This is a genomic window from Synergistes jonesii (genome assembly GCF_000712295.1).
Lineage (GTDB): Bacteria > Synergistota > Synergistia > Synergistales > Synergistaceae > Synergistes > Synergistes jonesii.
The window spans coordinates 57,672-112,667 of record NZ_JMKI01000054.1; the positions used below are offsets into that span (position 1 = coordinate 57,672).

Genomic DNA, 54,996 nt, shown 5'->3' on the forward strand with positions numbered 1-54,996 from the left:
CGCGACGAACTCCAGCGCCTCGGGGATGGGCATAGCCGTGACGTCGGCGATGTTCCTGCCGTTGATCAGGCAGCTGCGCACCTTCTCGTTGACGCGCGAGCCGCGGCACTCCGGGCACTCGTAGCTCGTCACCATCTTGTCCAAGATACGGGCGAAGCGCTCCCCCTCCTTCGTTGCGATGACGCTCCTGTACATGCGCGGGTAGAGCCCCTCGAACTTAGCGGACTTCGGCCAGTTCGGCGGCGGGTTTTTCAGCCTTATCTGCGGCGAGTAGAGGAAGAGCTGCAGCTCCTCCGGCGAATAATCCTTTATCTTTTTGTCGAGGTCGAAGAGCCCGCTGTAGGCGTAGCGCTTCCAGCGCCAGAGCCCGCGCCCGAACGCGGGGAAGTGGATCGCGTCTTCGTCGTTGAGGCTCTTGTCGAAGTCGACGAGCTTGTGGATGTCTAAGTCGTTCACTATGCCTACCCCGCCGCAGCGCGGGCACTTCCCCGATGGGTGGTTGAACGAAAAAATGTCGGAGTAGCCTATGAACGGCCTGCCTACGCGCGAGAAGAGCAGGCGCAGGATGGAATAAATGTCCGTGTAGGTGCCGACGGTCGAGCGGGTGTTCGGCGCCGGCTTCTTCTGATCTATGATGATCGTCACGGGGAGATTTTCTATGAGCTCGACCTCCGGCCTGCCGTACTTCGGCAGGAACTGCTGTACGAAGCTCGGAAAGGTCTCGTTCAGCTCGCGCCGCGATTCCGCCGCTATCGTGTCGAGGCAGAGCGACGATTTTCCCGAGCCGGATACTCCTGTGAAAACGGTTATGACTTTTTTTGGTATTTTGAGAGAGACGTTCTTTAAATTATTTTCGTATGCGTTCGTTATTTCGATAAATCCGCGTTCCATTTCTCATTCACTCCGACCTGCACCGCACGATTTTTTTCGTTCGGCTATTGACATTGACCGCGTAAAATGTTCAAATATTCACAAAGGCTCGCATGCCTTCATTACAACAACATAACATAACTCCTGAGGGGGAAATTGACAATATGAAAATATTAGCGTTAATGGGCAGTCCTCGTCTGCGCGGCAACACCGCGATACTGCTGTCGCAATTTATCAACGGCGCCCGCGCCGCCGGCGGAGAAGCGGAAGTCGTAAACCTACAGGAGGAAAACATCCATCCCTGCGACGCGTGCGACATTTGCGAGTGCGGCGACAAAGATTTCTGCGTCCACAACGACTCCATGCGCGAGCTGATGAAAAAAGTCGGCGAAGCCGACGCCTTCGTGCTCGCGACGCCGGTATGGTGGACCGGCGCGTCGTCGCTGACGAAAATTTTTCTTGACCGGCTCTACGGCTACAACACGCGCAAATTCTTCGGCGGCAAGGGCATATATCTGATCACGACCTTCGTCGACAATCGCAGATTCGAGCACCCGCTCCCCGGCGCCGACATCGTAGGCTACGCCATCCAGAGCGTTTCGGACTTCACCGGCATGGAATTCCTCGGGCATCTGCGCTCCGCCATCTCCGGCTGCGTGCTCGACGATACGAAGATACTGGACAAAGCGTTCCTCGAAGGAAAGAATTTCGTTAAAGTCCTAAGTCACGCAAAGTAAAAAAGAAACGAACGCAAAACGGCGAAGCCGCGCGCTAAATCTGAGTGCGCGGCTTCGTGCGTCTTACGAATCCGACAGTCCGGCTTTTCTCTTTTTCGCCGCTGAATGCGGGCGTTAAAGCTGTGGTGACGAAAAGCGGCAAAATCGTGTCCTTTCATGAAATTCGCCTGCTTTGTTTCTCTGCTCGCATCGGCATAGCATAAGTTCACGTCCTTCCCGTATTGCCGTTTAAAAATGCACTTTCTTCAATACGGAAATTTGCCTTTACGCGCCCGCCAAAATGCCGCAGACAACTGCAAAAGCGCCGTACCGCGCCGCATTTACCCGTCCATTTTGTGATTTTAGCCGTGATGTTAAAATATTAAGTGAAAATGTTCCTATTTTTTAATCTCTCGGATAAAAACGGATACAGTACTTTATGATATAATGCCTAATATATAACAGTTCCATTTTACCGGCCTCGGCCGGAAACCAGAAAAAGGTGTGATGCTCAGATGAAAAAACTCGCAACGCTGATACTCCTTATCACAATAGCCGCCGTCGCGGCGGCCCCGGCCGCAGCGGCCCCGGCTCCGCAAAAAGACTGGCCGGCCCAGCTCAAGTTCATGGCAGGCCCTCCCGGCGGCAACTGGTTCGCGCTCGGCAGCGCGATGGCGGACATGTGGTCTAAGAACACGATCTCGGTTACGAGCAGCACCGGCGGCGGCGTTTCCAACATAATCAACGCCAACGGCCATAAGGGCGACTTCGGTTTCTCGGTCACCTCGCTCCTGGGAGCGGCCATCAAGGGCGAACAGGACTTTATGGGGCGCCCGGCGAAGAACGCCGCGATACTCGCCAACCTTTATACCCAGTACACCTACTTCATTATGCGCAAAGACTTCGCCGAGAAGAACAAGATAACCAAACTCGGCGACATCTTCGAGAAGAAGATCCCCGTCAAGATGGCTACGCTGAAGCCCGGCACCTCTTCGGAGTTCGTCGTCAAGTCGCTCTTTGTTAAGGGTTACGGCGTTACCTATAACGACATCAAGAAGATGGGCGGCTCGATGGAATTCGCCTCCTATGAGGGCGGCGCGGACCTCATCGCCGACGGACACATCGACCTCTTCATCTTCTCGGTCGGCAGGGTCGCCTCGATCGTCATGAACATCGAGAGCAAGGCCGACATCGTCTGCCTCCCGGTAGACGACGGCGCGCTTAAGGCGCTCTCCGACGCCTACGGCACGGTCGCCTTCACGATCGAGCCCGGTATCTACAAGAGCGTGAAGAAGCCCGTCAAGACCGTAGGCGACTACACCTGCATCGTAGTGCGCGACGACATCCCCGATTCGCTCGCCTACGACCTCTGCAAGGCCCTCTGGGAAAACAAGGCCAGTCTTGCGAAAGCCGTCAAGGACATCGACGAGCTGACGCCGCAGATCGCTGTGCCGGACGGAGTGCCGACGCAGGCCGGCGCGTTGAAGTATTGGAAAGAGCTGCAGGCCAAGACGAAGAAGTAACGCCGCTGCGCGAGATTTTTTAGAAGCAGAGGAGAACCTTCCTCTGCTTCTCTCACTTATCGACTGTCAAGCGGCGGCTCTACGGCGTCATTTGATTCTGACGCCGGAGCGTCCGTCCCGTTTTATGCCAGGAGTGTGTGTAAATGCGAAAATTAAGCGGATCAAGTCATAAATTTATGTACGTATATTTTGTGGTGATCGGCCTCTTTCACCTCTATACCTCCGTATTCGGAGCCTATGAATCATACTTGCAGAAAAATATCCATCTCGGGCTGGTGCTCCCGACGGCCTTCTTTTTATTCCCGATGTTCAAAAAAGCGCCCATGGACCGCGTGCCCCTCTATGACTGGGCGCTCGGGGCCTTATCCGCGATCCCCTCGCTCTACGCGATCGTCAACTATGACAGCATCGTGATGCGCATCCAGCAGGTCGATCCTCTGACCGCCGCCCAGTTCTGGTGCGGCATACTGCTATTCGTGCTGCTGCTCGAAGGTACGCGCCGCGTCGTCGGGCTGCCGCTGACGCTGATCGCCTTCCTTTTCGCCGCTTATATGTACTTCGGTCAGTCGCTGCCCGGCATAATGAAGGGGCTGTCGTTCTCTATGTCCGAAGTCGTTGAGCAGATATACCTGACCGACGAAGGAGTCTTCTCGATGCCGCTGGGCGTCTCCGCGACGCTCGTCGCCGCCTTCCTCATCTTCGGCGGCTTCCTTGAAAAATGCGGCACGGGCCCGTACTTCATGGAAGTCGCTCAGGCCTTCACCGGCACAGCGCCGGGCGGCCCCGCCAACATCGCGGTCATGAGCTCCTGCCTCTTCGGCTCGATATCGGGCTCCGCGGTCGCCAACGTCTACGGCACCGGCACATTCACGATACCTCTTATGAAAAAGATCGGCTATCCGCCGCACTTCGCCGGCGCGGTCGAAGCGGTGGCCAGCTCCGGCGGGCAGATAATGCCGCCCGTCATGGGTGCCGGCGCCTTCCTCATGGCTTCCTTCCTCGGCGTGCCCTTCACTAAAATAATCGTCGCCGCCATCACGCCGGCGATGATCTACTACGCGGCCGTCTTCCTCATGATTCGCCTCGAAGCTATGAAGCGCGGACTTAAGGGGCTTGCGCCCGAGGATCTTCCCGACAAAAAGCAGGTGCTGAAAAAAGCGTATCTCTTCCTGCCGATCATCGCGCTCGTCTACTTCCTATTCGTCGGGATGACGCCGATGCGCGCCGCCGCGATAGGCGTCCTCGTCTCGTGGCTCGTTTCGCTTCCGCAGCCCGACAAGCGTATGGGGCCGCGTGCGGTCGTCGACGCTATCTACAACGGCGTTAAAAACGTCACGCTCGTCTGCGTGGCCTGCGCTACGGCCGGCATAGTGCTCGCCTCCGTCTCGCTGACGGGAGTCGGAGTCAAGCTCGTCGGTCTCGTGCTCGCCTTTACGAGCGGGCTGCCGTTGCTCGCGCTCTTCCTCGTCATGATCGTTTCGCTCATCCTCGGCATGGGGCTGCCGACGACGGGCGCGTACATCCTCGCCTCCGCGCTCGGCGTCCCTATCCTCACGAAGCTCGGATTCCCGGCAATATCAGCGCATATGTTCGTCTTCTACTACGCGATAATATCTAACATCACGCCGCCCGTCGCGCTCGCCGCGTACGCCGCGGCGTCCATAGCTGGCTCCGACCCGAACAGGACTGGCTTCGAAGCCTGCCGTCTCGGCTTCCTCGCGTTCGTCACGCCCTTCGCCTTCTGCTACGATCCGGGCATACTGCTGCAGGGCACGCTGCCGGAGAACCTCTTCGGCATACTCGCCTGCTGCGTCGCCTGCTTAGGCTTCGGCTTCGCGATGATGGGCTACCTGAACCGCGCGCTGAAGCCTTGGGAGAGGCTGCTCTTCGTCCTCTTCGCGGTCATGGGTCTCTGCCCCGACCGCCTGATAACGTCGATAGGTGCGGCCGGGGTCGTAGCGGCGTGGGTATTCTTCGCAAAGACGGGAAAGAAAAACGTACAGCCCCCTGCGGCGGCTTAGCCGGAAGCGCCGTAAGCGTTATAAAGAAAGAGGGTCTTCGGGCCCTCTTTTTAGTATGTTTTTATTTCAACAGGTCCGCGTCGTCTCGTGTTCCGCCTCGTGGTATGGCTTTCCCCTCCCATACATTTGCTTTAAGAAACGCTTCGGCGCATCCATTTAATTGCGCGCTCTGCGCCCCAATAAACAGCTTTGAAGGGGTTCGTCATCATTCAACATCAGGGAGCGTCCGCGTTAAGAAAGATATGTCTCCTTCAGGAAGTTACAGGAGCCGCGCGCCGGGACCATCGCCGCTCAATCGTTGACACGATGTAACGATGTGCTCGGATACCCTGTCAACGACGGACGCGCCGCCTTATTAACGATATTGAACAGCTGCGGGTGGCAAGTGTGTGCATTTTATAACGATATGGTGCATATGCCGCTGCGCTTCGCCGTCCGCGGCTCTATTTCTGTGAGATCCCATCCAGCTAAGCCGGCGTTTTGTCAGTAGGGTGCGCTGATATTTTTGAGGGTCTAAAAGATATATATTTCCCGGTTATACTTTCAGGATTCAAAGCAATTTCCTCCGGCGTCCCGCAAGCGACTATCCTGCCTCCATCTTCGCCCCCACCAGGTCCAATATCGATGATATAGTCCGCATTCCTGATTACGTCAAGGTCGTGTTCAATAACGACTACCGTTGCGCCATTGTCTATCAGGGTTTGGAATACACCCAGCAGAGATTTTACGTCTAAGGGATGAAGCCCGATGGTAGGCTCGTCGAAAACAAACATGGAGTCCGCCTGCGCCCTTCCCATTTCACTGGCAAGCTTTAGGCGCTGAGCTTCCCCTCCGGAAAGGCTCGGCGTTTCTTCGCCTACGGTAAGGTAACCAAGTCCCAGACTTTGCAGGACCGACAGACGCCCATACACATTCTTCATATCCTTACAGAAAGAGAGTGCGGTATTCACATCCATATCCATGATCTCAGGAAGAGAACGGGATTCACCAACTTTGTTCGTGTACTTTACTCTATATGCGTCCCGTCCGTACCTTGAGCCCCTGCACTCCGGGCATGGGACATCTACGTCCGGCAAAAATTGCACATCCAAACTGATAGAACCAGTCCCGTCACAGGTCGGGCATCGCAGATTTCCCGTGTTATATGAAAAGTCGCCGGCCTTAAAGCCATGTTCTTTCGCGCTCTTTGTGCGGGCAAATATCTTTCTCAGCTCGTCATGGACATTTGCATATGTGGCTATCGTGGAACGGACATTGATTCCGATAGGCGCTGCGTCGATCAGCTTGATGTGTCTGATTCCTCCTGCGTCCAGCGAACGGACGTGTTCAGGAAGCGCTTTTTCAGAGATCATCGCCTCCAATCCGGGCACAAGGCTTTCTAAAATCATCGTGGTTTTTCCCGAACCGGATACGCCCGTGACGACGGTCAACCTCCCCTTTGGAATATCCACTTCAAGAGGTTTTACAGTATGGATATCAGATGTGGACATATGGATCCTTCCATATGAGAAAAGCCCGCATCGCCCTGCTCTTTTTCGCATATCGGATTCTGCATTCCCAGAAAGAAACGGGCCGATCTGTGAAACTTTATTGTCAATGATATCCTTGATCGTACCTTCTGCGATGACATTTCCACCTCCCGCGCCTGCCTCGGGGCCCATCTCAATGATCCAGTCGGCTTCCTTCAAGATCTGTGTATCATGGTCCACTAAAAGCACGGAATTACCATCCGCGATCAGGTCATGCATAACTCCGTTCAGCCCCACGATATTGGATGGGTGCAGACCGATGGATGGTTCATCCAACACGTACAATACACCGGTTGTTCTGTTCCGCACAGCACGGGCAAGCTGCATCCTCTGACGCTCCCCCGTCGACAGAGTGGACGCCGCACGGTCAAGCGTCAGATAGGAAAGCCCAAGGTCCATGAGACGTTCCGCGACCGTCTGAAAAGCTTCACAAATGCTCTCTGCCATAGGCCGCATTTCGGAAGGTACAGAATCCGGCACACCGGGCACCCATTCCACCAGCTCCTTCAATGTCATTGTGCAGGCTTCATCCAAAGATATTCCGCGGAGTTTCGGCGCTCTGGCCTTTTCTGAAAGTCTCGTCCCTCCGCAGTCCGGGCAGACTCCGGTTCTGAGGAATTTCTCGACGCGCTTCATTCCCTTTTCGTCTTTTACCTTTGAAAGCGCGTTTTCCACAGTGTAGATGGCGTTGAAATATGTAAAGTCCATTTCTCCCGACGCGCCGCTTGTCTGATTCTGGTAGATCATATGTTTCTTGATTGCCGGGCCGTGGAAAACGATATCCCGCTCTTTTCCAGTCAGCTCCCGGAAAGGCACGTCAGTCCTTACGCCAAGATCCCTGGCAATATCCTTCATCAGACTCCACATCAGAGTCTGCCACGGAAGGACCGCGCCTTCATCTATGGAAAGAGATTCGTCCGGCACCAGCGTGGACTCATCCACCACATTTACAAAACCGGTGCCTTCACAGGTCGGACATGCTCCTGAACTGTTGAACGCCAATTCTTCCGCACCGGGGCCGAAAAATCTCACGCCGCATTCAGGGCAGATGATTTCTCTCTCTGCCGCTACATCCATCGACGGCGGACAATAGTGTCCGTTGGGGCATCGGTGGCTGCCAAGCCTTGAATACATGAGGCGCAGGCTGTTTAGCAGCTCTGTTCCCGTGCCGAAGGTGGAACGGATGCCGGGCACGCCCGGCCTCTGGTGCAATGCAAGTGACGCCGGGACATAAAGCAGCTCTTCCACATCTGCTTTCGCCGCCTGCGTCATGCGCCTTCTCGTGTATGTCGATAAAGCGTCCAGATAGCGTCTCGACCCTTCGGCATACAAAACGCCCAGAGCGAGCGAAGACTTACCGGAGCCGGACACTCCGGCAATTCCTACGATCTTGTTCAGCGGTATATCCACATCGATATTTTTCAGATTGTGTACCCGCGCTCCGCGAACCTGAATCTTTTTCGGCGCCCCCGTCTCATCGTTCATAATGCGCATCTTCTTCCGTGTATTCCTCGTATGTCATATCTTTATTCATGAGAAGCTGTAGCCCTTTCAAAAAATTTTTTTGCTTGAGAGCTTGAGAGGCCGCATAAACAGCCATTACTGCGGATTATCTTACTATTTAAGATAATCCTGCAATTTTATTTTCAGCGCAAATATAATAACCTTACAATCAGCTGTCAAGTGTGGCGTATCGGCGCGCGGCGAAAGCCAAACGCAAGCAGCGGCGAGAACATCCGCAGAGAAAAGAAGGCTGTTCCGGCGGGCGGGCGTAAGCATCGCGGAGGTGGTCGCGGCGTACGGCTCAGCAAGCGGCGGCAGTAAGGATAAGCTGGCCGAAACGCCGACCGCCCTCCAAAGCGTCGGCGGTCTCTTTTTTATCGCGGCCGTACCGTCATTCGGTTTGTCGAGAGAAGGCCTCGCCGCAGCCCAGCCGCATATCCCGCGGTTATGGCCTTCGCTTATATGGCGTTCCCCTACAGTTTCAGCGTCTGCCGCGGAAGAGGTGATTTGGCCGTTCTTTCATATTTTTTAGATATTCGTACTGCGCGGCGCCGGCGCCGCGTGCCGTTATCTTTCTATCTTCCGTTTACCATCCTCGCGCCGGCTGCCCTTGCCTGTTCCAGCTTCTCAGGGAATACTGAATTGTGTCGTTCGGCCTTTGCTTCCGGGTCAAACATCGTCCAATCATATTTAGAGTAATCGCTGACTTGTTTGGTATCTCCGGCGAACAGGGATTCCGTAGGGCCGATGAAGCGGCTGAGCGTTCCCTGGTATTGCTCTGCAAGATGGCGGTAATATCCGCCCGGCTCGTAGGCCTCGTCCGGCGCATTACTGGCCATAATGAAGAGGACGGGGATCCGGCGGTCGTTGTAGCTGAAGAATTCAGTTTTATAGGTGATGTACTGAAAAATCAGCCGCTCGTAAAGCGCGCGGAACGCCGCCGTCGTTTCGCCCAGATAGTTTGGTGCGCCCAGAATCAATCCATCCGCCGCACGAATTTTTTCGAGCACCGCTGTGAGATCGTCCCGGCAGACGCAATGTCCGTAATGTTTTTCAGTCTTGCATCCGAAGCAGGAAATACAGCCGGAATACTTCCCGAGGCTATACAGGTCGAAAACTTCGACTTCCGCACCCGCTTCCCGCGCTCCTTTCGCCGCAGAATTTACCAATGAGGCCGTATTCCATGTTTTTCTTGGGCTTGCGTTGATCGCTAAGATATGCTTCATTTCTGTCGCCTCATGCGGGATTAAATTTATCTTTTCCTCTGGCACATCTCGGGCAATGCCAGTCCTCCGGCAAATTTTCAAAGGCTGTTCCTGCCGGGACGCCGTGATCTGGGTCGCCTATGTCAGGATCGTATACATAGCCGCAGACGGAGCATACATATTTTCCGCTCTTTGTTTTGTAAGTGATTTCACCGACTGGAATGCTTTCAGGCGGATTATTGAGGTCGACAACCCTCTTAGCCTCCAGATTTTCATAGCCGAGCGGGGTATGCGTCGACAGATATACCGTAGGATGGTTGCCGATAAATTCGCGCACTCGATCAAGAGTTTCTCTGGCGGCTCCAAGGTCGTCAAATACGACGGACAGTTTGTTCTCATACAACGCTTCGTCCGTGTAAGTAATGTCTCCGTGAATCATATAGAATAAGCCGTCGTTTTCCACGATGACGATGCTGTTCCCGCCGGTATGGCCCTTTGCCTTGATGAAATAGATGCCATCTTTGATCTTCTGGCTCTCGGGAAAATTGTAGTATGGGCCGTCCTCGAACTTTACAGCAACGATATTGTTAAGTCCCTTTAACTCATCCGCGCCGACTTCCTCTTCGTTTACATAAATCTTTGCATTCGGGAAACGCCCCAGTTCACCGGAGTGATCTCTGTGCCTATGCGTCAAAAGAATCTTTGTGACCTGCTCCGGGCGATATCCCAATTCGGCGAAGGCGTCCGCGTAATCCATGATGATCCTGCCCGTATAGATCGCCGTATTGTCATCCACGGCCCCTTCCGGAAAACCGGCTGGAAGACCGGTGTCGACCAGAATCACTTCGTCGCCGGCGTCGATCAGATAATTCTGAAGCCCGGACCTGTAACGAATGGCGCGGTCAAATTTTTCTGCACCTTCTTCGCCGCCGAAGACGAAGGGCTGTGTGGCAAATCCATCGGTTCTGAATTTGATTGCTTTGATTTCCATCTTTCTAATCTCCTTTACTCTCCGTTGTCACGTTGTTACGGGTGCTTTTTTCAGCAGCAAGCGAAGGCTTATCATTTCCCGATCGGATAATCCTATGCGATCCTGCATGCTGAGCGCATCATATTTCAGTGCCTCCCCCTTATATGTCAGAGCTATTAAGAACGCCCTTTCATTATATTCTGCCCGCTCTTTTTTGAACAGGCCCGCTTTTCCATCGGTATGGTAAAAATCTCTTTTAATGTGCGTTTTTTCATTCTGATCCTTAAAAATTTGCTTTATTATTCAACGACTACTTTGATCGCAGCGCATTCGCCGCCGGCGACTCCGGCAGAGTTTCCCTGCCTCGCCCGCTGCCGCCTTTGCCGCGTATCTCGCCCATATGACATTCCTTACAGCGCCACAGTCTGTCCGCAGGAGAGATAGCGGAGCTGCTCTTTCATGATTTTCTTGAGATATTCATATTGCGCGGCGCCCGTACAGTGGCAGGTGTAATACAGCGTTTTGCGCCGCGTCAAATATTGGGCCGCTTCGTCGAGCAGACGCTTTCCCGCGCCCTTCGGATCTGCCTTCATGAAGTGGAAGCCGCCGATCAGAACGTCCGGCTCGAACCATTCCAAGAGATTCAGCACGCCCTTGTGGGAGCAGCCGCTGATCAGGATGCGTCTGCCGTTTTCTCTGATTTGCAGATATTGCTCATGCCGAAAATCCTCCGGCAGCGTCCTTCCCTCTACGCTCATTGTGAGGCCGGCCGAATCGACGGGGAAGCGGCGTTCCCGCTCGTTGCAGGAGGAGAGCTCCAGCCCGTCGTCGATCTGATAGTAGGCATCCGTGTAAACAAGCCGGGGATCGGAGGCAAGCTCCGGAGCGAGGCCGATCTCTTTTCCCGCCGCATTCCCGTGCTTTTCAAAGGCGTGACGGCTCACGTAAACGGGGGCGTGGTCGTTTTCGGTTAGAAAAGCGCTCAGCCCGCCGCCGTGGTCGTAGTGGCCGTGGGACAAAACTGCAAAGTCGACGGCGTCAAGGCTGACGCCCATTTTTTGGGCGTTTTCCGCAAAGGCGCGGCTTTGCCCCATATCGAACAAAATTTTGCGGCCGCACGCCTCGATATACAGGCTGAGCCCGTGTTCCGTGCGAAAATCCCTGCTGCACGCCGTATTCTCCATCAGCGCTTTTACAATCATTATGGATGCTCCTTTTTCGCGTTTTCCGCTCGCGTTTCTGTCTGCGGATATTATATTCCTTTTAGAGCCGGCGCGGGCTTCCGCGGACGATGCAAGAGCTGCAGACGAGGAAGGCGGCGCAGCCGCCGACGGCTGGACTGCGCGGACAAAGCGAAATATGGTTTTTCTCTGAACTGAAAGCGGAAAAGGCGAAAGACGCGGCGGATGTTTTCCCGCCGCGTCGAAGTTGCCGGAATTTATTTTCCCGCGCAGGCCGTGCCGCCGCAGGGGCCGGCTCTCAGCATCGCGCTGTCCGTGTCGTGCCCGACCCACTGCTGGAGCCGCCGCGCGAGCGCGATCATCTTATCGAGGTCTATCCCGCTTTCTATCCCCATTTCGCGCAGCATGTGAAGCACATCCTCCGACGCGACGTTCCCCGACGCGCCCGGCGCGAAGGGGCAGCCGCCGAGCCCGGCAAGCGACGCGTCGTAGCGTATCACCCCGGCGTTCATCCCGGCGACGATGTTCGCGAGCGCCATGCCGCGCGTGTTGTGCAGATGCAGGAACCACTTCACTTGCGGAAATTTTTCTATCATATGGGAAGCCCTGTCGTACACCTGTCGCGGATTCGCCATGCCAGTCGTGTCGGAGAGGGAAAGCTCCGTGACGCCTAGGTCTTCGACGAAACGCCCGGCGATGGAGGCGACCCTTTCTACGGGTATCTTTCCTTCGAAGGGGCAGCCGAAAGCGGTGGAAATAGCGCCGGAGACCTCCGCGCCGTTCTCTCTCGCGAATGCCGCGCACTCTTCGAAGCCCTTCAAAAGCTCCCCGACGCTCTTGTTCAGGTTCGCCTTCGCGTGCGATTCGCTCGCCGAAAGCGTCAGCTTGACCTTCGTTATTCCAGCGGCTAGCGCGCGCTCCACTCCCTTTATGTTTGCGACGAGGGCCCTGTACTCGACGCCAGGCAGTCTGCGCAGCCTCTTCGCGACCTCGTCGCTGTCGGCCATCTGCGGCACCGCCTTCGGATTCACGAAGGAACCTATCTCTATGATCGGCACGCCGGCCTCCGCCGCGCCTTCGATCAGCGAAATTTTCTGCTCGACGGAGAGCGTCGTCTTTTCATTCTGCAGCCCGTCGCGGGGGCCGACCTCGCAGAAAATGATTTTTTCAGGCCAATTCATCGGCATTTTGCATCACTCCCGAATGACGAAATAAAGAACATCGTCAGTGTATTATAGGTTTTGTTTTCTGTCAAACGATAAATAATTTCGTATAACGAAAATAACTGAAAAAAACAATTGTAGTATTTTTACCCCTTGACATTGTGTGCAAAGAACTGTAACATGTATTTACAATAAAAAATGGATATTAATTCCGTATAACGGAAAAAAGATCAACAGGACGGAGTGGTTTCATGTCGCACAAATTTTCGTTAGCGCATCTTACAGTCCTCGGATGGTCGCCCGCGGAGATGGCTTATAACGCTAGCCTCCTGGGCTATGATTATATCGGCATACGCAATATCAATATGGGGGTGAAGGGGGAAAGGGATTTCAGTATCCCCCTCGGAAGCGGGCGCTACAAATCGCTGAAAGAGGCGCTCGAAGAAACTGGCATGAAGATTCACGACATAGAGCTGGCGCGCGTCCTCGACGGCGGCGACGTAAGTTCCTACGAGCCCGCTTTCGAGGCCGGAGCGTCGCTTGGAGCGCGCGCCGTCCTGTCAAGCATATGGACGGACAAAAAGGATTATTACATCGAGCAGTTCGCTAAGCTCTGTGACCTGGCCGCGCAGTACGGGATGACGGTCAACCTTGAATACGTGACCTGGGCCGGCGTCTGGAATCTCAAAGGCGTTATGGAGGTTTTGAACGCGGTGAAGCGCACGAACGCGCGCGTCATGGCGGATACGCTGCACACATGGCGCTCGCGCGTTTCGCTCGGCGAGCTCAGAAGCGTGCCGAAGAAGCTCTTCGATATGGCGCACATCTGCGACGCTCCCGCCGAGATTCCCGACCGCGGCGACAAAGATGCGCTTATCTATACGGGGCGCGACGCGAGATACTACGTCGGGGAGGGCGGCATCGACGTAGCTGGAATGGTGAAGTGCATGAGGGAAGACACCGTGCTGTCGATAGAGCTGCCGCACCTCGCGAGGGCCGCCGAGTACGGCTATACGGAGCACGCACGCCGCTGCCTCGCGACGGCGAAGGAATATCTGAGAAAAAACGGCGCTGATTGATCTGCGCGGAAGCTTTGAAAAATAAGAGGTGCTGCATATGAGACTTGAAGCTGGAAAACCTATAAAGGCGTCGAAACAGATACTCGGCGGAGAAAAGCCTCTCGTGTGCATCCCGCTGGTGGGAAAAACGCGCGAAGCGATAATTTCCGAGGCAAATAACGTGCCGGTTATTGCGCCGGATATCATTGAACTCAGAATAGACGCGTGGAATTTTATCGAAGATGTACCGCGTTCGATTGATATGATCGGCGAGGTGCATAAAATCGTCGGCGATACTCCGATCATACTCACATGCCGCGGCGACTGGGAAGGCGGATTCAAAAAGGTCGACGACGGTGCGAAGTTCGCGGTCTACGCCGGCGCGGTCGAACTCGCGTACGTGGATTTTATCGACGCAGAGCTTAAATACGGCGGGGAAAAGCTTGGCGAGCTTCTCGAAACGCTTAGAGGGACAAAGACTTCTCTCATAGTTTCTTTCCATGATTTCAAAGCAACGCCGCCAAAAGAGGAGCTTTTCTCAATAATGGAAAAGGAGATTCAAGTGGGGGCTCATGTCGCGAAGCTGGCCGCAATGCCGCAGCGAGAGGAAGACGTTCTCGGCGTGCTCGAAGCGACGCTTGCTATTAGGAGAAAATATCCCGATGTCCCGATCATTTCTATGTCTATGGGACCGCTCGGCGCGGTAACTAGGCTTGTCGGAGGGGTTTTCGGCTCCGACCTTACCTTCGCCGTAGGCTCGAAAGCCTCCGCGCCGGGACAGATTCCTGTCGCCGAGTTGCGCAAGTGCTTTGGAGTAGTTTACCCGTGACAGCCGGAATAACGCGGAAAGCAGGTGTATAACTTGACTGAAAATAATAATGCACATAAAGATATTGACGGTGCCGCCGCAAAGGCAGACCTGCAGCCAGGAGAAAAGGTTTTTACCGTCATCCTTTTCGCTGTGACTGTCTTTCTGTTTTACCGTTCGATCCTTCTGTGGCAGATGGCTCCGGGAATCAGCGGCCCGGCGATGCTCCCTCTGCTCTCAAGCGGCCTCGCGGCTTTGCTGTTGGCGGCCTCCATCGCCGTAAATATATGGAAAACGACCCCTGCCAGCGGGAGAAATCTGACTTTCTCGCAAAAGACATATATAGTTTTAGAATATCTTTTTTCGAAGAATGTAATAGTTACGATTATTTTTATATTTGCATACTGTGTTCTGCTGAATTTTAGCGTACCCTTCTATCTCTCCTCAGCGCTCTTCCTGTGGGGGCTTATGTCATTCCTTGCAAAGGGAGGGCTCGTGAAAAATATTATATGGACGGCCATGGTGCTGGCGTTCATAGCCGTGGTTTTCGGGATGCTTTTCAGCGTCGTTATGCCGTGAGAGGAGAAAGATAAAATGGATTTAAGTTATCTGATGATTCCATTCACGAGCCCGATAATAATAGCTCTTGTAGCGGCGGGAACTTTTGTTGGGATATATATAGGCGCGATTCCCGGGCTTTCCGCAACGATGGCGGTCTCACTTCTCGTTTCGCTGACGTTCGGTTGGGAGACTAATAAAGCCGTTGCAATGATGATCGGTGTGTTTATCGGCGGCGTTTATGGCGGCTCACGTTCTGCGATACTGCTGAATATTCCCGGAGCGCCTGCGGCGGTGGCGACCGCGCTGGACGGCTATCCGCTTGCGAAAAAGGGCCTAGCCGGCAAAGCTATGGGCGTTGCAACGACTCAGAGCTTCATTGGAACGGTATTCGGAATAATAGTGCTGATGTTCGGCGCGCCTTTTGTTGCGGCGTTTGCAATGAAATTCTCTTCAGTCGACTATATGCTGCTTGCGTTTATGGGTATGATGATGGTTGGTAGCCTAGGTTGCAAATCTATGACGCGCGGCATTGTCGCGGCAAGTCTCGGCATCTTCCTCGGGACAGTTGGGATGGATCCGCTTACTGCCGTCACACGCTTTACGTTCGGTAACACCTATCTTAATTCTGGGGTCAATTTCATCGTTGCGCTCATTGGGCTCTTCGGAGCGGCGGAGGCAATATCGCAGATGACGGAAATGGGAGTTGAGCCGATAAAGCAGAAGATCGACAGGATCATCCCCTCTTTCAGCGAAACTAAAAAATATATACCGCTCACCATTCGTTCGGCAATCGTCGGTGTACTGGTCGGGGCTCTGCCCGGCGCCGGCGGTGATATAGCGGCGCTTCTGACCTATGACCAGGCTAAGCGTACTGTACGTAATCCCGAGGTGCCGTTCGGCGAAGGCGCCGTAGAAGGCATAGTCGCGCCTGAAACGGCGAACAACGCGGCGATAGGAGGCGCCTTCATCCCGATGTTGACGCTTGGCATACCAGGCGACGCGGTAACGGCGGTGCTGATAGGCGCTCTGACGATTCACGGGCTACGCCCGGGGCCGAACCTGATGACGGATAATCCGCAAATGTTCAACGTGATAGTAGGCTGTCTGTGGATCGGCGCGATATGCCTCCTGATATTCGGGCTGACCGGCATAAAAATATTCACGAAAGTCGTAGAGATACCCAAGCCTATACTCATGCCGACAATACTTATCCTCTCGGTGATAGGTTCCTACGCCATCAACAACAGCCTTTACGATATATTCTGGATGCTCGGCTTTGGCGTTCTTGGATATTTCATGAAGCGCTTCGATTATCCTATAGGTCCGATGGTCCTCGGTGTAATACTGTGCCGGTTGATGGAGACAAACCTGCTGCGCGGCCTTATGCTGCACGGCTCGGCGTTCGGCCTTATCCTGAGTATATTTAAAAGCCCGATTTCTGTGTGCCTGTTTGCGCTGATGATCTTTCTGCTCGCCACTAACAGCAATACCTACAGGAATTGGAAGAAAAAACGCGATGAAGCTAAGGTTGCAGAGCGCTGTAAAGCTTAAAGGTGAGCGGATAATGAAAAACATTTCAATAAAAACAAAACCCGCCTGCCTTCTCGGATGTCCGCCGGAATATTCGGTGTCCCAGGGAATGCGTAACATAGAAGGCTTTGAAGCCGAAAAAATAAGACACAGGAGGAATAGCACCATGAGAAAATTTTCCATACTTATCGCACTAATCCTGGCAATGGCTGTCAGCGCCTGCGCGTTTGCAGCATACCCCGAGAAAAATATCAACTGCGTCATACAGTGGGGCGCCGGCGGAGGGACCGACTCGCTCATGCGCCCTCTCTGCTCATTAGCCGAGAAGGAGGTCGGCAAGAGCCTTGTAATGCAGAATATGACCGGCGGTACCGGATCGATAGCCACACAGTTCGTGTATGACAAGCCGGCTGACGGTTACACTCTTCTTCTCGGCGCCGAGAATCCTGCGCTTTACCAGGTACTTAACATCTCAAAGCTCACCTATGGCGACTTTGAACCTGTATTCCTTATAGGCGACGAAACGACGGGAATCATCGTAAGGAAGGGTTCGAAGTATAAGACATTTACAGATATCGTAAAGGACGCGAAGGCCAACCCAGGCAAAGTCAAGATATCGACTACAGGCGCCGGCGGCCTGCCGTGGGAAATGGGCGCTTTTATCACAAGCGTTACCGGCGCGACATTTGCGCAGATTCCCTATGACAGCGACGCTTCTGCAAGGACGGCTGTCATAAATGGAGAATGCGACTTCACGGTATGCAAGGTCCAGTCAGGTATCGAATCGCACAAAGCGGGTGCGATAGTATTCCTCACGATGTTCGCAAAACAGCCTGTAGCTGCAATGCCGGAAATCCCGATCGTAACAAAGGAATACCCCGATTTCGATCAGTATCTCCCATGGGGTCCCTTCTACGGAATCTTTGCTAAGAAGGGCACAGACCCCGCCAAGATAAAATTCCTAAGCGCCGCGTTTGCCAAGGCTTTCCAAGACCTAACGTACAAGGATGTCCTTTCGAAATTCAACATCAACGCACTCGGCTACGCAGGAGCTGACGCCAAAAAGTATATCACCGGCTGGCAGTCGAACACGATCAGCGCTCTTAAGAAGAGCGGCGCCGTGAAATAATCGCTCCAATCTGTGATACGTATGTGGAGTTTTAGGATGATTTGCCGTTGAATTACAAAAGCGAGTACTAATATGCGAAGAAAGTCTATTTCTGTAGCTTTAATTGCGGTAGCGCGCCGCGTTTAGACGTTCGCGCTCTGCCGGGCTCTCTTCGCACGTAAATGATACCGCGGCCGGGCTTTCCGTCAGGTCGCATCCAAGACAGAATTAATTTGATTGTCGCGGAACAATCAAAGCGAGGCGCGCCTTCTTAGCGTTTGATAAAGCACGGCTTGGTATCTGCGTAGCAGGATTGTATTCTGTTACACAGTAAAACATAAAACAAAAAAAATAAAACATGAGGAGTGGAAACAATGGCACATCATGAAGTAACGCCGGAACAGATCGAGAAGATCGAGGCGATCTACGCGAGGGCGAGGGCCGCGGAAAAGGTGATTGAGAACTACACTCAGGAGCAGGTGGACAGAATGTGCCGCTGCGTAGCGTGGGCGGCGGGAAATCCCAAAACGTTCCAGGAGGTCTGCCATATGGGCGTCGACGAGTCCGGCTCGGGCGACAGGGAGGGGCGCTTCGGCAAACGCCACAAGATTCTCGGAGTGCTGCGCGACGCGCTGCGAGAGAAGAGCGTGGGGCCGATCTTCGTAGACCCGGAGAAGGGCATCACGAAGTACGGCAAGCCGGCCGGCGTCATCGCGTCGCTCATTCCGATGACGAACCCCGAGCTGACGCCCGTAGTCACGTCTATATACGCGCTCAAGGCGCGCGACGTCGTCATATTTTCGCCGCATCCGCGCACCGTCAAGACGACCGGCCGCGTCGTGCAGATCATGCGCGACGCGCTCGCGGCCATAGGCGAGAACCCTGATTTCCTGCAGTGCATGGAAGAGGTCAACATGGATCTCGTCGCCGAGGTGATGAAGCGCGCCGACCTCATCATGGCGACCGGCGGGCATGCGATGTGCGTCGCGGCGCACAGCTCCGGCAAGCCGGCCTACTGCTCGGGCGGCGGCAACGCGACTATGATCTACGACGAGACCTGCGACCCGGAGATCGCGGCGCGCAACACGAGGATAAGCAAGACTTCCGACTTCGGCTCCGGCTGCTCGGCGGACGGCAATATCATAATTTACGGAGGGCTCTACGACAGAGTCATAGAGGCTTTCAAAAACGAGGGCGGCTACCTCGCGACTACGGAGCAGAGGGAGGCGCTTAAGAGGGCGATGTGGGACGAGAATGGCAAGCGCATCGTCTCCACCGTCGCGGTCGCGCCGCAGGCGCTGGCGCGCGCGGCGGGCTTCGAGATTCCAGCAGACCGCAAGTTTATAATGGTGGAGAGCGAGGGCATCGGACCGCAGTTCAAATTCTCTGGAGAGAAGCTGACGACGCTGCTCACCGTCTACCGCTACGAGGGCGAATTCGAGAACGCGCTTAAGATGATGGACGAGATCTACAAGGTCGGGGGGCGCGGCCACAGCTGCGGCATCTACAGCTGGAACGACGATCATATCAACCGCCTCGCGCTGAGGGCGCCGGTGACGCGCATCATGGTGCGCCAGCCGCAGTCGAAGGCGAACGCCGGCAGCGCCGAGAACGGCATGGCTATGACCTCCAGCATGGGCTGCGGCACGTGGGGGGGCAACCAGGTGTCGGAGAACATCGCGCTCAAGCATTATATGAATTACACATGGGTGGCGAAGCCAATAATGAAGGATCAACCGGCGGAGGACGTCCTCTTCGGCGAATTCTACGACCCGGCGGTAACGAAGGAACAGGCCGAGATATAAAGCGGCTGCGGCGAACGCGGCGCCCGCGTCCATTCCGGCGCGGCCCGCGCCGCGCGGTTTTCTAAAATAATAGGAGGTACTGCAATGGCGAAAGACCTTGTCTCTTTTCAGCTTGTAAAATTTCTTGAGGCGCGCGGCGTCGATCACATTTTCGGACTCTGCGGGCATACCCTTATCGCTTTTCTCGACGCGCTTAAGGAGAGCAAAATCCGCTACATTTCGGTGCGCCATGAACAGATCGCGGCCCACGCCGCGGACGGCTATTCACGCGGCAGGGGCTGCCAGGTCCCCGGCGTCGTAATGACGCACCTGGGCCCCGGCATGACCAACGCGGCGACGGGCGTAGCCGAGGCCGGGCTCAATTCGATTCCCATGGTCGTCATCGCCGGCGACGTGCCGACCTGCTATTTCGGCCGCCACCCCCATCAGGAGGTGAATATGCACTCTGACGCGAGCCAGTACGAGATATACCGCCCCTTCGTCAAGCGCGCGTGGCGCGTAGACCGCCCCGAGCTGCTGCCCGAGGTGATGGACAAGGCCTTCCGCCTTGCGGTGACCGGCAGGCCCGGCCCCGTGCTCGTCGACATTCCGATGGACATCTTCGAGATGGAGGTCGATACGCGCTTCTTCGAACAGAGGATCGACAACTTCCCCGAGCTGCCGAGGCCGGCGCTCGGCGAAAAGGCTGCGGAAGAGATCGCCGCGATGCTCGCCGAGGCGGAGAGCCCTGTGCTCTATCCGGGCGGCGGCGTGATATCCTCCGGCGCGTCGCAGGCGCTCACGGAGCTCGCCTCCTTCCTCGACATCCCGGTGCTCTACACGCTGATGGGCAAGGGCGCGATTCCCGACGACGATCCGCACGCGGTCGGAATGACCGGCTTCTGGGGGACGGAGTTCAACAACACGCTCGCGATGAACGCCGACGTGATCATGGCGGTAGGCACGCGCCTTTCGGAGGCGGACTGCAGCTCGTGGTATCAGGGCGAGACCTTCGACATCCCGCCGACGAAGCTCATCCACATCGACATCAACCAGGAGGAAATAGGGCGCAACTTCAAGACCGAAATCGGCGCGATATGCGACGCGAAGCTCGCGCTCGAGGAGATACTAGCCGCCGCGAAGAGGAAATACCCGGCCGGCGTGAAGCGCCCCGAGACGCTCAGTCGGATAGCCGAGGCGAAAAAGGCCTACAGAGAAACGCTCGTCGGCGCGCAGAAGTCGGAGCAGTTCCCGATGCGCCCCGAGCGCATACTGAAGGAGCTGCGCGACGCGCTGCCGCGCGACGGCTTTGTCGTCGCCGACGTCGGCTGGAACAAGAACGGCGTCGGGCAGCAGTTCGACATCTACGAGCCGGGGACCTTCGTCGCCCCTGGCGGCCTCTGCACCATGGGCTACGGTCCCTCGGCCGCGCTCGGCGTGAAGATCGCGAATCCCGACAAAAAGGTCGTCGCTCTGATAGGAGACGGCGGCATGGGGACGAACGTCTCGCCCTTCGCCACCGCGGCGGTGGACGGCGTCGCGGTCGTCTGGGTCGTGATGAACAACTGTGCCTTCGGCACGATCGCCGGGCTCGAAGGGCAGCACTACGACCACCAGTTCGGCACGACCTTCACGCGCGGCGGCAAGCCCTACAGCCCGGACTTCGCGGCGATAGGCGAAGCCTACGGCATAAGAGGGCGCAGGATAACCAGGGCCTGCGACTTCAAGCCGGCGCTCGAAGAAGCCCTCGCGTCGGACGAGCCCTGCGTCATCGACGTCCGCATGGAGAACGCCCCGGTCGTAACTTGGGGCTGCTGGAACATAAACGACATGTACCGCAGGCGCGGCGAGGAAAAGCCGTGGCGGCAGTGGCAGTGGGAGGACGTCGAGCCCTGGTACATGAAGGAACTCAGGGAGCAGAAGTCGAAGGCAAGAGAAGCGTCGAAAGCGGTGCAGGCCGGCAAAAGGTTGAAGGCTCCCCGCTGAACGCCGGACAAAATATAAGGACCTCCCTTCAAGAAACACATAAAAGCCGGGTTCCCGCACTTTGAAAGGCGGGGGCCCGGCGCTTTTGCGGTGCGGATTTTTATCGTCGCGCTACAGCTGATTGGCTATCTCCCTGCACATCGCCTGAATCTTCGGTATAAGGCTCATCGCGTATTCTTCCGAGAAACGCTGCGTCGGCCCGGCGACCGAGAAGGAGAAGACGATATCGCCGCGCCTGTTGAAGACCGGCACGGCTATCGAGAGGATGCCCTCGTCGCGCTCCGCCCTGCTGATCGCGTAGCCGAGCGTGCGCACGTCGGCGAGGCTTTTGCGCAGCTTTTCCGGCTCGTATATCGTGTTTTCCGTTATCTTGTAGGCCTTCTTTACCTCGCGCTCTATCACCTCGTCGCCGAGGAAGGCGAGCAGCGCTCTGCTGCCCGCTCCCGCCCAGAGCGGCATCCTGTCGCCGACCCTCATCACGCAGCGCACCGTCAGAAGGCTCTCAAGCTGTTCGTAGCAGACGCGGTATTCGCCGGCGACGCCGTAAAGCGATACGGCCTCTTTCGTCTCGTCCCTTATCTCCTTCATATAGGGGTAGATGATTTGCTGCGGCCGGAAGTTTGCCTTCGCGATGCTACCGAGCAGATATAGCTGGCTGCCGAGCGAATACGTGCGGTCGCTGTGGCGCTGCAATATATTCAGCCCTTCGAGCGTCGCGGCGATCCTCAGCGACGTAGTGACGGGCAGATTTATCCTTTCCGCTATCTCGCTCAGAGACAACTTGTAGTCGTCGCGCGTGAAAGCCTTCAATATCGCGAAAGCCCTTTCCACAGAACGGACCGAATCTTCAGCCATTTGCCACACCTCTTTTAAAATCACGGCGAACATCAAAAACAGAGCGTACGCCATCTTAAATATAATATCATAAAAATCTACCGCGCAGCGGCAAGAGCTCATTTTGCCCCGCCGGCCGGAGCTCTTGCCAATTACGCGAAAAGCTTATACAATGTCGATATGAAGGATATGATAATGCTTTGCCGCGGTGATAATTTCTGTTGCAGCTGTACGGTGGCGCCACTAAAAACCGTACGGGCGGTTCCGCCGTATGCATAAGCGCGGGAATGCGTTGTCGTATACCAGGAAAAATAAACTTTAGCAATTGTAGAGCAGCCCGTCGAAAGACGGGCTCTTTTTTTGAGGGGGAGTATCATGGGCATATGGAGGTACATAAAGTGCGACTACGAGGCTGCGAAGCGGAACGATCCGGCCATTCCCGACGGGCTGCGCGGATTTTTTGAAGTGGTCTTCTGCACGCCGGGCTTTCTTGCGATAACGGCGCACAGAGGTATACATTTCCTTCATTCGGCGCTGCATATTCCGGTGCTGCCGCGCTTCGTCTCGCTCTTAGTGCGCTGGTGGACGGGCATAGAGATACATCCCGCCGCGCAGATCGGCGAGGGCTTCTTCATCGACCACGGCGCGGGCGTCGTCATAGGCGAGACGACGATAGTCGGCAAAAACGTCGTGCTCTATCAGGGCGTCACGCTCGGCGGCACTGGCAACGAAAAATGCCATAAAAGGCACCCGACGCTCGGCGACAACGTTTTTGTCGGCAGCGGCGCGAAGATATTAGGCCCGATCACGATAGGCTCTAATTCGCGAATCGGCGCGAACAGCGTGGTGCTGAAGGACGTTCCGGCAAAAGCCACCGTGACGGGCATGAGGGCGCGCATCGTCAAGGTCGACGGTAAGCAGGTCGGCGGCGGCTCGTCGGGCTTTTCGCAGGAGGAACTCCTCTCGCGCGTCATCCGCCTCGAAGAGGAAGTATATTATCTGCGCGGCGAGTTGAAAGAGATGAGGGGCGAAGCGCCGGTCGAGGAGAGGGCGTCGGGCGAAGGGCTCGACGTCGAAGTGATGCACGGAAGCTCAGTGATAGGGGGTGCTCATAAGTTTACATATCAATCTGATATATCAAAAAAATAATAGAAAAAATTATGATCTGATATTTCTGTAAGAATAAAATTCCGCGGACGGCGCTCAGAAGATTCGATAACAAGCCCTTTCGCCCCTCAAAGCGCAGAGGAGGGGCGAAGGGTTTTTATTAGTATAGAATGCGCAAAACGCCCTTTCTGACAGTTCTTATCTTACAAGCGGCGGACGGAAAAGCACGTTATCTGCAACAAGAATACATAATCATTCCAATATTAATTCAGAGATAAAAATATCATAAAGCTATATATCGATTGATTTTTACACGACAAATATTCTAACGTTGACAGTAACGCCTATCTGATATATCTTTTGTTCAGTATGCGTTGCGTAGAATTCCATAACGTGCCGGAGCAGAAATGCAGTGGGTATCGTCTGCGGCTTTTTCGGCCTGACGGCCGTTTTTATTAAAAAAGCAAATATAGAAAAGGAGAGGTACCACAATGAAGAAGTTCACAGTACTTATGGCGGCGTTATTCGCCTTTGCGGCGATGGCCGGCTCGGCGGCGGCCGCCGAGAAGATCGTATTCCGCTTTGCGGGACAGCAGCCTACGGAGCACCTCTGCACAAAGATGATGCACGACTTTGCGAAGGAAATCGGCGAGAAGACGAAAGGACGCGTCGAAATCAAGGTCTTCCCGGCGAATCAGCTCGGCAGCTACGAACTCGTAATGGAAGAGCTCATCCGCGGCACCGTCGATATGTCCGTAACGTCGTTCGCAAGCGGCTTTGACCCGCGCTTCGACGTCATCTACACGAACGGGATCGTCAGCAGCTACGACGAGGCGAAAAAGGTATTCATGCCCGGCGCGTGGCTCCCGAATAAGCTCGTAGAGCTCGGCAAGCCGCTCGGCGTAAACGTTCTCGGCTCGTATATCGAAGGCTTTATCGGCATCGCTTCGAGGAAGCCCCTCAAGGAACCGCTCAACCCGAAGGTGGACAAGGGCGTCCTCGTCCGCGTGGCCAACATGGACGTTTACAACCTCGGCGCGAAGGCCATGGGCTTCCGCACGATCACAATCCCCTGGGCCGACATTTATCAGTCGATGCAGACCGGCGTCTGCGACGCGGTCGACGGCATGTCTACGGCGGCGGCCTTCACTACGCTCGGCGACGTCATGAAGTACTGGTACGCGACGAACTACTCCTTCGAATACCTCCCGCTGATGGTCAGCGAAAAGGCCTGGAAGAAACTTTCGCCCGAAGATCAGAAGATATTCAGGGAAGCCGCGAAGAACTTCACGCTTAAATCGATCAGCACGGCCCAGTCCGAAGATACTAAATACATGCAGCTGATGGAGAAGAAGGGCATCAAGGTCTTCAGGTATACAGACAAAGAGCTTAAACCGATCAAACAGGCCTGCGTAGGCATCTGGGACGAGCTCGGCAAGAGGGGGCTCACGCCGGAGCTTATGAAAGGGCTCAGAGAGCACCTCGGCAAGTAAAAGGCCGGCAGAAATCGGCAGAGGTAAAAACAACGGTGCCGCATAACGAAAGGCGCCGTTGTTTTTTATTATATGGCGGATGTTAAAGAGGATTCGGCGGCGATAAAATTTGCGGCCGGAGCGCCGAAGCCCACACCTCCTGCGGGCTTCGGCGTTTTGTGATCGCGGCGCTTGGCGCCGCCGGGCGTCATCTATCTCACGGCTTCGTAATCGATATGCGATTCTTCGTCCGTCGCTTCGAGCTTGAAGATGACGGGGCGCAGGCCGTCGTTGCAGCTGCATATCGCGACGCTGGGCTTTCTTATCCAGTCTCCGTAGTAGAATAAGCCCTTTCCCGCGCCGTGCGCCAGCGCGAAGGCGTACTGATATATCGCCTTCCACGCCTCGTCGCAGAAGCCGCCGGGCTTCGCGTAGTCGGCGTAGAATACCTGCCCTTCTTTCAGCATCGGGCAGGCGCCGAGCCCTTCCGCGCCGTATTCGGCGGCGAGCTCCCTGTCGAAGGTCGTCTTGAGGACCGTTATCTTCACCCTCTTCATCTTTTCATCTCCTTTTCAAAGGTAGGCGAGGAGCATTTCGCGCAGCGTTTTGCACGCGAGGGCGGTGGAGACTCCCGAACGGTCGTAATGCGGCGAGAGCTCGCATACGTCGAAGGCCTTCACGTCGAACCCGCGCAGCGAAAGCAGCGCGTCGAGCAGCTCGGAGAAGCACAGGCCGCCGGCCTCCGGCGTGCCGGTGCCGGGAAATTCCGAGGGGTCGATCACGTCGAGGTCTACCGTTATATAGACCGGCGCCTCTCCGATTTCCCTGGCCGCTTCCGCGGCCGTATCGGCGCGGAATTTTTCCATTTTAACGCGCCCATGCGCCCACGCCATTTCTTCCTTGCAGCCGGAGCGGATACCGAACTGGAATATCCTGCCGTCGCCGAGCAGGTCGTGACAGCGCCTCATCACCGACGCGTGCGAGAGCCTTTCCCCCATGTACTCGTCTCTGAGGTCGGCGTGCGCGTCGAAGTGTATGAGGCGCAGCTCGGGGAATTTTTTCGCCGCGGCGCGCACGCTCCCGAGCGTCACGAGGTGCTCTCCGCCTATGAGGCAGGGGAGCTTGCCGTCGCGCAGTATTTCCGCCGCCGCCCCTTCTATTTCGCCGAGCGCTGCGGCCGCGTTGCCGAAGGGCAGATCGAGGTCGCCGGCGTCGAAGAGGGAGAGCTCTTCAAGCTCTCTCATCTGATAGGGGCTGTATGTCTCCATGCCGAACGATTCGGCGCGCATCGCGGCGGGGCCGAAGCGCGCGCCGGGGCGGAAGGAGGTGGTGGAGTCGAAGGGCGCGCCGAAGAGCACGGCTTGCGCCTCCTCGTACCCCGCGTCGCAACCGATGAACCCCCGTATGTTCGTCTTCATTTAATTTTCCAGTTCGAGCTCGCGTTTCACGTAGTTCGGCAGCATGAAGGCGCCGCGGTGTATGTCCGTGTTGTAATAGTTCGTTTCGAGGCCGAGCGCGTTCCACGCCTCGGCGTCGATTTCGAGCGGGTCGAACTTCTTCGATGCGAAGCCGAAGAGCCAGTGCCCCGACGGATATGTCGGTATATGCGCCTGATAGACGCGGCAGATCGGGAAGAAGTCTTCGATGCGCCGATGCGCGCGCCTCATCGACGCGCGGTAGGAATCGTAGTAGGGGTTTTCATGCTGATTGACGAGTATGCCGTCGTCGTTCAGAATTTTGCAGCAGTTCCCGTAGAATTCCTTCGTGAAGAGCCCCTCGCCCGGGCCGAAGGGGTCGGTCGAATCGACTATTATAAGGTCGTATTTTTCTTCCACGGTGCGCACGAATTTGAGGCCGTCCTCAAAGTACAGCGTGACGCGCGGGTCGTCCAGCTTGTTCGACGTGAAGGGCAGCAATTCGCGGCAGACCTTGACGACCATCTCGTCTATATCCACCATGTCGACCTTCTCGATCGTTTTGTAGCGCGAGAGCTCGCGCACGGTGCCGCCGTCGCCGCCGCCTATCACGAGCACGCGCCTGACGTCCGGGTTCGTCGCCATAGGCACGTGGACGATCATCTCATGATAGATGAACTCGTCCTTTTCGGTGAGCATCATCAGGCCGTCGAGCGTGAAGAAGCGCCCGAACTCCTCCGAATCGAAGACGTCTACCTGTTGGAAGGGGCTTTTGCCCCCGAAGAGCTGTTTTTTCACCTTTATCGAAAAGCGTACCGTCGGCGTGTGTTCTTCCGTATACCAAAGCTCCATCGTTATTCCCCCCGTTTTACCGTGTATAGTTTTTTCAACTCCATATCCTGCGGCCCCATAACGAGGCAGCCTTTTTCCTTCGCGTAAAGTATGTAGTCGAGAGCCTCCTCGGTGACCTCCTCGCCGGGCGCCAGAATCGGTATGCCCGGCGGATAGCACATCACGAACTCGGCTGAGATCTTCCCGACAGTCTCCCCGACGTCCACGGGTTCGCTTTCAGCGTAGAAGGCCTCCTGCGGCGTCATCCTGACCACCGGCGTGATATATTCGTGGTCGAGCAGCTTCAGCCCATCGCGTCCGTGCAGCCTTTTTATCTCCGATAGCGACGCGACGAGGCGCTCGATAGCGTAGCGGTCGTCTCCGACCGAGACTATCGCGAGCATGTTGCCCATGTCGCCGAATTCGGCCTGTATGCCGTAATCGTCGCGCAGCAGGTCGTACACTTCGATGCCGGCGAGCCCCGTCTTCAGCGTGTTGACGGAGAGCTTGGTAACGTCGAAATCGAAGATATGCCGGCCGTCGATTATCTCGCGCGAAAAGGCGTAGTAGCCGCCTATTTTGTTTATTTCGCCGCGTGCGTATTCGGCGAGCTCGGTTACGCGGGCAAATGTCTCCCCGCCTTTCATCGCGAGCGCCCTGCGCGCTATGTCCAGTGATACCATCAGCAGATAGGAGGCGCTGGTCGTCTGTGTGAGGTTTATTATCGTGCGCACGTAGTCGGGGCTCACGCGGCCGCGCCTCATGAGCAGCAGCGAGCTCTGCGTCAGAGAGCCTCCCGTCTTGTGCATGCTGACGGCGGACATGTCGGCTCCCGCCTCCATGGCCGCGGGCGGCAGCCCCCTGCCGAAATAGAAGTGGGCGCCGTGCGCTTCGTCCGCCAGCAGCGCCATGCCGGCGCGGTGCGCCGCGCGCGCGATGCGCCCGACGTCCGTGCATATGCCGTAATAGGTGGGGTTGTTGAGGAAGACCGCCTTCGCCTCGGGATGCGCGGCGATCGCCGCCTCCACGCCGTCGGCGCACATGCCGAGGGAGATGCCGAGCTCCGGATGTATCCCCGGGTCGACGTATATCGGTATTATCCCGCAGAGAATCAGCGCGTTTATCGCCGATTTATGGACGTTGCGCGGCAGGATTATCGAATCGCCGCGCTTGCAGACGCTGAATATCATCGCCTGCACCGCCGCCGTCGTGCCGCCGATGATCAGAAAGGCGTCGTCGGCCCCGAAAGCGTCGGCCGCGAGGGCTTCGGCCTCCTTTATGACGGAGGTCGGGTGGCTAAGGTTGTCGAGGGGCTTCATCGAATTGACGTCTACCGAGAGGCACTGTTTGCCGAGGAATCCCGTCAGCTCCGGCGTGCCGCGCCCCTGCTTATGCCCGGGGACGTCGAAGGGCACGACGCGGCTCTTCCTGTACTCGGACATCGCGTTAAGCAGCGGCGCCGCGCTCTGGTCGAGCTTGTAGCTTTTGTCCTTCATGGCTGTGCCTCAGTACATATTCATCCCGTAGTATATTTCGAGCATTTCCTTCGTTATGCGGTCCGTTATCGAGAGGCGCTCCGCCGGCGGAAGCTCGCGCGGGTCGACGTTGAAGAGATAATCGGCTAAATGTATCTCCTTCAGCATCATCTTTGTATGGAAGATATTCGACTGATAGACGTTGACGTCGATGGCGTCGTAGCGCCGCAGAGTCTCCTCGTCGATAAAGTTCTGTATGGAATTTATCTCATGGTCCTTGTAATATTTTTTCCCGTCCACGTCGCGCGTGAAGCCGCGTATGCGGTAGTCGAGCGCGATGATGTCCGAGTCGAACTGGCCGATGAGATAGTTCAGCGCGGTAAGCGGCGATATCTTGCCGCAGGTCGATACGTCGATGTCGACTCTGAAAGAGCTTATGTCGTTGTTCGGGTGGAATTCTGGGTAGGTGTGCACCGTTACGTGGCTCTTGTCGAGGTGCGCTATGACGGTTTCGCGTTCGCCGTCGATCCTGCGCGCCCACTGCCCGCCGTTGCACGAGGAGTCTATCTGGAGCGGCGGCACGGTCTCTTCCGAAATGAGAATCGCGACGCTCGCCCCCTGCGGGTCGTAGTCCTGCTTAGAGATATTCAATATGCAGGCGCCTATTATGTCCGTGACGCCGCAGAGGATTTTCGTAAGTCGTTCTGAGTTGTACTGCTCGTCGATGTAGGCGATGTAATCCTGTTTTTCTCTGTCCGTCTTCGCAAAGCAGATGTCGTAAATGTTGAAGCTCAGCGTTTTTGTCAGGTTGTTGAATCCATAAAGTTGGATTTTGTCTTTCAACCCTATCCCCACGTCCCTTCTCAAGCCGGAGGCTTTATATTTTCCACGCGCAAAACCGCGGTAATGGCATAAAACTATACATATAAATGATTATATTGTCAAATGTTCGTATTTATCATTACTTTTAGTAAAAATTAAATAAAAGTTCCGCAAAAACGCCCGACGGCGTATCAAAAAAGGCCCCGCAGCGCGCGGAGCCCTGATAGTTTTGCCTTCGGCTGGTTTAATTGCCGGCGGAGAACTTGATCTTCTGATATTTTTCCGGGACCTTGACGTCCGTGGCTTTCATGTAGCCCTTGCCGAGGATGTAGGTATCCTGATAGATGAGCATCATGTTCTTCTTCGTCACGCCGGTGCCGAGGTCCGTGTAATACTGCCCGTTCCACTTCGCACCCGGCGTGTACTCCGCGTAGCACGACAGGAGGTCCTTCTTGCTGTTGAGCTTGGCCTTGCCTTCAGTTATGCGCTTGCCGAATTCGGCGAGCGCCGCGCTGTTCGTGTAGCCGTAGGAGTAGGCCCACGTCCCCATGCGTCCCTTCGCGCCGGCGTCGGATACGCTCTTTTCAACCTTCTTCAAGATGACCGGCCAGTTGCCGGCTTCCTTCGTGAGGTCGATGCCAAAGGCTCCGGGGTAGCCCATGAGCGGCGACGGTAGGTCGGCTTCGATGAAGTAGCCGCCGTATTTGGCTATCTGCTTCAGAAGGGGCTCCGTGTGGGCGTCGTTCGTGCAGAAGAAGGCGGTGTTTTTGCCGTACTTGTTGACCCATGCCGGCGTCTTTTCGAGGATGAACTGCTGGGCGCCCGCCACGCCGACGTCGCTCGTCGGGTCGGGGGCTGTTTCAAAGACGAACTTGATGCCCATGTCTTTGCAGGCCTGCTCCATTATCGCGCGGCGGCGTCCGAGCGTCTCGTAGCTCATATGGCGCGGGAAGGAGATATGCACGAAGGTCTTGCATCCGAGCTTCTTCGCGGTGTTGATGATGAGGTAGCCGCGCGAGACGAAGTCGGCGTTGATAGCCATGTCGGCGACGGAGGTGATGACGTTCGGGTCTTCGTGAGCTTCGCCGGCGAAGCAGAGGATGTCCTTCCTCTTCTCCTTGACGCGGCGGAAGGCCTCGGCCGTTCCCGGGATGGCCTGGTTGACCACGATGACCTTCATCTTCGGGTCGTCGGCGAGCCCGGCTATCTGTGAAATGGTCGTTTCCATTTCGGACATGAAGTTGTCAGGGTATGTGAGATGCTTGATCATACCGCCGTTTGAGACGTCTCCGTACTTCTGGAGCATCAGCTCCGCGCCGCGGAGGTCGTCCTCGCTCTGCGATACCGTGCCCGTCACGATGCCGATGTGGAACGGGGCGTCGGCCGCCGTTGCCGCCGTGCACGCCAGGATGGCGAACAGTGCGGCGAAGAGCAATACTGCTGTTTTCTTCACAATGATTCCTCCCTCAAGGTTTGCCATCTTCCAACGCCAAAATTTTCTTCGGCCCGTGGAAGGTAAGCTTTTTTACATTGCGCTGCCGAAAATTATATCCGCTGACGACGGCGTCTGTCAATAAAAACGCCGCGCCAAAACATAGCGCTCTTTTTGACATTATTTGACGTTACGCGCCGTACGCCCGCCTCCTCATGTCTTAGAGTAAAAACGGCTGCGGCGTGTTATAATCATTCAGCTATCTTTTGGGAAATGGGAGCGGCGGAAAATGCCATACTCTGGCGGCGATCGCAGATTCATGGAAAGCGAGCCGGTCGTACGGCTCATACTGCGCTTTGCGCTGCCCGCTGTAGCGGGAATGGTGGCGGGCGCCATATATAATATAGTAGACAGGATATTTGTCGGCAGGTATGTCGGCCCGGCCGGGCTCGCCGCGGTCTCGGTGAGCTTCCCTTCGATGCTCGTCATGTCGGCGTTCACGATGCTCATCTGCACCGGCGGCGCGTCGCGCGTCTCTATTCTGCTCGGCGCTAAGAAGCGGCGCGAAGCGGAGCAGGTGCTCGCGTCGACGTTGGTCATGTTGGCCGCGGTCAGCGCGGCCTTTATACTTCTTTCTTTCTCCTCCGTAGAGGGCATGCTGAAGCTCTCTGGCGCCGACGGTGAGATTCTGGCGGTGGCCTACGATTATCTGAAGATACTTCTGCGCTGCGCGCCGCTCGGGCTTTTCGGCTTCGCCTCGAATTTCCTCGTCAAGGCCAGCGGCAGCCCTAAGTACGCGATGTTCTCGCAGATCGTCGGTGCCTGCTCCAACGTGGCGCTCGACGCGCTCTTCATCGTCTCTTTCGGCATGGGGGTCGCCGGCGCCGCTTACGGCACTGTGATTTCCCAGGGGATATCCGCCGCCATGGGGCTCGCCTATTTCCTGCGCCGCGGCGCCTCGCCGCGCATACGCGCCCGCTTCCTCACCCTTCCGAGGGCGGAAGTCGTCAGGCGCATCTTCGCGGTCGGCAGCGCGCCCTTTTTCATGGAATTTTCCTTCGTGCTCTTTATGACGATAATGAACAATCTCGTCGTGCGTTACGGCGGAAACGACGGGCTCTCGGCGATGGGTATATTCTTCGGCATCGACTCTCTGCTCTTTCTTCCCGCGATAGCGATAGGGGAGGCCTCGCAGCCGATAATCGGCTACAACTACGGCGCGGCGCGCCCCGCCCGCGTGGTGAAGGCGATAAAATGCGCGCTGATCATGACCGTCGGCCTGTATCTGCTGAGCCTCTTCCTCGCCGAGGCCTTTGCCGGGGAGATGATGCGCCTATTCACCGAGGACGAAGGGATACTATCGGTGGGGGTCCCCGGCATGAGGATCGGCTATATGGCGATTCCCTTCATGGGAATAACCGTCGTGACGAACTCCGCGCTTCAGGGGCTCGGCAAAGGTGGGCATTCGCTCGCGCTTTCCTTCTGCCGCCACGTCCTCTGTATGTTCCTGCCCCTTCTGATTCTGCCGCGCTTCTTCGGCATGACCGGCATATGGGCCTCCTATCCGGTAGGCGACTTCGGAGGCGGCCTGATCTCCGCCTGCTTCCTGGTATGGGTTCTGCGCTGGCTTAGAAGCCCCGAAGCCCTCTCCGTCAAATGAAAGCGCCGCCGCGCGGCGCGGACGGCCGAAGCGGCGGCACGGTATATCGCCCGATGTCCGTTTTATTCGCCGGCCTCCGGAGAAGCGACGCCGATACCTTCCGGCCTCCTGTCCTTAATGACCTTCTCGCCGAGCTCCACGGAGGCGCCGTCGTATACTTTCACGTACGGCTTGACTATCGAGCCGAGCCCGAGAAGGACGCCGCTGCCGAGGGAGACGTTGTCGCCGGTCAGGCTTCCCGGCGCCAGCTGGCAGTAGTCGCCGATAACGCTGTCGTGCCCGACGAAGCAGCCGGAGCCGACTATGCAGTGTCTGCCTATCGATGCGTCGGATTCTATCAGGCTGCCGGCGAATATTATCGTGCCGGCGCCTAAGCGCACGGAGCTGTGGACGGAGCTGATCGGATTGACGAAGACCGGCCAGCAGACGTTTTTGAAGCGCTCGCTGATGGAGCGCCGCACCTGATTTGAACCGATCGCGATGACGCACATGATGTCGGGCTCGTCGGGCATTTCGGAGACGGCCCCTATTATCGGAATGGACCAGAGCGTCTTCCCTCGCAGATTCGGGTTGTCGTCGTAGATGCCCACGCATTCGGCGCCACACGCTTCAAGCGTCGAGAGGACGACCTTCGCGTGGTCCCCAGCCCCGATGAGAAAAACTTTATCCTTTGCACTCATCAGAATCGCACCCTCTCTCAATTATTTTTCAATATATATTATTATATCGTATTTTTTTACAAAATAAAATGTAAAAGGCGTCGAATGGTTATATCATGATATAATTTCTGCATATTTATGGGCGCGCGTTCCGCTCTTTCGCGCCCGTCCTGCGGAGGGGTCCGTTTGCTGCGTTTGGTCGTGAAATTTGTTATGCGTCTCTTCTTCGACGTCAAGGTAAAAGGATGGGAAAACTGGAAGAGCGCGGGCGGCGGCGTGCTTATCGCGCCGAATTACGTTTCTTTTATAGATCCCCTGATACTGGCGGTCTTTCTGCCTGAAAAGGTGCCCTTCGCGATAGAGCGGAGGCTCACGAAGAAACGCTTCGTCAGCTTCTTCCTGCCCGTCGCCGAAACGCACGTGCTCGACGCCGACACGCCCCTTTCGCTGAAATATTTCCTCAATCTGCTGAAGAACGGTGGGCGCTGCGTGATATTCCCGGAGCTCCAGCCGACGACTATCGGCAACCCGATGAAGGTCTCGCCCGGCGTCGCTATGATAGCGGACCACACTAAGGCGAAAATCCTTCCAATACATATAAGCGGCACGGAGCGCACCCCCTTCTCGCGCATACAGCATAAGCGCGGGCTGCGCTTCTTCTCCGAAGTCACGATAAACATCTTCCCCGTGACCACCCTCGACATTGAGGACGACCTCGCAGGCTCCAAGCGTAACGCCGCGGCGGGGCGCGCGCTCGAACGCATAATGGACGAAGCGTCGCTCATGGCGCGCCGCAAGGAGAAGCCCTTCTGGGACATCCTGCTCGACGCGAGAAAGGAATTCGGCGGCAATGTGCGGATATTCAGCGACGCGGGCGCGAAGCCCGTGACCTATAACGGCTTTATCACGCGCATACTGCTGATAGAGGAGGCGCTGCGCGCGCAGAACTTCGGCGAGACGAACATCGGCGTGCTGCTTCCGACCTCCCTTGGGGGCGTCGTCACGATGTACGCGCTGCAGAAGCTCGGCAAGGTCCCGGCGATGCTGAACTTCTCGCTCGGCCCGCGCGCGCTCGTCAACTGCTGCCGCACGGCGTGCCTCAAAACGGTCGTCTCGTCGCGAAAATTTATAAATATAGGCAAGCTCGAGGCGCTTTCTAATGCCATAGAAGAGGCCGGCATACGCATATTCTGGCTCGAAGACGCCGCCCCTCTGATCACCGCCGGCAGGAAGATCTCGGCCGCGCTGCGCGCGCCCTTCCTGCGCTCGCAGCCCGTCGACCCCGAGGCCGTCGAAAAACCGGCGGTCATACTCTTCACCTCGGGCTCCGAGGGCGCGCCCAAGGGCGTAGTGCTGAGCTACAAAAATCTGAACACGAACCACGCGCAGATGTTCACGCGCGTCGACTTCTACCGCTCCGACCGCGTGCTGAACGCGATGCCGATATTCCATTCCTTCGGCCTCTGCGGCGTCTTCATGCCGGTCTCCCTCGGCTTCTTCGTCTACCTCTACCCCTCGCCGCTGCACTATAAGACTATCGCGTCGATATGCTACGACGAGCGCATCACGCTGCTTTTCGCGACGGACACCTTCCTCGCCGGCTACGCCAAGGCCGCCGGCGACAACTACGACTACGCGACGATGCGCCTTCTGATACAGGGAGGAGAAAAGCTCAAAGCCTCGACGCAGCAGATATGGTTCGAGCGCTTCGACACGCGCATCACGGAGGGCTACGGCGTTACCGAAGCGGCGCCGGTCGTCGCGAACAACTATTTCGCGCATCACAAGAGCGGCACCGTCGGCACGATCGTCGCGGGGCTCCGCTACCGCCTCGAGCCCGTCGACGGCGTCGGCGACGGCGGCAGGCTGTGGCTCAAAGGCGACAATATCATGCTCGGCTACCTGCGCATAACGAACCCCGGAGTGCTCGAACCGGTTAAGGACGGCTGGTACGACACCGGCGACATAGTGCATATCGACGACGAGGGCTATGTCACGATACTCGGGCGCGCGAAGCGCTTTGCGAAGATAGGCGGCGAAATGATCTCGCTGGCTTCGGTGGAAGAGGCGATGTTCGAACTGTGGCCGGACGACCAGCATGCCGTGACGATGATGCACGGCGCGAACCGCGAGACCCTGACCGCCGTGACGACGAGAAGCGGCCTGAAGCGCGAAGAGCTGCGTCAGAGGCTTTCCGAAATAGGCATGGCCGAGATAGCGATTCCCAGGAAGCTGCTGTATATGGAAAACATCCCGCAGCTCGGCAACGGCAAGACCAGCTACGCGGAGCTCGACGAGCTGCTGAGAAACATGAACGCCGACGAATGACGCGGCGCCCAGCTTAAACCTGAAACGGAAAATCAGCCGCAGCTTTTTTGGCCTGCGGACGATTTCTACTGAAAATACGCCGTCAGCTTTTCCAAGAACAGCCCCGCCGCCGGGGAGAAGAGCTGATGTTTTTTCCATATGATATCCAGCCCAGAATCTATCCTTGGCTCGAGCGGACGGAAGCAGAGCGCGCTTTCCTCGGATGTGTTGACGAGCTTGTCGATCGTAACGGCGTATCCTATCCCTTTTTCCGCCATGATCGCGGCGTTGAACACAAGGTTGAATGTCGTAACGATATTTAACCTTTCAAATTCATCGCCAAACCACGCGATGAATTCGTTCCCCTCTTTTTTGTCCGCAATCGCCTGCCTGGAACAGATAAGGGGCAGCTCCGTCAGGTCTTCTCTGGTTACGCGGCTTTTTGACGCGAGCGGAGAATCCTTGCGCATAACGACGCCCCACGTATCTGTGGTTGGAATGTGGAGGCAGTCGTATTTAAGCAGATCGGCGGGCTGGATGATGATGCCGAAATCCAAAAAGCCCTTATCGAGGCGTTCCGTCACGTCGGCCGCGTTTCCGCTGTAAAGATGATAGTGTATGTCCGGGTAGTCCTTTCTGAGCTCGCCGATCACATCAGCGATCAATTTGATCGCATCCGTTTCACCTCCTCCAATATAAATGTCTCCGGCGACGCTGTTCCCCATCGCTTTGAACTCGTCTTCTGTTTTGTCCACCATAGCGATGATTTCTTCCGCCCGCTTGCGGAATATGAAGCCCTCTTTCGTCAGGGTCATATTGTGGCTGCCCCGCGCGAACAGTTTTTGACCAAGTTCGTCTTCGAGTTCTTTGATCTGCCGCGAAAGCGTAGGCTGTGTGATATGAAGAAAATTGGAAGCATTGGTGATGCTGCCTTCCCGCGCAACGGCCAGAAAATATCTTAACACTCTGATTTCCATCTGAATCCCCCCGAGCGGCTGAAGCGATAATTCCAGAACAGCTCCAGTATATTAGCCTGCGATATGCCTGTCAAGCAAATCAACGTTTGCTGATTAGGTAATTGCTATTTCAATTTGCCAAATCTATAATTTGCCTGTAAGGAGTTCACGGAAACAGAAAGAACTGCACGGGGAGCAATACAGAATAGATCGTATATATGCACGATCTGTTCTCCGCAGAAAGAGGACAGAAGATGACGGTGGTAAATAAAATGACGGGCTTTGATCTCAAAGCGTCGTAAGAAAACAAAAATGGAGGTTGATAAAATGGGAAAGATATTTGTATTTACACTGGCCGCGCTGCTGGCGGGAAGCGCGGCGGTCGGCGTCGCGTCGGCGAAAGCGGCAGACGCTGCGGAGGATGTCCAGAAATTGACGAACGACAGCCGTGTATTCAGGATAGACCCGTCCGTCCAGGTCAGGGTGGTACGCTTCCACAATCGCTACGGCATCGACCTGACGGGTCATTTATATCTGCCCGGGGACTTCAGCGCGGATAAAAAGTATGCGGCGCTTGCCGTCTGCGGTCCGTTCGGAGCCGTTAAAGAGCAGGTTTCCGGCCTCTATGCCCAGGAGATGGCAAGGCGTGGCTATGTCGCGCTGGCCTTCGACCCCTCTTTTACAGGCGAGAGCGGAGGCAGCGTCCGCGATGTCGCCTCGCCCGAGATCAACACGGAGGATTTTTCCGCCGCGGTAGATTTTCTGTCCGTACAGGATTGCGTAGACCAAAAACGCATCGGCGTTATCGGAATATGCGGCTGGGGCGGCATGGCGATCAACGCCGCCGCCATGGATACCAGAATCAAGGCGACTGTAGCCTCGACCATGTATGACATGACGAGAGTTACTGCGAACGGGTATTTTGACAGCGCTGACAGCGCCGACGCGCGTTTTGAGATGAAAAAGGCCCTGAACGCGCAGAGGACCGCCGATTACAAGAAGGGCGGCTATGAGCCCGCAGGAGGAGTGCCGGACACTCTTCCAAAGGACGCGCCGGACTTTGTGAAGGATTATTATGCCTACTACAAAACGAAGCGTGGTTACCATGCGCGTTCTGTGAACTCAAACGCCGGCTGGAACAAGACGTCTTCGCTTCCCTTCGTCACCATGCCGATACTTGCCTATGCCGGAGAGATCCGCAGTGCGGTGCTCCTCGTCCACGGCGAGAAGGCGCATTCGAGGTACTTCAGCGAGGACGCCTACAAACAGCTGACCGGCGGCAACAAGGAGCTGTTCATCGTACCCGGCGCTAACCACACCGACCTTTACGATCAGATGGACAAGATCCCCTTTAAGAAGATCAGCGCCTTCTTTGCGGATAATCTGAAGTAAGTCGCACAGTAAAAAACGCATAGAGGAGCCGCTACGCCGGGAAACGCAGTAACGCATATCCCGCGGCCGCAGAATCGATAGGCAATTTTGCTCGGCGCTCCGCCGAACTTGAGATATGCCGCTCTTTCTTTATGTCAAAAATATGAATAAAACATGAAGCGAAAATCAGCCGGAGTTTGTCCCCGGCCGATTTTTATTCGAACCTTTCCTAGCCGCACGTGCTGTGTCCGATACTTTAAATAAGCATATGTCGGGTTTCATCCTATTGCCATGCCATGTGCACGATGCCTCGGCCTTCGAGCATATTGATTGAGTCTGGAATCAAAAATATGACGGTCATTACAAACAAGGAGATCGGCTCTTTCTACGTTTTTTGGCGTCCCTTAACTACATTTCTTTAATGTCGGTTTATTCCATATAACAGTAACCTTAAATTGCGCACGTCCGGTTTGTTGCAAAGACATCCGGTAGGGGCAGTAGGAGATTTTCTTGCCTGTCTTAAAAATATCCACAAGGCAAAAATAAACAACGGCTGGCACAAAAGTGAAATTACAAAAGGTACCCATGTGTTGTTGAAAAAGCTCGGTATTGATACTACTTACTTTCATAATTTATGAAAAGTTGAGGTTAAGAGTCAAATATCTTTGAGCCCATAACAAAAAAAGCTTTCTTTAATTGATCCGCTGTTGCTAACACATGTCTTGTAGCTATGATCCTCGCAATTTCCGATTCTTTTTCAACCATTGCACGTAACAGTTTTTCGTGATCTATAATTGAATGATGAGACTGTGGTGCATCCAAATATTCAGTTTTCGGTTTTTTTTCGCGGCAGAACCTATCATAATAAAATATATAAAGCTCAGACCTCAAAAATATGGATTGTGATGTTCTGATGAGGTAATCATTTTGCGAAGCAATCATTATAGAGTTATGAATCTCTGCATTAATTTTATTATAGGCTAACGCGTCCGCTTGAGAATAGATCCCCTTTTCCATTTCAATGAGTTTTTCCAGCTGTCCTATCTGATTGTTCGTCATGTTTTTTGCCGCTTCATATGCGGCAAATCCTTCTAGATTAGCGCGAAACGAGAACAGCCTTTCCATATCATCCAATGTTAAAAATGGAACCATACAGCCTTTATTGGCCTGCATCTCCAAAAAACCCTCGGCAGCAAGTTTTTTCAACGCGCTTCTTATCGGAGTCCTGCTCATTCCAAGCTCCTGTGCGAGATCTACTTCCAAAAGCTTCTCTCCAGGGAGATATTTATGATCTATTATCAGCTGGACAATAGCTTTTGTCGCACGATCTTCCGCGGTGCATAAAATTCCCACTATTTTTTTCAAGAGTTACTCCTCCAGTGCTGTCACTCCTGTACCATTTGTACATATCATAACATACAACAAAAAGAAGACGTCAGTTTCGCAAAAAGTGAAACCGACGCCCTTAAATATTTGTAAATGTTTACTTATCATTCATAGCTTTCATAATTTTTTGATGCACACCTATTCCCCACAGCTTGCTGCAGAGAAATGTAACGATTACTACACAAACAATTGTAAATACTAGCAATATGGCGGCGCTGCTGACCCAATAAGAAATTGTATATACGACAAGGCCGATAACTCCTATCATAATGGAATAGGGCAACTGTGTCTTTACATGTTCAATGTGGTCGCACGCTGCCCCCATAGATGCTATCAACGTAGTGTCAGAAATTGGTGAGCAATGATCGCCGAATATAGCTCCGCTGAAAATAGCGGCCAAAGTAACGATCATAGGGGCTCCAAGACTTATCGTCATTGGGACCCCTATAGGAACCAGAATAGCCATCGTCCCGTAGGAGGTGCCGGTAGCAAAGCTAATGACACATGCTGCAAAGAAGAACATCGGCGCGACCGTAAAAGGCGGAAGGCTTCCCTCTACCATATGGACAATATAGCCAGCTGTACCCAAATCTTTGCATATAGAGCTCAAAGACCAAGCAAAAAGCAACGTCATAACGAGAAAAAGGTTATTTTTCATCCCGTTCATATAAATATCAAATGTTTCTTTGAAGTTGCGTATTTTATAATATATCATGAGTGTAAAGCATATCATTCCTCCAATAAAATATCCTGTTGTAAGGCCGGTTCGGATGTTTATCCCTAAAGTCTTTTTATAAGGAAAGCCATTGGCGATAAGAATTACGAAGAATATAACGAAGAGCGCCAATATTGGGAAAACAACTAAAGACATCTTAGGCTTCGCATCCTTTGAGAGCGCCGGGGGGTCCCCCAGCCCCATAGGTTGTGCATGTGGCCAATGCAGTTGCCCCGTGGTAATCACGCGCTCTTCGGCTTTAGCCATCGGGCCAAAGTCAATACCTAAGAAAGCGATGAGAGGAACCAGCAGGAGCGTACCAATGCAATAAAACTGTAGAGGTATTGTCTGAAGAAAAGCATCCCATACGGAAAGCGGTATATTGTGAGCGGCAAACTCCTTTTCCATGCAGCTCATTGCGAAGATGCCAAAACCTGATATTGGTACAAGCATACAGACCGGAGCAGAAGTAGCGTCCACGATCCACGCAAGCTTTTCGCGGCTTACCTTTAATTTATCTGTGATCGGCTGGAATATAGGGCCGACTAGCATACCGTTCGCAAAATCTGAAAACCATATGATCAGCCCCAATATCCATGCTCCCAGTACGGCTTTTTCCCTGCTGTTTATACGTTTCGTGGCGCTCAACGCCAATGCTTCCGCGCCGCCGGAGCTCGTCACCAGCATAACCATTCCTCCGATAAAAAGTACGAGTACAATCACGCTAGCGTTATAACCATCAGCCGCTTGTTTGAATAAAACATCCCTGAATACTGCTGGCACTGCGTAGAAAATATTTCCATTGAAAAGGATTACTGTCCCCAGCAAAATACTTGTAAAAAGTGATACCAAAACATTCTTTGTCACAATTGCTAATATTATAGCAAGGGCTGGCGGCAATATAGATAGAAAACCAAAATTCTCCATTAACCTCATTCCTTTCTTTTGCGGATAGATTATTTACTCATCTAATTCGTATTCCTTGTGCGTTACGATTATTCCCCGTTTTTCCAATTCCTTTACAGTTTTGATAAATGGCATCTCTACAGGTGTTATCATTCCCCCTTCTCCCAGTTCGCCATTGAGTGCCATCATTGCCCCCATACTTACAACAAAACCGACTGTTCTCGTCATTGACGTATATCCGCTAGTTAAATCTTTTTTATCTATTATTTGATATATTATGCGAACCTTTTTACCCCCCCTCATTCCCTTTACATCTACGCGCGTCAGTGTTACATCCTGTTCATCGTCTTTATAAAAAAATTGTGGCTCAGCTGAAAGTATTGCGGCAATAAAGGGGATTTTATCTACTGACACACCGTGCACGGTAACTTTTTCATCTTTCAAAAAGCCACAGTTTGCAAAGACGCGCCAAAAAGCACAGTGCCCTTTCCAACGGCAGACATAACGGCCCATTGACCGAACTTGATTTCTTATACCGAGCTCTTCTGCAAGAGCTGCAGAATCACCGTTAGGGAAACATTCCAGGACCCCGCCAAGTTCGTCTATCGAAAGAGTATGAATGTTCTTATCAAAAAATATTTCACCTGGTTCTATATCCACGACTTTGCTGTCTTTTATGATTCTGGCAGGGCGATAGTATGAGCGCATTACCCCCTCGACGGTCCATGTAAACTTATAAGAAATAGGATTATCGGCGGCCTTAATATCTGGGAAGCCTGCCCCATAAGAAATAAAATCTTCCACACTGTCATACTGCCGCACCGCCTCGCCAGCCAACAGCAAATCAAGTCCGGGATCAAGACCGCATTGAGTGAGAACAGTTATCTTCTTTCTTTTTGCCTCGCATGCAAGCTTCTCCAAGCGCTTTTTTTGCCGCTGGCGCGACTCCTCATCGTTACAAAAATTTCCCATATATGAAGCACAAGTGTAATTTGTCCCCATCTCCACGGCAAGTTCTGCCATTGGCAGGGCAAAATCTCTTGGAAGAAGGCAAATTACTATATCGACGCCTCGTATTGCGGATTCTAAAAGAGGCCTATCTGTAATGGTACCCTTTATAGGCACAATAGCCGGCGACACAGAATCAAATTTATTCAGAGCTTCTTCTAAGTCCTCCCTGTTGTCGAGGACACGAATTTCTTCAAAGTCGCCAAATTTAATTAAGTCATATAGCGCGCCATGTCCTTGTAAACCAAAACCCATTAGAAGGGCTTTCTTTTTCATATTCATTTTAACACCCCTAATATTAAATTGTATCCATTTGCCTATGCGTAATTTTATTATATACCACGTTATTGTCAAGTGGTATATATATTGTTTTTTGTGGATGGCATAAGATAAAAATATGAATTGTTTTATTTTAATAAAATAAAACTTGCTTATACGTGATTTTTATTTGTTATAAATAGCAATGTTGATAATATTACTTAAAAATTCACAAAAACTATTTTTATAAAAAATTCATGATATTGTTATATGTATAATAATTGGTTTGAAAAATAGGATACATAGTATAATTTTAAAACATATAGATGTATACATTTTATGTCTTTTTGTATAATTTTCTACTTGGTAATAATACTTACAGCTACTACATCAATTGTTGCTGAAAAAGTCCATAAACGTAGCAATAATCTGTGAAAACTCGTAATAATGGAGTAAAATATACATATAAAGTTTGTAATTATCAGAAAAAATCATGCTAATAAAGGCAAAGGCTACAGAGACAAATACAGATATAAAGAGATTCCATTTCCTGCGCGGTCCACATTCCGGGCATGAACAGAGAGTCCTCCGTAAGACTTGTGAGAACGCTCAAACGAAGAAACGCCATAGAGCCGATAATAGGGCACCTGAAAAGCGATTGTGGGATGGACCGTAATTACCTGAAAGGCAGAAAAAAGTAGAGATAAGTACTCTGATGACCAGCTGCGCCTATAAGCTGAAAAAGATACTGAAACACCTCAACGCTTCTATTGAAAACTTACATCCGGACTGAACGTCCGCGGCAAACAGCCTTGGCAACGCTTTATGCGGGGAATATACTGGCGTCAATAGTTAGCTTTGGCTAGCTAAATTATCTCAGCGTGGGGTGGTACAGATGAAGAGATTAACGGCATTGTTGGTTTTTCTCATGCTGGCTGTTATGCTCGCCGGCGGCTCTGGCACCGCGGAGGACCCTTACCGGATCGCTAACGCGGCGGAACTGCTGGCCTTTGCCACGAGCGTCAACGACGATACGCGGTACGTCAGGCTAATCTCCGACATAGATCTTAATGGCTCTTAATGGCGTAAGTGGACGCCGATCGGCAATATGAACGATTACGAGAAACAATCGACCTTCTTCCGCGGCACTTTAGACGGAGGCGGCCACGCGATCTCCAACCTGACCTTCGAGACGGACTCCTTCATCGGCGCCGGTCTCTTCGGCGTCAGCGGCGGCACTATTAGAAACCTTAACGTCGCCGATTCGTTAGTGCACGTCACACATGTCGCCGAGCTCGAGAAAAAGTCGACGGCGATCGGCGGGGTCGTCGGCTACAACATTGGCACAGTGGAGAACGTCGCGCTGACCGGTAGTTCCTCCATCCTCGGCAACAACTGCGTCGGTGGCATAATCGGCGGCAATGAATACGGCTCCGTCAGCGGCTGCCGGGCTGATGGCGTCGTGGTCGAGCTTATAGGCAACAACAGCTTTCCCGACCGCATCATCAACAAACTGCACGGCCGATGTGACGATCGCTGCGACGAACGGCGTGCACGCCATCGGCGGCCTGTGCGGCTATTCCGGAACGCACCCGGACAAGGCAAGGTTCTCTGTGGCAAACTATCCAGCGGTTATAGACGGCTGCTCCGTGAAGATAGACATCGACGCAAAGGATGCGACGCACGTCGGCGGCCTCGTCGGCACCGGCCTTTACTACTACGGCAAGGAGACGGCCTTTAAGATCACGAACTGCTCCGTATCCGGCACCATCGACGGCGCCGTGACCCCCGGTACTATCCTCGGGCGCAGCAATGAGGATAGCTCGTATGACGAAGCGACGAGGGCGAAGGTGAAGGTACTTATCGACGGCAAGCCCTCGGTAGCCGAGGTCGGCACGACCGACCGCATGTACGAGAGCGCGGATCAGGACGGATAATCGCTTACGTCCCTGGCCTGTCGCATCCGATGCTGAGGGTGTTGCAGAACGATTGCGGGGCCGTCCGAATGGGCGGCCCTTTAAATTATGGTGCTATCCACTTCTATCTGGCCTTCTCCGGCATGCCTTTATCTTTATCTTACCTCCCTCAAAGACACGACCGTCTCCGCTTCCGCCGCGCCGACCTGGTGGGATGTGCCTGCCGTCTCCTCCGTGCAGGATGTAACGACGCTGTTGTGGTAGGTGTAGCCGACGATGCCGCCGACCATGCTGGCGCCGGATAGAGTGTATGAAAGTTTTTGTAAATAGCTAAAAATACAGATAGCTTATAGGTCTCCTATAATATACACTATATTTCATAGGAGGCCTTTGTTATGGCAGGCAGGTATACGGAAGATCTGGCAATCATGTACGAGGACCGGCTCCAGGATTGAGAAACGCGTACTCAAAATCCATACTCAAAACAGGCGGAAGCACACGTCTACCCTTGACATACCTGTAAGCCTTGCGTTATATATTAAACGAGGGCTGACGCTCTGAGCTCCATTGGTTCAGCTCATCAGCCCTCAGACTTATCACAGGAAGTCCGGATTTACAGACTTTATTTTGCACCCCTGTTTTCCAAAACACACTACCGAGAGGGGGGCTGATGCTGGCTATTTTATATCTCATTTTGAATTCCTCTTCTTACTCTTCTATCTTACTTAGTTCTGAAAGTTGGGGGCTAAATACATACTGCTATGTTGTCCATTACGCAGATATCCATACGTTTAGTGTATTCATAATATGCTGAAACTCTTTCCCTTACTTTTTCCGGATTTCTAGCAGCAATGCCGTTTAAAAACGCGTGAGTTAGTGCCATTACTGAGCACAGAGGATCTACCATGGTTATATATCTTATTGGGGTCACGAATAGACAATCAGACAATGGCGCGAGGGGTGCAAGTTTGCTGTCGGTTACACCTATAATTTTTATACCTTTATCTCTAAGGTCTGACGCAAGGTTCAAAGCCCTCTTATAGTACCTGGGAGTACTGTAAGCTAAAACAACTGCATTTTCCTTATTGCACACATTCATGCATTGCACAAGTCTTATATCATCGGGAATATAAAGATCTATGATGCCGCTTCTGAAAAGGTGCATGAATTTACTGGCATAACCGGCGACAACTTCGTCTCCGCCTGAGCCAAGCAGAACAACATATTGTTTATCGCAGAGTAGCTCAACTGCGGAGTTAAAAATGTTTTCATCAATATTTTCCAGAGCTTCTGAAATTACCGTCTGTTCCAGTGAGAAGACATCGTAAAAAGCATTTCTCTTATTATCAGGAGGTGCCTCATACCTCTCCAGCGTTTCTAAACTATTTATATGACTTCGCAGTATGTTCTGCAATTCTTTTTGAAAGTCTGTATATCTGGAATACCCGAGCCTAGAAATTAAGCGTACTACAGTAGATTCACTGACATCTGCATTTCTCGCTAAATCACGCGAATTCATAAAAGCGACCTTTTGGTAATTAGCAATAATATAACTTCCAACCTGGCGCTGCTTATTAGTCAGCTGCGCGGCATTTTTATGTAATACTTCTATAACTGGTTTGCATTTCATGGCATATTATTAAACTTTTCCTCCATCAATATTTAATTCCAAGTAAATTATAATACAAGCTGCCATCTTAATGTTATACCTGATTGCTTCGCCTCCTAAAATTTCTATGCATTATAATTCAGAATATTCAGAGTTATTTCTGTGAAAATTTAATATTATAATGAAAAATCTTGATATTAACAAACTTAATATATTATTGTAAGTATTATTATATAAAGTGCGAATGTTATTGCTGTTATTATATAAAAATTGTATTGACATAAATTTTATCTATGATAAAATAAAGACAATAAAATCGTCATAAATAAAATGACATAATTTAATTCATTTATTATCAGAGGTGTTGGAATTATGAAGAAAACCGTTGCTGTTCTCGGCGCAGGAAATTCTGGGCGCGCCCTTGCCGCGGATGCGGCTCTTGGTGGACATCCTGTACGCCTTTTTGAATTCCCTGAATTTGCGGAATCTCTTAGTGCCCTCAAAAAGTCAAAAACTATAGAGGTTGTTGGAACGCAGGTAAACGCGAAAAATTTTCATCGTGAAGGTATTGCTAAACTTGATATGGTAACTACAGATATAGCTAAAGCCATGAAAGGCGCGGAAATTATCGCGTTGTCTGTACAAGCAGTAGGTTTTGAAAAATTTTTCCGTGCTATGATCCCTCATTTTGAAGATGGGCAGGTGGTAGTCCTCTATCCTGACAACTATGGTACGCTTATTCTCCGCAGACTCATGCGCGAAATGGGGTGCTCCAAAAAGATAATTATCGGGGGATGGTCAAGTCTGCCATATGGCGCCAGGATTCTCGATTATGGGTCGCTGAATAGAGTTGCCCTCTCATATCGGGCTGTATCTCTGCGCGGCGATAGCCTGCCCAGCGGCGACAGAGAACAATTCTTTAACGCGATGAAGGAATTCGCACCAATGGATTCCGTTACATTTGTTGCCGGGGATACGGTGCTTGATACCGGCTTCTGCAATGTCAACCCAATCCTTCATGTTCCCGCTACTCTTCTTAACGCTGGTGCTATAGATAATTGGGGTAAAATCGACTATGTTGGAGCAATGGATGTTTATTACTGTATATATCACTATGCTTTTTCGGAAAATATATCAAAAGTTCAGTATGCTTTCTATCTTGAAGAGGTCAAGATAGCCGAAGCGCTAGGTGTTGGCATTCAGACTTATCCAGAAGATGTATTTTTCTCTCGTATGAGTCTACTTGGCGAGGAATGCCTTGGCAAAGGCTACAGAACCCCACTTGACAAGAATCTTCCCGAAGTAATAGGGATGGTTTACAACAAAAATGATCGTTTTACCCTCAAAAGCCGCTATATTACAGAAGATGTTCCCGTTGGATGCAAAATATATAAAGAACTGGCCCGACTCATGGGGGTTGAGACGCCTATAATCGACAGCATGATGGTTTTGGCTGGCACAATGAATGGGGTTGATTACTTTAAAGAGGGTTTCGATCTTGAATATCTCGGTATAAAAGGAATGGATAAAGAGCAGCTTCTAACATATCTCAGAGAGGGTAGGATATAGCCAGGTTATAAGGAGGTTGATTCGTATGGCAATTTGCAATGCAAACCCTGAAATATGGAGGCAGCTCCAGCCGAGGCAGAAAGACGAAATATACGATGTCTCTTTGAGAATATTACGGGAGATTGGTGTACGAGTCGGCTCGGCATCGGCAAGAAAACGTCTCGGCAGTAACGGTGCCAGAGTTTGCGGAGAAGTAGTATATATTACCGACGAAATGGTCTCATCTGCGCTAAAAACATCGCCGAGCGTCTTTAAGATATACAGGACAACAGGAGAAGAAGCCATGCTTCTTGACGGCAGAAGCGTCTACTTTGGTTCCGGAACTGACAGTGTAAAATATCTTGATCCTTTCAACGGTGGCATTACCCCATGTAATAGAGAATCGGTCCTCGTGATGTCTATGCTTACAGAGATGCTTCCCAATATAGATTTTATCGATGCGGTTGGCATGATATCCGATATAGACACCAGACTGGGCAGCCGTTTTGCGTTTTCAATCGCCCTTGCAAACACTACTAAAGTTCTCAACTTTTGCGCAGATACTGCGGAAAGCTATAAAGATATAATACAGCTTGCTGCGGATTTTTCAGGTGGTAGCGAAAATTTAAAGAAAAAGCCATTTTTATTCGGTTATAGCGAACCGGTGTCTCCACTTTTTCACAGCGGAGATGGATGTGACAAACTTGATGTCTGTGCAAGGGCGGGCGTGCCTGTAGTTTATATGCCATACTGCATGAGGGGAGGAACAGCACCGATCACATTCGGGGGTGCTATGGTCCAGAGTATGGCGGAAATACTTTCAGGGCTTGTTATTCACCAGAGTTGTGTACCAGGAGCACCCTTCATCATGGGCTGTATGCCTTCGGTTTTTGACATGAAAACTACTGTCGGAGCCTATGGTGCAGCGGAATTCCATCACGGAGTGCTCGTTTCGTCGGAAATGGCAGACTACTTTGGCTTGCCGTTTTACGGAACGGGTGGTACGACAGATGCAGGGACATTAGACTTTCAGGCGGGGGCCGAAAGCATGATGTGCTTCATGTCCAGTATGGCTGGCAAGATAAATTTTGTGCACGATGTAGGCACTCTTTGTCATAACGTAGTGCTCTCTCCGGAATTTCTTGTTATGTGCAACGATATGATTGATAATTTGAGAATATTTAAACAAAAAATTAATTTCAACTATGAGGATTACAGGTTTGAGCTTATAAGAGAAACAGGTCCTTCAGGACATTATCTTACCCACGACGATACCCTTACTAATTTCAAGAAAATTAAATATTCAAAGTTCTTTACAAGGGATGTTTCTTATGAGACACCCAACAACATGGCCGAGAAGTTAAGAAAGGAAACACAGAAATTAATAAAAAATTTTGTTCCACCATCGTACTCTGAAGCTCAGATTGAGGCTATTAAATCCGCAGAAAAATGTTGGAGGAAGTCTGCATCATAATAATTTATACAGGGAGGGGATATTATGTATTATCTTCCAAGAGACAGAGATATAGATTATGTTGAAGAAAGGGGGCGATACTGTTCTGGCGCCGGATTAGGGGTGCTCCTTGTAGATGAGATTTACCCTGCATTTCCAGGAGATGTTAGAAACCCGAGCGCATTTTCATATCCGATACAGTACGAAGTGGTTGATGGAATGGACATCCAAGGACTGATTCGATCGGAAAACAAAGAACAGTACCTTGCGAGGATTATCAAGGCTGCAAAAAAGCTGGAAAGAATGGGATGCAAGGCGCTGATCGGTGAGTGCGGTTACTTTTCGTATTTTCAAAGAGAAGTGGCTGACGCAGTAAATATTCCAGCATTCATGTCCAGTTTGCTGCAAATAAGATGGGCTCAGTCTGTAATTGGAGCAAAAAAAGTTGTGGGTGTTTTGATGTCTGGCAAAGCTGAAATGCTGGAGAAACATCTTACAAACGTAGGCGTAGAATTGAATACAAATTATGTTGTTGAAGGCGCCATGGATGGCGGCAATTGTCATCAGTTTCATCTTTTATGGGACTATCGCTTCAGAGAAGGGCCGGCACGCGCAAGTTATAAAGAAGCAGAAAGAGATTTCGTAAAGTGTGCGGTTGATTTTTACAGGGGATACCCAAATATGGGAGCCATGGTATTGGAATGCACTGGATTTCCGCCTTTTGCACGTGCTATACAAAGAGAAATAGATATACCAATTTTCAGTTGGGCGACATTAATGGATTATGCCTATCTAATTACGAGACACAGAGATTTTTACGGTAATATTTAATTTTTCATAGTAATACAATAAAAAACTAAACGGAGGAATTGACATGTCAAAAAAAATATTCGCAGTTTGTACGATAGCGGTATGCATTTCATTCTTAATTGGTTTTGTAGGTATAGGTGAAGCAAAACCTTTGCTTGTTCGTATTGGCGGGCAGGTCCCTGTAGACCAGATGGGTTCTATAGCTATTAATGAAATAGCTAAAGAAATTGAGACAAAAACCAACGGAGCGATAAAAGCCCGTACATATCCTGCAAGCCAGCTCGGAGACTATGTTCTCATGTATGAGGAACTTATGCGCGGTGACCTCGACATGGCGATGATCACCGCTCCTACGCACGTGGACACCAGGTTTGTTCTTCCATGGATGCCATACCCTGCAAAAGGCTGGAATGATGCCAAACGCGTTTTCGACAAGAATGGATGGCTTGTCAAAACGATGATTGCTGCGCATAAGGAAAAAGGTGTGAGATTTATGGGGTTTTTCATGAATGGATTCGGCGGCGTGGGTACGACAAAACCGGTAAAGAATATTTTGGATTTTGCAGTGCCTAAGAATATAGTTCTTCGCTGTTCACCCATCGCTCATTCAAGATATTTAGTGGAATCTCTAAACTTCAGAAGCGTAACTATTCCGTATGCCGAACTTTACGTATCTCTCCAGACTGGTGTAGCAGACGGATGGGTCGGTGGAAACCCTGCATATAACTATACCGGCTTCAGGGATGTCGTTAAATATTATTACCAGATTAATAATGAGGTCAACGCAGATCAGGTTCTAATAAGCGAAACAACATGGAAAAAGTTTACACCAGAGCAACAGAAAATAGTTACAGAAGCGATAGAGAGGCAAAATAAAAGAAGTTTCGAGTCGGCCGAAGCAGAGGATCAAAAGTATATAGACCTTATGAAGAAATCTGGCATAAAGGTTTATACATATACAGAAGAAGAACTTTCGAAAACTGCGGAACATGTGAGATCCGTCGTGTGGGAACAGATGAAACCTGACTTAGGCGAGAATTTATATAAAGAGCTTGTTAAAGAGTTCAATATAAAATAAGGTTTTGCTTCTACGCGGCGCGTTTGTTATCAATTTTTGATTGGTTATGTATGCGCCGCATTTATACATACATATTATATTTTAGCCATAAAGAGGAGATGAAACTGTAATGACAAAAACTTCGTTTGGCTATAAATTTATTGGTGCATTAGATATTATACAAAAGGGCGTTTTGATTATCTCTACAGCTACGGTTCTGGCACTCTTAGGAACGTCGATAATATGCAGATATGTTTTGCATGTCAATATGTATGGACTAGAAGAATTAGTGCAAATGGCTGGCTACTACCTTTACTTTATGGGAGCCGGTTTCAGCGTGAGGCTTGGGTATGAAATAAAGGCGGATATGGTAGACCTTTTCCCTGTCAGGCAAAAAGTGAAAGATTATATACATGCGGCGGCAAACGTCATCTCCGTAATTTTAGCGTTTTTGTTTGTGTATTGGGGGTTTCTTATGATTGGATGGGGAGTGAAAGTAAATCCTGTTACGCCAGGGTTGCGCTTGCCTATCATGATATCTTACATCGGTGTTGAAGCTGGATTTGTCTTTGGTTTCATTTATACGCTGATTAATGCCTATAAGTTCTGTAAGTTATTAAAATGCTCATAAGGTTGGTGGCTAAACTATGACATTAATTTCCATGATTGTCCTTTTAATAGCTCTGGCTGTTGGCATACCAGTAGCACTGGCGTTTCTTGCTTCTACGGCATGCTTTGTGATTGGCGGATACTCCCCTGCGCAGCTTGTTCCTTATGGTTTCAACAAGGCTGGAGCGATGGTGCTGATTGCGATAGCAATGTTCATACTCGCCGGTCAGCTGATGCGCAAAGGTGAAATTGGCGATAAACTTATTGACCTTGTAGAATTAAAAGCATCGAGGATAAAGGCTGGCCTGGGAGTTGTGGGGGTTGTTTCATGCGCGTTGTTCGGCTCATGTACTGGAAGCGCAAGTGCAACCATTTCCTGCATAGGTTCTATATTGTTTCCGCGGCTTGAAAAGGCAGGATATCCAAAAGCTCATTCCGCCGCATTACTCTCTAATGCCGCCACATTAGGCATGCTTATTCCGCCGAGCGGAACGATGATTCTTTATGCATGGCTTGGAGGGCAGTCTGTGCTTGCCTGTTTTCTCGCTTCCGTTATTCCTGGCATAATATTAACGGCTCAGTTTTCTCTTATTAACTGTTTCTTAATGAGAAATGTTGATTTGGTAAGAATACCAAAGATGAGTAAAGAAGAAAAAAGAAAAGAATCCAGCCGTAGGACAAAAAAAGCGCTTCCGGCCTTCGTGATGCCTATAATCGTCTTAGGCGGTATATACAGCGGTCTTATGACGCCCACGGAGGCAGCGGGGTGTGCCGCTATTTATGCCATTCCTCTAGGGTTATATATCTATAAGACAACGACATGTAAAGAGATTTTAGACTGCTTTGTCGATTCCGCCGCTAATGCTGGAGCGATAATGTTTATGTTGTTTTCTGTTATGATACTGAGCAAGTTGTATATTATGGAAGATGTTCCTAATCAGATAGTAGATTTGCTACTATATGTATCAGATAATAAATATGTAATTTTGATGATGATTAATGTTTTTTTATTTATCATTGGAATGATTATGGACGACACCAGCGGTATTCTCCTTGTTACCCCGATACTTGTCCCAATAATATTAAAGCTGGGTTTTGATCCTATACATTTTTCAGCGATTGTTGCAGTTAATCTTGGAATGGGCAACACTACTCCTCCAGCCGCTCCTCTTCTCTATCTAGGCTCGCGCCTTGGAGACGCTCCGCTGGGCGATATGCTGAAACCATGTTTCTATCTGATAATTTTTGGCTGGATACCAAATCTTATTCTCACAACGTACTGCCCTATTTTATCAACATGGCTCCCGAAACTGATACTTGGATAAATGTACGAAGAGGGAATTGATATGTCGCAAATTTTAGAGACAATAGCAGGGGCGCTTGCGGACGGCGCTGTCGATAACGTGAAGAACGGCGTCAGAAAGGCCATAGACGATGGGGTTTCAGCTAAAGACATATTAAGTAAAGGGTTAATCTCAGGCATGGATAAAGTCGGTTTGCTTTTTAAAGACGGTGAGATGTTTGTGCCTGAAGTTCTTGTCGCAGCAAAAGCTATGCAGGCCGGGTTGGAAATAATTAAACCTTTGCTGTTGTCTGACGGAGTGCAATCCGTTGGAAAGATTCTCATGGTGACCGTAGAGGGGGATCTTCATGATATCGGCGTCAAATTAGTAGGAATGATGCTTGAGGGTGCGGGCTTTGAGGTAATTAATCTGGGGGTCGACATCCCAGCCGCTAAAATTATTGAAAAAGTTAAAGAGTTGCGCCCTGACATTTTGGGGCTTTCGGCAATGCTGACAACTACGATGGCCTCGATGAAGAATGTTATGGATGCGCTTAAGGAAGAGGGATTGCTGGATAATATAAAGGTTATGGTTGGCGGAGCGCCTCTTTCTCCAATGTACGCAGAAAAAATAGGCGCGCATTATTCCGCGGACTCCAACGAGGCCGTATTTCTTGCCAAAAGCCTCATTAAAAAAACATAGCTATGTAATCTGGCGAAAAAATAGAGACTATCAAAGACCTGATTATATTTTCAGCCCTGCCATATGTCTCATTGTCAGCTGCTGACATTATAGTCCATTGCACATGATGAACTTAGTATTATACGAGAAAAGTTGCATTGTTTTTAGAAATTTTAATACTAGGAGGGTATTATCGTGAATAGACATTTAGATATAAAAGGAATTAACGAGGAAATTGAAAAAATTCTTATACCGTATGTCCGTATAAAAAGTTTTACCAATACAGTTGGAGAAAAAGATATAGAAGATTTTTTTCGATATTATTTTAGTAATAAACCTTATTTTCAAAAAAATGAAGACTATTATGGTACTCTTCCGATAAAAGATGATCCGCTGAACCGATCTGTAAGCTGGGCCTTAGTAAAAGGCAGTGGTTGTGAGACGGTTGTGCTTATCCACCACAGTGATATTGTTAGTATAGAAGATTTCCGCAATTATAAAGAATATGCTTTAAGCCCGTATGAATTAGAGAAAAAACTGCGCTGTATTATTGCTTCCTTGCCTGCGGATGTATCCAACGATTTAGAAAGCGGAGACTATCTGTTTGGACGCGGCGTCTGTGATATGAAGGGAGGCGGCTCCATCCAAATCGCACTGATGAATTACTATAGTAAGATCAGTGATTTAAAAGGGAATTTAGTATTGTTGGTTCTTCCAGACGAAGAAAACCTTTCCGCCGGAATGAGGTCTGGCGTGGTGTTATTAAGGGAATTACAAAATAAATATAATTTAAATTATAAATTGATGATTAATTCTGAGCCACATCAAAGAAAACAAAAAGATATCGGAGTGTTTTCTATTGGTTCAATTGGGAAGCTAATGCCATTTATCTATGTCCGAGGATTCCTTGCTCACGCTGGGAAGGTATTTGAAGGGCTTAACCCGCTGAACGTCATGTCAGGAATTGTAAGAGCAACAGAGTTAAACAGTAATTTCAGTGACACCGTATTTTCAGGAGAAGCTTCTCCCCCTCCTACATGGCTCTATTTTAAAGATAGCAAAGAACATTATGACGTTTCGATGCCGTTGTTTGCATACGGGTGTATTAGCGTTCAGACCATGAAGCAGACGCCGAAAGAAGTATTGGATAAGATTAAAATTATCGCAGAGGGTGTTTTTAAACAAGTACTTAATGATACTCAAAAAAGCTACGACGCTTTTTGTGAAGTTACAGGGGTTCCACAGCAGCGGTTACCATGGTCTGTCAAAGTTATCAGTATAGGAGAGTTTTTAAAAGATGTTCAGCAAAACCTCGGAAATGAATTTAACGGTAATTACAATAAAATTATGGATAATTTATTTTCTGATGTGAAAACAGGAAAAATGGTAGTGTAACTTATTCTGTGTAAACCCCTTGCCCCTGGATCGATGTAAGACATCAAAGGGTTACCGTTACTGCTTCAGTATCACCATAATGACATACGCTATCCGGGCTGTCAATGGACTGCAGCCCGGACTTTTCTTATAGGCGTTTAGGGCTATTCCAGATCTCCGGGTTCTATGCGTTCCTCAAAGTAAATGCACAGCTGTGACAGAATTTTACTCCAGTCCCTGTCCCTGCCGGTCCACTTTTCAGTGATGTCCATCGTCGCAAGATAAAGGAGCTTGAGAAGGGCGTCGTCTGAGGGGAAGATCGTACGTGTTTTTGTCACTTTCCTGAGCTGCCGGTTGTAGTTCTCGATCTGGTTTGTCGTATAGATCATCCGGCGCAGCTCATAGGGATACTTGAAATAAGCGGATAACTGAGGCCAGTTGTTCCGCCAGCTCGCTACCGAAGACGGGTATTTCGAGCCCCACTTCTCTTCAAGTCTGTCAAGCCCTTCCTCGGCCTGCTCCAGTG

The 54,996-nt window shown here is 51.9% G+C and carries 46 protein-coding genes and 2 pseudogenes (1 of these 48 cut by a window edge); 27 read left to right on the top strand and 21 right to left on the bottom strand.

The genetic code is table 11. The features are described 5' to 3' along the window. On the bottom strand, positions 1 to 891 hold the start of the coding sequence (locus EH55_RS12595; protein ID WP_037978478.1) for an ATP-binding cassette domain-containing protein. It extends 1,386 nt beyond the left edge of the window; 891 of the gene's 2,277 nt are visible here — the first part of the coding sequence; it begins with the start codon at positions 889 to 891; its stop codon lies off the left edge, out of view. A gap of 143 nt (positions 892 to 1,034) precedes the next feature. On the opposite strand from EH55_RS12595, the gene EH55_RS13675 reads away from it, so the two are divergent. From EH55_RS13675 to EH55_RS12610, 3 genes are all read left to right on the top strand, one after another. Then, a complete protein-coding gene (locus EH55_RS13675) occupies positions 1,035 to 1,607 on the top strand; it encodes a flavodoxin family protein (protein ID WP_051682910.1) in 573 nt (190 codons plus the stop codon). Between the two features lie 494 nt (positions 1,608 to 2,101). Beyond that, positions 2,102 to 3,109 (top strand): TAXI family TRAP transporter solute-binding subunit, encoded by a 1,008-nt coding sequence (locus EH55_RS12605; RefSeq protein WP_037978481.1) that lies wholly within the window; start codon positions 2,102 to 2,104, stop codon positions 3,107 to 3,109. Positions 3,110 to 3,252: 143 nt separating this feature from the next. Then, on the top strand, positions 3,253 to 5,130 hold the full coding sequence (locus tag EH55_RS12610) for a TRAP transporter permease (protein ID WP_037978483.1): 1,878 nt from the start codon (positions 3,253 to 3,255) through the stop codon (positions 5,128 to 5,130). A 467-nt stretch (positions 5,131 to 5,597) separates the two neighbouring features. Here the strand turns inward: EH55_RS12610 and EH55_RS12615 are convergent, their stop codons facing one another. The 6 genes and pseudogenes from EH55_RS12615 to EH55_RS12635 all read right to left on the bottom strand — a co-directional run bounded on the left by EH55_RS12615 (position 5,598) and on the right by EH55_RS12635 (position 12,705). Next, entirely contained in the window at positions 5,598 to 8,144 is a 2,547-nt protein-coding gene (locus EH55_RS12615; protein ID WP_051682911.1) for an excinuclease ABC subunit UvrA, read from the bottom strand. 593 nt (positions 8,145 to 8,737) lie between these two features. After that, positions 8,738 to 9,388, bottom strand: a complete 651-nt coding sequence (locus EH55_RS12620) for a flavodoxin family protein (RefSeq protein ID WP_037978485.1) — start codon at positions 9,386 to 9,388, stop codon at positions 8,738 to 8,740. A 10-nt stretch (positions 9,389 to 9,398) separates the two neighbouring features. After that, on the bottom strand, positions 9,399 to 9,575 hold the full coding sequence (locus EH55_RS14750) for a rubredoxin (RefSeq protein ID WP_236617142.1): 177 nt from the start codon (positions 9,573 to 9,575) through the stop codon (positions 9,399 to 9,401). 192 nt (positions 9,576 to 9,767) lie between these two features. Beyond that, positions 9,768 to 10,358 (bottom strand): annotated as a pseudogene (locus EH55_RS12625) (MBL fold metallo-hydrolase); the annotation flags it as partial. 389 nt (positions 10,359 to 10,747) lie between these two features. Beyond that, the gene (locus EH55_RS12630) at positions 10,748 to 11,539 is read right to left on the bottom strand and encodes an MBL fold metallo-hydrolase (RefSeq protein WP_037978620.1); all 792 of its coding nucleotides are present in this window, start codon (positions 11,537 to 11,539) and stop codon (positions 10,748 to 10,750) included. A gap of 236 nt (positions 11,540 to 11,775) precedes the next feature. Next, positions 11,776 to 12,705 (bottom strand): hydroxymethylglutaryl-CoA lyase, encoded by a 930-nt coding sequence (locus EH55_RS12635; protein ID WP_081839589.1) that lies wholly within the window; start codon positions 12,703 to 12,705, stop codon positions 11,776 to 11,778. A 227-nt stretch (positions 12,706 to 12,932) separates the two neighbouring features. On the opposite strand from EH55_RS12635, the gene EH55_RS12640 reads away from it, so the two are divergent. From EH55_RS12640 to EH55_RS12670, 7 genes are all read left to right on the top strand, one after another. Then, positions 12,933 to 13,760 carry a sugar phosphate isomerase/epimerase family protein gene (locus tag EH55_RS12640; protein ID WP_037978491.1) on the top strand — a complete coding sequence of 276 codons (828 nt, stop codon included), beginning with the start codon at positions 12,933 to 12,935 and terminating at the stop codon, positions 13,758 to 13,760. A 37-nt stretch (positions 13,761 to 13,797) separates the two neighbouring features. Beyond that, a complete protein-coding gene (aroD, locus tag EH55_RS12645; RefSeq protein WP_037978493.1) occupies positions 13,798 to 14,568 on the top strand; it encodes a type I 3-dehydroquinate dehydratase in 771 nt (256 codons plus the stop codon). A gap of 24 nt (positions 14,569 to 14,592) precedes the next feature. Beyond that, positions 14,593 to 15,126 carry a tripartite tricarboxylate transporter TctB family protein gene (locus tag EH55_RS12650; RefSeq protein ID WP_037978496.1) on the top strand — a complete coding sequence of 178 codons (534 nt, stop codon included), beginning with the start codon at positions 14,593 to 14,595 and terminating at the stop codon, positions 15,124 to 15,126. 15 nt (positions 15,127 to 15,141) lie between these two features. Further along, positions 15,142 to 16,659 carry a tripartite tricarboxylate transporter permease gene (locus tag EH55_RS12655; protein ID WP_037978499.1) on the top strand — a complete coding sequence of 506 codons (1,518 nt, stop codon included), beginning with the start codon at positions 15,142 to 15,144 and terminating at the stop codon, positions 16,657 to 16,659. 145 nt (positions 16,660 to 16,804) lie between these two features. Then, entirely contained in the window at positions 16,805 to 17,767 is a 963-nt protein-coding gene (locus tag EH55_RS12660) for a Bug family tripartite tricarboxylate transporter substrate binding protein (RefSeq protein ID WP_160170750.1), read from the top strand. Positions 17,768 to 18,120: 353 nt separating this feature from the next. Further along, a complete protein-coding gene (locus tag EH55_RS12665; RefSeq protein ID WP_037978501.1) occupies positions 18,121 to 19,551 on the top strand; it encodes an aldehyde dehydrogenase family protein in 1,431 nt (476 codons plus the stop codon). 84 nt (positions 19,552 to 19,635) lie between these two features. Beyond that, a complete protein-coding gene (locus EH55_RS12670) occupies positions 19,636 to 21,516 on the top strand; it encodes a thiamine pyrophosphate-binding protein (protein ID WP_051682914.1) in 1,881 nt (626 codons plus the stop codon). A gap of 111 nt (positions 21,517 to 21,627) precedes the next feature. Here EH55_RS12670 and EH55_RS12675 read toward each other — a convergent pair whose 3' ends face one another. Continuing rightward, on the bottom strand, positions 21,628 to 22,371 hold the full coding sequence (locus tag EH55_RS12675) for an IclR family transcriptional regulator (protein WP_160170751.1): 744 nt from the start codon (positions 22,369 to 22,371) through the stop codon (positions 21,628 to 21,630). A gap of 354 nt (positions 22,372 to 22,725) precedes the next feature. Here EH55_RS12675 and epsC point away from each other — a divergent pair, with 354 nt between their 5' ends. Both epsC and dctP (EH55_RS12690) read left to right on the top strand, forming a co-directional pair. Beyond that, the gene (epsC, locus tag EH55_RS12680; protein WP_081839591.1) at positions 22,726 to 23,499 is read left to right on the top strand and encodes a serine O-acetyltransferase EpsC; all 774 of its coding nucleotides are present in this window, start codon (positions 22,726 to 22,728) and stop codon (positions 23,497 to 23,499) included. A gap of 449 nt (positions 23,500 to 23,948) precedes the next feature. Then, on the top strand, positions 23,949 to 24,950 hold the full coding sequence (gene dctP / locus EH55_RS12690) for a TRAP transporter substrate-binding protein DctP (protein WP_037978509.1): 1,002 nt from the start codon (positions 23,949 to 23,951) through the stop codon (positions 24,948 to 24,950). A gap of 191 nt (positions 24,951 to 25,141) precedes the next feature. Here dctP (EH55_RS12690) and EH55_RS12695 read toward each other — a convergent pair whose 3' ends face one another. From EH55_RS12695 to EH55_RS12720, 6 genes are all read right to left on the bottom strand, one after another. Continuing rightward, positions 25,142 to 25,486, bottom strand: a complete 345-nt coding sequence (locus EH55_RS12695) for a TIGR04076 family protein (protein WP_037978511.1) — start codon at positions 25,484 to 25,486, stop codon at positions 25,142 to 25,144. Between the two features lie 15 nt (positions 25,487 to 25,501). Beyond that, a complete protein-coding gene (gene speB / locus EH55_RS12700) occupies positions 25,502 to 26,347 on the bottom strand; it encodes an agmatinase (protein ID WP_037978515.1) in 846 nt (281 codons plus the stop codon). Beyond that, a complete protein-coding gene (gene speE, locus EH55_RS12705) occupies positions 26,348 to 27,196 on the bottom strand; it encodes a polyamine aminopropyltransferase (RefSeq protein ID WP_037978517.1) in 849 nt (282 codons plus the stop codon). Positions 27,197 to 27,198: 2 nt separating this feature from the next. After that, the gene (locus tag EH55_RS12710) at positions 27,199 to 28,671 is read right to left on the bottom strand and encodes an aminotransferase class I/II-fold pyridoxal phosphate-dependent enzyme (RefSeq protein WP_037978518.1); all 1,473 of its coding nucleotides are present in this window, start codon (positions 28,669 to 28,671) and stop codon (positions 27,199 to 27,201) included. Positions 28,672 to 28,680: 9 nt separating this feature from the next. Further along, complete coding sequence (speD, locus tag EH55_RS12715) at positions 28,681 to 29,493, bottom strand: adenosylmethionine decarboxylase (RefSeq protein WP_037978519.1); 813 nt, start codon at positions 29,491 to 29,493, stop codon at positions 28,681 to 28,683. Positions 29,494 to 29,716: 223 nt separating this feature from the next. Further along, the gene (locus tag EH55_RS12720) at positions 29,717 to 30,925 is read right to left on the bottom strand and encodes a DUF3798 domain-containing protein (RefSeq protein WP_037978521.1); all 1,209 of its coding nucleotides are present in this window, start codon (positions 30,923 to 30,925) and stop codon (positions 29,717 to 29,719) included. Between the two features lie 268 nt (positions 30,926 to 31,193). Between EH55_RS12720 and EH55_RS12725 the strand changes: the two genes are divergently transcribed. Continuing rightward, complete coding sequence (locus EH55_RS12725) at positions 31,194 to 32,564, top strand: MATE family efflux transporter (RefSeq protein ID WP_081839593.1); 1,371 nt, start codon at positions 31,194 to 31,196, stop codon at positions 32,562 to 32,564. A gap of 62 nt (positions 32,565 to 32,626) precedes the next feature. Here EH55_RS12725 and EH55_RS12730 read toward each other — a convergent pair whose 3' ends face one another. Continuing rightward, positions 32,627 to 33,244: a PglD-related sugar-binding protein gene (locus EH55_RS12730; protein WP_051682915.1), complete on the bottom strand. Its 618-nt coding sequence runs from the start codon at positions 33,242 to 33,244 to the stop codon at positions 32,627 to 32,629. A gap of 165 nt (positions 33,245 to 33,409) precedes the next feature. Here EH55_RS12730 and EH55_RS12735 point away from each other — a divergent pair, with 165 nt between their 5' ends. Continuing rightward, positions 33,410 to 35,551, top strand: a complete 2,142-nt coding sequence (locus EH55_RS12735) for an AMP-binding protein (protein ID WP_037978526.1) — start codon at positions 33,410 to 33,412, stop codon at positions 35,549 to 35,551. Between the two features lie 65 nt (positions 35,552 to 35,616). Here the strand turns inward: EH55_RS12735 and EH55_RS12740 are convergent, their stop codons facing one another. Then, on the bottom strand, positions 35,617 to 36,507 hold the full coding sequence (locus EH55_RS12740) for a LysR family transcriptional regulator (RefSeq protein ID WP_037978528.1): 891 nt from the start codon (positions 36,505 to 36,507) through the stop codon (positions 35,617 to 35,619). Positions 36,508 to 36,813: 306 nt separating this feature from the next. Here EH55_RS12740 and EH55_RS12745 point away from each other — a divergent pair, with 306 nt between their 5' ends. Continuing rightward, positions 36,814 to 37,878 carry an alpha/beta hydrolase gene (locus tag EH55_RS12745; protein WP_037978531.1) on the top strand — a complete coding sequence of 355 codons (1,065 nt, stop codon included), beginning with the start codon at positions 36,814 to 36,816 and terminating at the stop codon, positions 37,876 to 37,878. A 627-nt stretch (positions 37,879 to 38,505) separates the two neighbouring features. Here EH55_RS12745 and EH55_RS12750 read toward each other — a convergent pair. The 3 genes from EH55_RS12750 to EH55_RS12760 all read right to left on the bottom strand — a co-directional run bounded on the left by EH55_RS12750 (position 38,506) and on the right by EH55_RS12760 (position 42,154). Further along, a complete protein-coding gene (locus tag EH55_RS12750) occupies positions 38,506 to 39,222 on the bottom strand; it encodes a GntR family transcriptional regulator (protein ID WP_051682916.1) in 717 nt (238 codons plus the stop codon). A 118-nt stretch (positions 39,223 to 39,340) separates the two neighbouring features. Next, positions 39,341 to 40,885: a Na+/H+ antiporter NhaC family protein gene (locus tag EH55_RS12755; RefSeq protein WP_037978534.1), complete on the bottom strand. Its 1,545-nt coding sequence runs from the start codon at positions 40,883 to 40,885 to the stop codon at positions 39,341 to 39,343. 33 nt (positions 40,886 to 40,918) lie between these two features. Beyond that, on the bottom strand, positions 40,919 to 42,154 hold the full coding sequence (locus tag EH55_RS12760) for a saccharopine dehydrogenase family protein (RefSeq protein ID WP_037978537.1): 1,236 nt from the start codon (positions 42,152 to 42,154) through the stop codon (positions 40,919 to 40,921). A gap of 871 nt (positions 42,155 to 43,025) precedes the next feature. Here EH55_RS12760 and EH55_RS12765 point away from each other — a divergent pair. The 4 genes and pseudogenes from EH55_RS12765 to EH55_RS14500 all read left to right on the top strand — a co-directional run bounded on the left by EH55_RS12765 (position 43,026) and on the right by EH55_RS14500 (position 44,310). Beyond that, positions 43,026 to 43,211: a hypothetical protein gene (locus EH55_RS12765; RefSeq protein WP_037978540.1), complete on the top strand. Its 186-nt coding sequence runs from the start codon at positions 43,026 to 43,028 to the stop codon at positions 43,209 to 43,211. 27 nt (positions 43,212 to 43,238) lie between these two features. After that, a pseudogene (locus EH55_RS14905) lies at positions 43,239 to 43,559 on the top strand (GLUG motif-containing protein); the annotation flags it as partial. 184 nt (positions 43,560 to 43,743) lie between these two features. Next, positions 43,744 to 44,067 carry a GLUG motif-containing protein gene (locus EH55_RS12775; RefSeq protein ID WP_236617139.1) on the top strand — a complete coding sequence of 108 codons (324 nt, stop codon included), beginning with the start codon at positions 43,744 to 43,746 and terminating at the stop codon, positions 44,065 to 44,067. An 87-nt stretch (positions 44,068 to 44,154) separates the two neighbouring features. After that, the gene (locus tag EH55_RS14500) at positions 44,155 to 44,310 is read left to right on the top strand and encodes a hypothetical protein (RefSeq protein ID WP_160170753.1); all 156 of its coding nucleotides are present in this window, start codon (positions 44,155 to 44,157) and stop codon (positions 44,308 to 44,310) included. A 481-nt stretch (positions 44,311 to 44,791) separates the two neighbouring features. Here the strand turns inward: EH55_RS14500 and EH55_RS12780 are convergent, their stop codons facing one another. Further along, positions 44,792 to 45,676, bottom strand: a complete 885-nt coding sequence (locus tag EH55_RS12780; protein WP_037978549.1) for a MurR/RpiR family transcriptional regulator — start codon at positions 45,674 to 45,676, stop codon at positions 44,792 to 44,794. Positions 45,677 to 46,027: 351 nt separating this feature from the next. Here EH55_RS12780 and EH55_RS12785 point away from each other — a divergent pair, with 351 nt between their 5' ends. The 8 genes from EH55_RS12785 to EH55_RS12820 all read left to right on the top strand — a co-directional run bounded on the left by EH55_RS12785 (position 46,028) and on the right by EH55_RS12820 (position 54,491). Then, positions 46,028 to 47,224: an NAD/NADP-dependent octopine/nopaline dehydrogenase family protein gene (locus tag EH55_RS12785; protein ID WP_037978552.1), complete on the top strand. Its 1,197-nt coding sequence runs from the start codon at positions 46,028 to 46,030 to the stop codon at positions 47,222 to 47,224. Positions 47,225 to 47,249: 25 nt separating this feature from the next. After that, positions 47,250 to 48,677: a trimethylamine methyltransferase family protein gene (locus tag EH55_RS12790; RefSeq protein WP_051682917.1), complete on the top strand. Its 1,428-nt coding sequence runs from the start codon at positions 47,250 to 47,252 to the stop codon at positions 48,675 to 48,677. Positions 48,678 to 48,701: 24 nt separating this feature from the next. Then, positions 48,702 to 49,487 carry an aspartate/glutamate racemase family protein gene (locus EH55_RS12795; RefSeq protein ID WP_037978555.1) on the top strand — a complete coding sequence of 262 codons (786 nt, stop codon included), beginning with the start codon at positions 48,702 to 48,704 and terminating at the stop codon, positions 49,485 to 49,487. Positions 49,488 to 49,530: 43 nt separating this feature from the next. Next, complete coding sequence (dctP, locus tag EH55_RS12800; RefSeq protein ID WP_037978558.1) at positions 49,531 to 50,544, top strand: TRAP transporter substrate-binding protein DctP; 1,014 nt, start codon at positions 49,531 to 49,533, stop codon at positions 50,542 to 50,544. A 109-nt stretch (positions 50,545 to 50,653) separates the two neighbouring features. Beyond that, positions 50,654 to 51,154: a TRAP transporter small permease gene (locus tag EH55_RS12805; protein ID WP_037978561.1), complete on the top strand. Its 501-nt coding sequence runs from the start codon at positions 50,654 to 50,656 to the stop codon at positions 51,152 to 51,154. Positions 51,155 to 51,170: 16 nt separating this feature from the next. Beyond that, complete coding sequence (locus tag EH55_RS12810; RefSeq protein WP_037978565.1) at positions 51,171 to 52,457, top strand: TRAP transporter large permease; 1,287 nt, start codon at positions 51,171 to 51,173, stop codon at positions 52,455 to 52,457. Between the two features lie 21 nt (positions 52,458 to 52,478). After that, positions 52,479 to 53,117, top strand: a complete 639-nt coding sequence (locus tag EH55_RS12815; RefSeq protein WP_037978568.1) for a corrinoid protein — start codon at positions 52,479 to 52,481, stop codon at positions 53,115 to 53,117. A gap of 174 nt (positions 53,118 to 53,291) precedes the next feature. Then, positions 53,292 to 54,491: a M20/M25/M40 family metallo-hydrolase gene (locus EH55_RS12820; protein ID WP_051682918.1), complete on the top strand. Its 1,200-nt coding sequence runs from the start codon at positions 53,292 to 53,294 to the stop codon at positions 54,489 to 54,491. Between the two features lie 143 nt (positions 54,492 to 54,634). On the opposite strand, the gene EH55_RS12825 is transcribed toward EH55_RS12820, so the two are convergent. Next, positions 54,635 to 54,996, bottom strand: a 362-nt coding sequence (locus EH55_RS12825) for a transposase (RefSeq protein ID WP_037978571.1), incomplete at its 5' end; no start/stop codon positions are given.

Excerpts from the sequence above, each read along its gene's own strand:
- EH55_RS13675 (WP_051682910.1), top strand. The coding sequence starts at position 1,035 with ATGAAAATATTAGCGTTAATGGGCAGTCCTCGTCTGCGCGGCAACACC.
- EH55_RS12605 (WP_037978481.1), top strand. The coding sequence starts at position 2,102 with ATGAAAAAACTCGCAACGCTGATACTCCTTATCACAATAGCCGCCGTC.
- EH55_RS12610 (WP_037978483.1), top strand. The coding sequence starts at position 3,253 with ATGCGAAAATTAAGCGGATCAAGTCATAAATTTATGTACGTATATTTT.
- EH55_RS12615 (WP_051682911.1), bottom strand. The coding sequence starts at position 8,144 with ATGAACGATGAGACGGGGGCGCCGAAAAAGATTCAGGTTCGCGGAGCG.
- EH55_RS12620 (WP_037978485.1), bottom strand. The coding sequence starts at position 9,388 with ATGAAGCATATCTTAGCGATCAACGCAAGCCCAAGAAAAACATGGAAT.
- EH55_RS12630 (WP_037978620.1), bottom strand. The coding sequence starts at position 11,539 with ATGATTGTAAAAGCGCTGATGGAGAATACGGCGTGCAGCAGGGATTTT.
- EH55_RS12635 (WP_081839589.1), bottom strand. The coding sequence starts at position 12,705 with ATGCCGATGAATTGGCCTGAAAAAATCATTTTCTGCGAGGTCGGCCCC.
- EH55_RS12640 (WP_037978491.1), top strand. The coding sequence starts at position 12,933 with ATGTCGCACAAATTTTCGTTAGCGCATCTTACAGTCCTCGGATGGTCG.
- aroD (WP_037978493.1), top strand. The coding sequence starts at position 13,798 with ATGAGACTTGAAGCTGGAAAACCTATAAAGGCGTCGAAACAGATACTC.
- EH55_RS12655 (WP_037978499.1), top strand. The coding sequence starts at position 15,142 with ATGGATTTAAGTTATCTGATGATTCCATTCACGAGCCCGATAATAATA.
- EH55_RS12660 (WP_160170750.1), top strand. The coding sequence starts at position 16,805 with ATGAGAAAATTTTCCATACTTATCGCACTAATCCTGGCAATGGCTGTC.
- EH55_RS12665 (WP_037978501.1), top strand. The coding sequence starts at position 18,121 with ATGGCACATCATGAAGTAACGCCGGAACAGATCGAGAAGATCGAGGCG.
- EH55_RS12670 (WP_051682914.1), top strand. The coding sequence starts at position 19,636 with ATGGCGAAAGACCTTGTCTCTTTTCAGCTTGTAAAATTTCTTGAGGCG.
- EH55_RS12675 (WP_160170751.1), bottom strand. The coding sequence starts at position 22,371 with ATGGCTGAAGATTCGGTCCGTTCTGTGGAAAGGGCTTTCGCGATATTG.
- epsC (WP_081839591.1), top strand. The coding sequence starts at position 22,726 with ATGGGCATATGGAGGTACATAAAGTGCGACTACGAGGCTGCGAAGCGG.
- dctP (WP_037978509.1), top strand. The coding sequence starts at position 23,949 with ATGAAGAAGTTCACAGTACTTATGGCGGCGTTATTCGCCTTTGCGGCG.
- EH55_RS12695 (WP_037978511.1), bottom strand. The coding sequence starts at position 25,486 with ATGAAGAGGGTGAAGATAACGGTCCTCAAGACGACCTTCGACAGGGAG.
- speB (WP_037978515.1), bottom strand. The coding sequence starts at position 26,347 with ATGAAGACGAACATACGGGGGTTCATCGGTTGCGACGCGGGGTACGAG.
- speE (WP_037978517.1), bottom strand. The coding sequence starts at position 27,196 with ATGGAGCTTTGGTATACGGAAGAACACACGCCGACGGTACGCTTTTCG.
- EH55_RS12710 (WP_037978518.1), bottom strand. The coding sequence starts at position 28,671 with ATGAAGGACAAAAGCTACAAGCTCGACCAGAGCGCGGCGCCGCTGCTT.
- EH55_RS12725 (WP_081839593.1), top strand. The coding sequence starts at position 31,194 with ATGCCATACTCTGGCGGCGATCGCAGATTCATGGAAAGCGAGCCGGTC.
- EH55_RS12730 (WP_051682915.1), bottom strand. The coding sequence starts at position 33,244 with ATGAGTGCAAAGGATAAAGTTTTTCTCATCGGGGCTGGGGACCACGCG.
- EH55_RS12740 (WP_037978528.1), bottom strand. The coding sequence starts at position 36,507 with ATGGAAATCAGAGTGTTAAGATATTTTCTGGCCGTTGCGCGGGAAGGC.
- EH55_RS12745 (WP_037978531.1), top strand. The coding sequence starts at position 36,814 with ATGGGAAAGATATTTGTATTTACACTGGCCGCGCTGCTGGCGGGAAGC.
- EH55_RS12755 (WP_037978534.1), bottom strand. The coding sequence starts at position 40,885 with ATGGAGAATTTTGGTTTTCTATCTATATTGCCGCCAGCCCTTGCTATA.
- EH55_RS12760 (WP_037978537.1), bottom strand. The coding sequence starts at position 42,154 with ATGAATATGAAAAAGAAAGCCCTTCTAATGGGTTTTGGTTTACAAGGA.
- EH55_RS12765 (WP_037978540.1), top strand. The coding sequence starts at position 43,026 with ATGAAGAGATTAACGGCATTGTTGGTTTTTCTCATGCTGGCTGTTATG.
- EH55_RS14500 (WP_160170753.1), top strand. The coding sequence starts at position 44,155 with ATGGTGCTATCCACTTCTATCTGGCCTTCTCCGGCATGCCTTTATCTT.
- EH55_RS12780 (WP_037978549.1), bottom strand. The coding sequence starts at position 45,676 with ATGAAATGCAAACCAGTTATAGAAGTATTACATAAAAATGCCGCGCAG.
- EH55_RS12785 (WP_037978552.1), top strand. The coding sequence starts at position 46,028 with ATGAAGAAAACCGTTGCTGTTCTCGGCGCAGGAAATTCTGGGCGCGCC.
- EH55_RS12790 (WP_051682917.1), top strand. The coding sequence starts at position 47,250 with ATGGCAATTTGCAATGCAAACCCTGAAATATGGAGGCAGCTCCAGCCG.
- EH55_RS12795 (WP_037978555.1), top strand. The coding sequence starts at position 48,702 with ATGTATTATCTTCCAAGAGACAGAGATATAGATTATGTTGAAGAAAGG.
- dctP (WP_037978558.1), top strand. The coding sequence starts at position 49,531 with ATGTCAAAAAAAATATTCGCAGTTTGTACGATAGCGGTATGCATTTCA.
- EH55_RS12805 (WP_037978561.1), top strand. The coding sequence starts at position 50,654 with ATGACAAAAACTTCGTTTGGCTATAAATTTATTGGTGCATTAGATATT.
- EH55_RS12810 (WP_037978565.1), top strand. The coding sequence starts at position 51,171 with ATGACATTAATTTCCATGATTGTCCTTTTAATAGCTCTGGCTGTTGGC.
- EH55_RS12815 (WP_037978568.1), top strand. The coding sequence starts at position 52,479 with ATGTCGCAAATTTTAGAGACAATAGCAGGGGCGCTTGCGGACGGCGCT.